The 49,169-nt window shown below is 44.0% G+C and carries 58 protein-coding genes; 30 read left to right on the forward strand and 28 right to left on the reverse strand.

What is annotated here, in order from left to right; all coding sequences use genetic code 11:
• The first annotated feature begins 171 nt into the window (after nt 1-171).
• Together HY035_08725 and HY035_08730 are read left to right on the forward strand one after the other, a co-directional pair.
• On the forward strand, nt 172-411 hold the full coding sequence (locus HY035_08725) for a CopG family transcriptional regulator (protein MBI3378462.1): 240 nt from the start codon (nt 172-174) through the stop codon (nt 409-411).
• 25 nt (nt 412-436) lie between these two features.
• Nucleotides 437-1,489, forward strand: coding sequence for a hypothetical protein (locus HY035_08730; GenBank protein MBI3378463.1), 1,053 nt, complete (start codon nt 437-439; stop codon nt 1,487-1,489).
• On the opposite strand, the gene hisF is transcribed toward HY035_08730, so the two are convergent.
• The 12 genes from hisF to HY035_08790 form a co-directional block, all read right to left on the reverse strand.
• A complete protein-coding gene (gene hisF, locus HY035_08735; GenBank protein ID MBI3378464.1) occupies nt 1,486-2,325 on the reverse strand; it encodes an imidazole glycerol phosphate synthase subunit HisF in 840 nt (279 codons plus the stop codon). The genes HY035_08730 and hisF overlap by 4 nt on opposite strands.
• Nucleotides 2,326-2,470: 145 nt before the next feature.
• On the reverse strand, nt 2,471-2,932 hold the full coding sequence (gene ybeY / locus HY035_08740; protein ID MBI3378465.1) for an rRNA maturation RNase YbeY: 462 nt from the start codon (nt 2,930-2,932) through the stop codon (nt 2,471-2,473).
• Nucleotides 2,883-4,397 carry an HDIG domain-containing protein gene (locus tag HY035_08745; protein ID MBI3378466.1) on the reverse strand — a complete coding sequence of 505 codons (1,515 nt, stop codon included), beginning with the start codon at nt 4,395-4,397 and terminating at the stop codon, nt 2,883-2,885. Before HY035_08745 ends, ybeY begins: the two co-directional genes overlap by 50 nt.
• On the reverse strand, nt 4,363-5,319 hold the full coding sequence (locus tag HY035_08750; protein MBI3378467.1) for a PhoH family protein: 957 nt from the start codon (nt 5,317-5,319) through the stop codon (nt 4,363-4,365). Before HY035_08750 ends, HY035_08745 begins: the two co-directional genes overlap by 35 nt.
• Before the next feature lie 2 nt (nt 5,320-5,321).
• On the reverse strand, nt 5,322-5,996 hold the full coding sequence (locus HY035_08755; GenBank protein MBI3378468.1) for an SPOR domain-containing protein: 675 nt from the start codon (nt 5,994-5,996) through the stop codon (nt 5,322-5,324).
• A gap of 1 nt (nt 5,997) precedes the next feature.
• Complete coding sequence (gene queA / locus HY035_08760) at nt 5,998-7,017, reverse strand: tRNA preQ1(34) S-adenosylmethionine ribosyltransferase-isomerase QueA (GenBank protein ID MBI3378469.1); 1,020 nt, start codon at nt 7,015-7,017, stop codon at nt 5,998-6,000.
• Complete coding sequence (locus tag HY035_08765) at nt 7,004-8,017, reverse strand: SpoIID/LytB domain-containing protein (protein ID MBI3378470.1); 1,014 nt, start codon at nt 8,015-8,017, stop codon at nt 7,004-7,006. Before HY035_08765 ends, queA begins: the two co-directional genes overlap by 14 nt.
• A 29-nt stretch (nt 8,018-8,046) precedes the next feature.
• The gene (locus HY035_08770) at nt 8,047-8,580 is read right to left on the reverse strand and encodes an epoxyqueuosine reductase QueH (GenBank protein ID MBI3378471.1); all 534 of its coding nucleotides are present in this window, start codon (nt 8,578-8,580) and stop codon (nt 8,047-8,049) included.
• A gap of 34 nt (nt 8,581-8,614) precedes the next feature.
• Nucleotides 8,615-8,986: a hypothetical protein gene (locus HY035_08775; protein ID MBI3378472.1), complete on the reverse strand. Its 372-nt coding sequence runs from the start codon at nt 8,984-8,986 to the stop codon at nt 8,615-8,617.
• Entirely contained in the window at nt 8,976-9,272 is a 297-nt protein-coding gene (locus HY035_08780; protein MBI3378473.1) for a hypothetical protein, read from the reverse strand. The genes HY035_08775 and HY035_08780 overlap by 11 nt, the downstream gene beginning before the upstream one ends.
• Nucleotides 9,273-9,431: 159 nt before the next feature.
• The gene (locus HY035_08785; GenBank protein ID MBI3378474.1) at nt 9,432-11,297 is read right to left on the reverse strand and encodes a DUF4445 domain-containing protein; all 1,866 of its coding nucleotides are present in this window, start codon (nt 11,295-11,297) and stop codon (nt 9,432-9,434) included.
• 236 nt (nt 11,298-11,533) lie between these two features.
• The gene (locus HY035_08790) at nt 11,534-12,562 is read right to left on the reverse strand and encodes an aspartate-semialdehyde dehydrogenase (GenBank protein MBI3378475.1); all 1,029 of its coding nucleotides are present in this window, start codon (nt 12,560-12,562) and stop codon (nt 11,534-11,536) included.
• A 134-nt stretch (nt 12,563-12,696) separates the two neighbouring features.
• On the opposite strand from HY035_08790, the gene HY035_08795 reads away from it, so the two are divergent.
• The 12 genes from HY035_08795 (at nt 12,697) to HY035_08850 (ending at nt 23,696) form a co-directional block, all read left to right on the forward strand.
• Nucleotides 12,697-13,122 (forward strand): DUF488 domain-containing protein, encoded by a 426-nt coding sequence (locus HY035_08795; GenBank protein MBI3378476.1) that lies wholly within the window; start codon nt 12,697-12,699, stop codon nt 13,120-13,122.
• 166 nt (nt 13,123-13,288) lie between these two features.
• Nucleotides 13,289-13,783, forward strand: coding sequence for a prepilin-type N-terminal cleavage/methylation domain-containing protein (locus HY035_08800; GenBank protein MBI3378477.1), 495 nt, complete (start codon nt 13,289-13,291; stop codon nt 13,781-13,783).
• A gap of 139 nt (nt 13,784-13,922) precedes the next feature.
• A complete protein-coding gene (locus HY035_08805; protein ID MBI3378478.1) occupies nt 13,923-14,195 on the forward strand; it encodes a hypothetical protein in 273 nt (90 codons plus the stop codon).
• Complete coding sequence (locus tag HY035_08810; protein MBI3378479.1) at nt 14,188-14,577, forward strand: type II toxin-antitoxin system VapC family toxin; 390 nt, start codon at nt 14,188-14,190, stop codon at nt 14,575-14,577. The genes HY035_08805 and HY035_08810 overlap by 8 nt, the downstream gene beginning before the upstream one ends.
• 171 nt (nt 14,578-14,748) lie before the next feature.
• Nucleotides 14,749-15,081, forward strand: a complete 333-nt coding sequence (locus HY035_08815) for a hypothetical protein (protein ID MBI3378480.1) — start codon at nt 14,749-14,751, stop codon at nt 15,079-15,081.
• A complete protein-coding gene (locus HY035_08820; GenBank protein MBI3378481.1) occupies nt 15,078-19,637 on the forward strand; it encodes a hypothetical protein in 4,560 nt (1,519 codons plus the stop codon). The genes HY035_08815 and HY035_08820 overlap by 4 nt, the downstream gene beginning before the upstream one ends.
• A 56-nt stretch (nt 19,638-19,693) precedes the next feature.
• Nucleotides 19,694-20,053, forward strand: coding sequence for a four helix bundle protein (locus HY035_08825; protein MBI3378482.1), 360 nt, complete (start codon nt 19,694-19,696; stop codon nt 20,051-20,053).
• The gene (locus HY035_08830; protein MBI3378483.1) at nt 20,053-20,532 is read left to right on the forward strand and encodes a GspH/FimT family pseudopilin; all 480 of its coding nucleotides are present in this window, start codon (nt 20,053-20,055) and stop codon (nt 20,530-20,532) included. The genes HY035_08825 and HY035_08830 overlap by 1 nt, the downstream gene beginning before the upstream one ends.
• Nucleotides 20,519-20,938 (forward strand): prepilin-type N-terminal cleavage/methylation domain-containing protein, encoded by a 420-nt coding sequence (locus tag HY035_08835; protein ID MBI3378484.1) that lies wholly within the window; start codon nt 20,519-20,521, stop codon nt 20,936-20,938. Before HY035_08830 ends, HY035_08835 begins: the two co-directional genes overlap by 14 nt.
• On the forward strand, nt 20,935-22,113 hold the full coding sequence (locus HY035_08840; GenBank protein ID MBI3378485.1) for a prepilin-type N-terminal cleavage/methylation domain-containing protein: 1,179 nt from the start codon (nt 20,935-20,937) through the stop codon (nt 22,111-22,113). Before HY035_08835 ends, HY035_08840 begins: the two co-directional genes overlap by 4 nt.
• 2 nt (nt 22,114-22,115) lie before the next feature.
• Complete coding sequence (locus HY035_08845) at nt 22,116-22,748, forward strand: hypothetical protein (protein MBI3378486.1); 633 nt, start codon at nt 22,116-22,118, stop codon at nt 22,746-22,748.
• A gap of 9 nt (nt 22,749-22,757) precedes the next feature.
• Nucleotides 22,758-23,696, forward strand: coding sequence for an Ig-like domain-containing protein (locus tag HY035_08850; protein MBI3378487.1), 939 nt, complete (start codon nt 22,758-22,760; stop codon nt 23,694-23,696).
• A 15-nt stretch (nt 23,697-23,711) separates the two neighbouring features.
• Here the strand turns inward: HY035_08850 and HY035_08855 are convergent, their stop codons facing one another.
• From HY035_08855 to HY035_08870, 4 genes are all read right to left on the reverse strand, one after another.
• Entirely contained in the window at nt 23,712-24,272 is a 561-nt protein-coding gene (locus tag HY035_08855) for a hypothetical protein (GenBank protein MBI3378488.1), read from the reverse strand.
• Nucleotides 24,273-24,402: 130 nt separating this feature from the next.
• On the reverse strand, nt 24,403-24,645 hold the full coding sequence (locus tag HY035_08860) for a DUF2283 domain-containing protein (GenBank protein MBI3378489.1): 243 nt from the start codon (nt 24,643-24,645) through the stop codon (nt 24,403-24,405).
• A gap of 8 nt (nt 24,646-24,653) precedes the next feature.
• Nucleotides 24,654-24,875, reverse strand: a complete 222-nt coding sequence (locus tag HY035_08865) for a hypothetical protein (protein MBI3378490.1) — start codon at nt 24,873-24,875, stop codon at nt 24,654-24,656.
• A gap of 24 nt (nt 24,876-24,899) precedes the next feature.
• A complete protein-coding gene (locus tag HY035_08870) occupies nt 24,900-25,724 on the reverse strand; it encodes a DsbC family protein (protein MBI3378491.1) in 825 nt (274 codons plus the stop codon).
• A gap of 194 nt (nt 25,725-25,918) precedes the next feature.
• Between HY035_08870 and murA the strand changes: the two genes are divergently transcribed.
• A complete protein-coding gene (murA, locus tag HY035_08875) occupies nt 25,919-27,175 on the forward strand; it encodes a UDP-N-acetylglucosamine 1-carboxyvinyltransferase (GenBank protein ID MBI3378492.1) in 1,257 nt (418 codons plus the stop codon).
• Between the two features lie 51 nt (nt 27,176-27,226).
• Here the strand turns inward: murA and HY035_08880 are convergent, their stop codons facing one another.
• Nucleotides 27,227-27,427 carry a 30S ribosomal protein S21 gene (locus HY035_08880; GenBank protein MBI3378493.1) on the reverse strand — a complete coding sequence of 67 codons (201 nt, stop codon included), beginning with the start codon at nt 27,425-27,427 and terminating at the stop codon, nt 27,227-27,229.
• A 217-nt stretch (nt 27,428-27,644) separates the two neighbouring features.
• On the opposite strand from HY035_08880, the gene HY035_08885 reads away from it, so the two are divergent.
• From HY035_08885 to HY035_08905, 5 genes are read left to right on the forward strand one after another with little or no spacing between them, the layout of a single operon-like run.
• Nucleotides 27,645-28,589 carry an ROK family protein gene (locus HY035_08885; protein ID MBI3378494.1) on the forward strand — a complete coding sequence of 315 codons (945 nt, stop codon included), beginning with the start codon at nt 27,645-27,647 and terminating at the stop codon, nt 28,587-28,589.
• Nucleotides 28,590-28,625: 36 nt separating this feature from the next.
• Nucleotides 28,626-29,237 carry a signal peptidase I gene (lepB, locus tag HY035_08890; protein ID MBI3378495.1) on the forward strand — a complete coding sequence of 204 codons (612 nt, stop codon included), beginning with the start codon at nt 28,626-28,628 and terminating at the stop codon, nt 29,235-29,237.
• Nucleotides 29,234-29,593: a hypothetical protein gene (locus tag HY035_08895; GenBank protein MBI3378496.1), complete on the forward strand. Its 360-nt coding sequence runs from the start codon at nt 29,234-29,236 to the stop codon at nt 29,591-29,593. Before lepB ends, HY035_08895 begins: the two co-directional genes overlap by 4 nt.
• Before the next feature lies 1 nt (nt 29,594).
• Nucleotides 29,595-30,239 (forward strand): riboflavin synthase, encoded by a 645-nt coding sequence (locus tag HY035_08900; GenBank protein MBI3378497.1) that lies wholly within the window; start codon nt 29,595-29,597, stop codon nt 30,237-30,239.
• A 39-nt stretch (nt 30,240-30,278) separates the two neighbouring features.
• Nucleotides 30,279-31,493, forward strand: coding sequence for a bifunctional 3,4-dihydroxy-2-butanone-4-phosphate synthase/GTP cyclohydrolase II (locus tag HY035_08905; protein MBI3378498.1), 1,215 nt, complete (start codon nt 30,279-30,281; stop codon nt 31,491-31,493).
• A 118-nt stretch (nt 31,494-31,611) separates the two neighbouring features.
• Here the strand turns inward: HY035_08905 and HY035_08910 are convergent, their stop codons facing one another.
• From HY035_08910 to HY035_08945, 8 genes are all read right to left on the reverse strand, one after another.
• The gene (locus HY035_08910; GenBank protein MBI3378499.1) at nt 31,612-32,034 is read right to left on the reverse strand and encodes an archease; all 423 of its coding nucleotides are present in this window, start codon (nt 32,032-32,034) and stop codon (nt 31,612-31,614) included.
• A complete protein-coding gene (rsmA, locus tag HY035_08915) occupies nt 32,031-32,792 on the reverse strand; it encodes a ribosomal RNA small subunit methyltransferase A (protein MBI3378500.1) in 762 nt (253 codons plus the stop codon). The genes HY035_08910 and rsmA overlap by 4 nt, the downstream gene beginning before the upstream one ends.
• Before the next feature lie 31 nt (nt 32,793-32,823).
• Nucleotides 32,824-33,648 carry an energy transducer TonB gene (locus HY035_08920; GenBank protein MBI3378501.1) on the reverse strand — a complete coding sequence of 275 codons (825 nt, stop codon included), beginning with the start codon at nt 33,646-33,648 and terminating at the stop codon, nt 32,824-32,826.
• The gene (locus HY035_08925) at nt 33,645-34,739 is read right to left on the reverse strand and encodes a geranylgeranyl reductase family protein (protein ID MBI3378502.1); all 1,095 of its coding nucleotides are present in this window, start codon (nt 34,737-34,739) and stop codon (nt 33,645-33,647) included. The genes HY035_08920 and HY035_08925 overlap by 4 nt, the downstream gene beginning before the upstream one ends.
• Nucleotides 34,740-34,832: 93 nt before the next feature.
• Complete coding sequence (locus HY035_08930; GenBank protein ID MBI3378503.1) at nt 34,833-35,339, reverse strand: Mov34/MPN/PAD-1 family protein; 507 nt, start codon at nt 35,337-35,339, stop codon at nt 34,833-34,835.
• A complete protein-coding gene (locus HY035_08935) occupies nt 35,336-35,794 on the reverse strand; it encodes a universal stress protein (protein MBI3378504.1) in 459 nt (152 codons plus the stop codon). The genes HY035_08930 and HY035_08935 overlap by 4 nt, the downstream gene beginning before the upstream one ends.
• Nucleotide 35,795: 1 nt before the next feature.
• Nucleotides 35,796-36,806: a galactose-1-phosphate uridylyltransferase gene (locus tag HY035_08940; protein MBI3378505.1), complete on the reverse strand. Its 1,011-nt coding sequence runs from the start codon at nt 36,804-36,806 to the stop codon at nt 35,796-35,798.
• A gap of 112 nt (nt 36,807-36,918) precedes the next feature.
• Nucleotides 36,919-37,683: a type III pantothenate kinase gene (locus tag HY035_08945; protein MBI3378506.1), complete on the reverse strand. Its 765-nt coding sequence runs from the start codon at nt 37,681-37,683 to the stop codon at nt 36,919-36,921.
• Nucleotides 37,684-37,858: 175 nt separating this feature from the next.
• Here HY035_08945 and HY035_08950 point away from each other — a divergent pair, with 175 nt between their 5' ends.
• The 5 genes from HY035_08950 (at nt 37,859) to larC (ending at nt 41,101) form a co-directional block, all read left to right on the forward strand.
• Nucleotides 37,859-38,356, forward strand: coding sequence for a hypothetical protein (locus tag HY035_08950; protein ID MBI3378507.1), 498 nt, complete (start codon nt 37,859-37,861; stop codon nt 38,354-38,356).
• A 73-nt stretch (nt 38,357-38,429) separates the two neighbouring features.
• Nucleotides 38,430-39,236 carry a hypothetical protein gene (locus tag HY035_08955; protein ID MBI3378508.1) on the forward strand — a complete coding sequence of 269 codons (807 nt, stop codon included), beginning with the start codon at nt 38,430-38,432 and terminating at the stop codon, nt 39,234-39,236.
• A gap of 155 nt (nt 39,237-39,391) precedes the next feature.
• Nucleotides 39,392-39,634: a hypothetical protein gene (locus HY035_08960; GenBank protein ID MBI3378509.1), complete on the forward strand. Its 243-nt coding sequence runs from the start codon at nt 39,392-39,394 to the stop codon at nt 39,632-39,634.
• Nucleotides 39,631-39,849 carry a DUF2283 domain-containing protein gene (locus tag HY035_08965; GenBank protein ID MBI3378510.1) on the forward strand — a complete coding sequence of 73 codons (219 nt, stop codon included), beginning with the start codon at nt 39,631-39,633 and terminating at the stop codon, nt 39,847-39,849. Before HY035_08960 ends, HY035_08965 begins: the two co-directional genes overlap by 4 nt.
• A gap of 70 nt (nt 39,850-39,919) precedes the next feature.
• A complete protein-coding gene (gene larC, locus HY035_08970) occupies nt 39,920-41,101 on the forward strand; it encodes a nickel pincer cofactor biosynthesis protein LarC (protein MBI3378511.1) in 1,182 nt (393 codons plus the stop codon).
• Here the strand turns inward: larC and argF are convergent.
• Both argF and HY035_08980 read right to left on the reverse strand, forming a co-directional pair.
• Nucleotides 41,098-42,003, reverse strand: coding sequence for an ornithine carbamoyltransferase (gene argF, locus HY035_08975; GenBank protein ID MBI3378512.1), 906 nt, complete (start codon nt 42,001-42,003; stop codon nt 41,098-41,100). The two genes, larC and argF, sit on opposite strands and share 4 nt — an antisense overlap.
• A 148-nt stretch (nt 42,004-42,151) precedes the next feature.
• Nucleotides 42,152-43,351, reverse strand: a complete 1,200-nt coding sequence (locus HY035_08980; GenBank protein ID MBI3378513.1) for an acetylornithine transaminase — start codon at nt 43,349-43,351, stop codon at nt 42,152-42,154.
• Nucleotides 43,352-43,505: 154 nt separating this feature from the next.
• Between HY035_08980 and HY035_08985 the strand changes: the two genes are divergently transcribed.
• The 3 genes from HY035_08985 (at nt 43,506) to HY035_08995 (ending at nt 46,599) form a co-directional block, all read left to right on the forward strand.
• Nucleotides 43,506-44,909, forward strand: coding sequence for an HD domain-containing protein (locus tag HY035_08985; protein MBI3378514.1), 1,404 nt, complete (start codon nt 43,506-43,508; stop codon nt 44,907-44,909).
• Nucleotides 44,910-45,211: 302 nt separating this feature from the next.
• Nucleotides 45,212-46,003, forward strand: coding sequence for an AAA family ATPase (locus HY035_08990; GenBank protein MBI3378515.1), 792 nt, complete (start codon nt 45,212-45,214; stop codon nt 46,001-46,003).
• Complete coding sequence (locus HY035_08995; GenBank protein MBI3378516.1) at nt 46,000-46,599, forward strand: 5-formyltetrahydrofolate cyclo-ligase; 600 nt, start codon at nt 46,000-46,002, stop codon at nt 46,597-46,599. Before HY035_08990 ends, HY035_08995 begins: the two co-directional genes overlap by 4 nt.
• Before the next feature lie 230 nt (nt 46,600-46,829).
• Here HY035_08995 and lysA read toward each other — a convergent pair whose 3' ends face one another.
• Nucleotides 46,830-48,092, reverse strand: a complete 1,263-nt coding sequence (lysA, locus tag HY035_09000) for a diaminopimelate decarboxylase (protein ID MBI3378517.1) — start codon at nt 48,090-48,092, stop codon at nt 46,830-46,832.
• Nucleotides 48,093-48,246: 154 nt separating this feature from the next.
• Between lysA and HY035_09005 the strand changes: the two genes are divergently transcribed.
• Nucleotides 48,247-48,588, forward strand: coding sequence for a hypothetical protein (locus tag HY035_09005; protein MBI3378518.1), 342 nt, complete (start codon nt 48,247-48,249; stop codon nt 48,586-48,588).
• A 5-nt stretch (nt 48,589-48,593) separates the two neighbouring features.
• Nucleotides 48,594-49,169: hypothetical protein (locus tag HY035_09010; GenBank protein MBI3378519.1), on the forward strand; the 576-nt coding region annotated here is incomplete at its 3' end.

Raw genomic sequence — 49,169 nt, forward strand, 5'->3', positions numbered from 1 at the left:
TACCTATAGGCCGCATGAGGCGCTGGGATATGATATCCCGGCTAATTATTATAAACTTGAAAATCTGGTGGGACTAACTTTAAACTCGAAATAGTTGTTCCGAAAAAGTCGAGCAGGACAATGTTATCCGCATATATGGTGCGGGGTATTGGAGAAAAGGGAGGAAGATATATGAAGAGCAAAATAAAATATACAGATGAACCGATGGGCAAGCTGAGAGTTATTAAAGATTTTCTTCCCCCGCCGGATAAGCTGGTGATGAAGGAAGAAAATATTAAAGTAACTATTTCCTTGAAAAAATCGAGCATTGCTTTTTTTAAGAAAGAAGCGCAAAAACACCATACGTCGTACCAAAGAATGATTCGGCGGCTTATAGACCTCTACACTTCACAACATCAAAAGAGTGCGTGACATTCCGCAATAACGAACAACTAATATGAACAAACCAAAGGCAATCGCTCTTTTTTCAGGCGGGCTTGACAGCACCCTTGCCATCATTACAATGCTCAGGCAGAGGATTGATGTCACTGCCATAACATTCCTCACGCATTTTGGCTGCGACATATCCGATAAATCATCATGCTCAAAGGACCCTTTCTCTGCTGCTGAGAAATTCGGATTTACAGTAAGACTCTGCCATCTTTCAGACAAATTCATTGAGATAGTTAAAAATCCCGCGCATGGCCACGGCAGGAATATGAACCCGTGTATTGACTGCAGAATTCTTATGCTCAAAGAGGCAAAGGAATTAATGGACATGACAGGAGCTGATTTTATAATCACTGGAGAGGTTATCGGGCAAAGGCCCATGAGCCAGATGAGGAATACGCTTGCTATGATTGACAAAAAAGCCGGTGTGTCAGGAATTGTCCTCAGGCCTTTGAGTGCAAAGCTGTTTGAACCCACCATTCCTGAAATAAACGGTATTGTTGACAGAGATAAGCTTCATGATTTTAACGGCCGCTCAAGAAAACAGCAGATGGCGCTGGCAAAGGAGTTCGGGCTTACAGACTACCCCATGCCTGCCGGAGGATGCCTGCTTACAGAGCCGAACTATTCTTTCAGGCTTAGAGAGCTTTTGAATTATAATCCGAATCCCTCTTTGAAAGATTTGCATCTCTTAAGAACAGGAAGGCATTTCAGGATCTCGCCGCCCTGCAAGATAATTGTCGGCAGGGATGAAAAAGACAATGATAAGATAGAATCCCTTGCAGGAGAAGGCGATTACATCTTAAGTGTTGAAAATTTCGGCAGCCCGGTAACACTTCTCACAGGCGGTGGCTCTCAAGATTTCATCAGCCTTGCGGCAGCAATATGCGCAAGATACTCTGACGCAAAACATCTTCCGTCTGTTGCGGTAAGCGTGTATTCATCCGCCTCGGGCGGTGGTGAAAGATTCATTTTAAAAGTAAGTCCTGCAACGGAAGAAGTGATAGAGAGATACAGAGTACAGCTGCCTGAAAAGAAAAAAGCTGTGTTACCGGCTTAGAGCCTTACAACAACTCCCTTTTCTTTCAGATATTCCTTTGCCTCTTTGATTGTGTATTCCCTGTAGTGAAATATGGATGCAGCCAATACAGCATCAGCCTTGCCAAGCACAAGCCCTTCATAGAGATGCTCTAAATTGCCTGCGCCGCCTGAGGCGATAACAGGAATTGATACAGCCTCTGATATCGTTTTTGTAAGTTCAATGTCGTATCCGTCCTTTGTGCCGTCCCTGTTCATGCTCGTAAGAAGAATCTCGCCTGCGCCTAATTCCTCCATCTTCTTAGCCCATTGCACGGCATCAATCCTTTTCATCTTTCTTCCGCCGTGTGTAGATATCGCCCATGTCAATCCTTCATTTAAATCTCCGAGCAAGACTCTTCTCAAGGATTTATCATTAAACCATTTCTCTTCTTCTGTAAATGTCATCTCTTTTGTAACTCGCTTCGCGTCAATTGCAACTACGATGCACTGACTTCCGAATTTCTCTGCTGCGCGGCTTACAAAATCAGGATCTCTTACAGCAGATGTATTCACAGAAACCTTATCGCAGCCTGATTTCAGAAGCTGTCTTATATCATCAAGAGCGCCGATTCCTCCGCCGACTGTAAGCGGCATAAATACATCATTTGCAGTCCTTTCAACAACGTCAAGGATAATATTTCTCTTCTCATGTGATGCTGTTATATCAAGGAATACGAGTTCATCAGCGCCCTGCTCATCATAAAAGATCGCATTATCAACGGGGTCTCCGGCGTCCCTGAGATTGACAAAGCTTACGCCTTTTACAACTCTTCCGTCTTTAACATCAAGGCACGGGATTATGCGTTTTGCAAGCATCAGTTTTTATCCTTTCTCGCATTGTCTGTCACCCTGAACTTGTTTCAGGGTCTTACAACTATCTATTCCTTAGATGCTGAAATAAGCCTGCCCTGAAGATTCTGAACTTGGTTCAGAATCTTCAGGGTTCAGCATGACACAATAGTTACAACTTACTAATGTATTCTAATAATTCTCTCTCCTTCGTCCGCATCTTCCTTTCAGCGTATTTGCTCCTTTCATGGTCATATCCTATAAGGTGAAGAACTCCATGAACAAGAAGCCATCTTAACTCCTCATTGAATGACAGCCCATGCTCAGGCGCCTGTCTTTTGGCCGCCTGAAGGTTTATAACGATATCACCAAGCATAAAGTTGAAAGTTGAAAGTTGAAAGTTGAAAGTTGCTGAACGCTGAACGCTGAACGCTGAACGCTCTTGCTGCGGGAATGAAAGCACATCCGTAGTCCTGTCAATGCCGCGGTATTTATGGTTCAATTCTTTCATCCTGCCGTCATTAACAAAAAGTATGCTGAGTTCTGCATCTTTCAGTCCGAGAAGCCGGAGCAATGCCGCTGAATCACGCTTTATCTTTGTCAGTTTTTGCTGGTTTTTTATTAGAACCTTCATTAATCTGCCTTTGCGCTTCCTGAGATTTTGAAGAGCCGCCGTTGAAATTGAACCCCGGATAATCTATTCTCTTGTGCAGGATTCCCGTGAGTATGTATGAGAAGTGTTTCTTTATCTCTGATATGTCTTTCAATGTGAGTTCGCATTCGTCAAGTTGTCCTTCAAGGAATATATGGTTTATTATCTTGTCAACGAGAGCGGCAACTCTTGCAGGCGTAGGGTCGTTTAAAACCTTTGACGCAGCCTCAACAGCATCTGCCATCATAACGAGCGCAGCTACGCGTGTCTGAGGCTTGTGCCCCGGATATTTATATTCTTCTTCAGAAGGCTCGTTCTCATCTCTCTGGCCTTTTGCCTTCTGGTAAAAAAAAGTCATCAGGCTTGTGCCGTGATGCTGTTCTATTATATCTATAATCGGCTGCGGGAGCTTATGCTGCTTTGCAAGTTCTACGCCTTCTTTTACGTGCGAAGATATTATCATGGCGCTCATGTGGGGAGTGAGATTCTCATGCTTGCTCAGAGAATTGCTCTGATTTTCAACAAAATATTCCGGCATCTTGATCTTGCCTATGTCGTGGTAATATGAGCTTACCCTTGCAAGCAGGGGATTAACGCCTACCGCCTCTGCCGCGGACTCAACGAGATTGCCGACTATAACGCTGTGGTGATACGTCCCGGGAGCAGTTATCATGAGATTTTTCATGAGCGGCTGTTCCATATCAAGGAGTTCAAGCAAACTTATATCGGTTGTGACTTTAAACGTGTATTCAAGAAGGGGCAGCATTACAGAGACAACTGCCGTGACGCTTATCCCTGAGGACAGCGCAAACATTACTGCAGGGAATGCCTTAACAGAAAAGAACTCTCCTGTAAAAAGCAGCAGGATGCTTGCAGTGGCCCCGCTTATCACTCCAACATAAAAACCGCCCATCAAGAGCGCTGACCGCCTTTTACATCTTATAACGCTGAATGCGGCAGTAAGGCTTCCTACAAAGGCATATACCGGAAAAATTGCGCTGTTGAGCCACAGCCCGCTTAAGAGGCTCACGACAAAGGAAAATACTATTGCGGTGTGAAAATCAAATAAAAGAGTGACGAGCATTGCGCCTGCTGCTATGGGGATGCCGAACAATGTGATTTCTATTGGCGCCAGGCCGATTCCTCGTGCAAGGTTTACCAGTATATACTCAAAAAATCTTCCGAGAAGAAGTGTGCTGACAATCATAAAGCCGAGAAGGACGAGCATGTTGTAGTTTTTAAAATAAGCAGGTTTATACCGCGTAATATCCCTGTACAGAATGGCTAAAAGAAGGCAGGCGGTGAGCAGTCCTCCTACAAAACGTTCAGCGCTGGCTCTCTCCTGTATTGCGATGGCAGATAAGAATCCAAATACAATCAGCAGCAAATATTTTTTTACGTCAATCTTTCTGCTAATTTTCTGTGTTCCGTTTTTCATATCTTTCATACGCCTTTACTATTTCCTGAACGAGCTTATGCCTTACGACATCTTTCTCGGAAAAATATATAACTTTTATGCCCTCTATGTCATTCAGTATTTTTTCAGCCTCTATAAGCCCTGAAAGTTTTCCTGACGGCAGGTCAATCTGTGTGATGTCTCCTGTAATTACGGTCTTTGAGTTAAACCCCAGCCTTGTAAGGTACATCTTCATCTGCTCTGATGTTGTATTCTGCGCCTCATCAAGGATTATAAAGGAATCATTCAATGTGCGCCCTCTCATAAAAGCTAACGGCGCAATCTCTATGATACCACGCTCAATAAATTTACTTGCCTTTTCCGCCTCTATCATATCAAAAAGGGCGTCATAAAGGGGCCTCAGATAAGGGTTAACCTTTTCGTACATATCGCCGGGCAGAAAGCCGAGTTTCTCTCCGGCTTCCACGGCAGGCCGCGCAAGAACTATCCTGCTCACCTGTTTTTTCAGAAGGGCGTTTATTGCCATTGCCATTGCAAGGTAGGTCTTGCCTGTGCCTGCAGGCCCTATCCCTATAACAATATCATAATTACGCATCGCCTCAATATACTGTCCCTGAACCTCGGTTTTCGGTATGATAAATCTCTTTTTTGAGGACACAGGTATATTGTTCAGGAATAAATCTTTGAGGGATGTTTTATGTCCGGCTGCCGCTGATCTTATTGCGTAACTGATGTCTTCAGGCTTAAGCAGATAACCATCCGCACTGATGGAGCGCATCTCGTTTATGAGCTTTTCAGCTTTTGCAGCAGGCCCGGGTTCTCCCTGAATAAATATCTTGTTCCCCCTGAAGCTTGCGGTTATATTGAAAGCCTCTTCTATAAGTTTGAGGTTTTTATCAAATCCGCTGTAAAGGAAGGTTAATTCCTTTACGCTGTCAAGTTCTATCTCTATGGTTACCGTATATTCTCCTTTTTGGCGGCGCCGGGCTGGGATGAATTTTTAACCCCGCGAGCCTCTTCGTTTTTCAAAGTTACAAAAGCCTTCAGCCCTTCATTTTTCAGTTTGAGCGCAAGCGCTGCTGCTTCTTCCCTGGCAGCAAATTCTCCTGTCCTTACCTTGTATAGCTTCGGGTTTTTGGATTTAGCATATTTCTTTATGTAGGCCTTGTACCCTTTAGCTTCAAGTTTGTGTTTGAGCGCTTCCGCTTCCTTCAAGTTTTTGAATGCGCCGGCCTGAACAGTGTATTTTATATCATACTGATGAGAGTTATCAGCTTCAACCTTGGGTTCGGCAGGCTCTTTTTGAACAACAGGCTGAACAGGCAGAGGCGATAAGGCTTGTTTCGGAGGCGCCTTTTCCGCTTTGATTTGCGGCTGAGATGCTCCGCCAGATGCAGCTGTAATCTGAGGCGCATTGCCCTGAGCGGGCTGTTCCTGAACCTGAGGGATTGCCTCAAGTTTCGGAGCTGCGATTATCTGATATTCAGGCTGTTTTCCTTTTTCTCCTGCCCCGCCTACAAAATAACCGAGGCTGAAGCTAAGCGCAGAGGTAACTGCAATAATAGCTATGATGAATTTCCTGTCCGGCAAGGCCGTTTTCTGTTTTACTTTAAGGCCGCTGTGTCTCATTTCACAGGATAAGCATAGCATCACCGTAGGAGAAAAATCTATATTTTTGACTCACAGCAATGCTGTATGCGCCGCTCAGTTTTTCAGCGCCGCAGAAAGCAGAGGCCAGCATAAGCGGTGTTGAGCGCGGAAGGTGAAAATTAGTGATAAGCGAATCAACAGCCTTGAATTCAAAGCCTGGATATATAAAGATATTTGTATAACCGCAGATTGGCTGAGCAGGTGAATGAGCGAATGAGTGAATGGGTGAATATTTGCCGCTCAAATATCCCTCAATCGCCCTTGTTGTTGTAGTTCCCACAGAAAAGACTCTTTTGCCTGAGGCTTTTGTTTTTTGTATCTCTTCAATAATCTCTTTTCCTATCTCAAAATATTCTGCATCCATAGAATGTTCGCTTAAATTCTCTGTTTTTATAAGTTTGAAGGTCCCTATCCCTACATGAAGTGTCAGGCGCCTGACCTTCACGCCTTTGTCCTTTATCGTGCCTATCAGTTCTCCTGTAAAGTGCAATCCGGCGGTCGGGGCTGCGATGGAACCCTCTTTTTCCGCATATACTGTCTGATACCATTCTCTGTCAGCGGGCTCCGGCTTGCGCTTTATATACGGCGGCAAAGGCATATCTCCGTATCTCCACAAGTTTTCCATTAAATCTCCCGAATATGAAAAAAGTGCAGTCTGGTTTTCTATGTTTGCTGAGAACCCTTCTGCTATTGATATTCCCCCTCTGTATTTCCCTCTTGATAGTATTTCCCACTTGTCAATGCCGATTTCTTTTACCAGCAGAAATTCAAATCTTCCTCCTGTTGGTTTTATCCCTGCAAGTCTTGCCGGAAAAACTTTGGTGTTATTAAGTAAAAGCAGGTCGCCTTCATTAAGATATGCAGGAAGATTACTGAAAGTTCTGTGCTCTATCTCTCCGTTTTTGTGAAGCACTAAAAGTTTTGAGAGGTCTCTTTTGTCAGAAGGTTTTTTTGCTATCAGTCCTTCCGGCAGGTGAAAATAAAAATCAGCGGCCTTCATATAATTGGATTTCTGTTCCGGGATAAAAGAAAGAAAGGATTTCCTTGTAGTTTTTTCCCTTCTTTGCCATTTCAAGCGCGCTCCACTGGCAGAGGCCTACTCCATGACCGTAGCCTTTCCCCTCAAAGATTATGGAATCGTTTAGTTTTGTCATGGTGAAATTGGTGCTCGGCAGCCTTTGCCATCCGAGTTGTTTTCTTAAGTCGTTGGATTTGATTGTGCGCTCTCCTGATTCGGATGTTACAGTCAGCTCTTTTACTCTTCCGGTTGAGGTATAAGACTTGACAGCCATATCTTTAAAGGCGGAGATATTTAATGATTTTTCTATCTCTGACAATGGAATTTTTCTTTCCCATATCCAGTACGGCGAGGCTTCACAGCTTGATTCCACTGATTTAATATAAGGGTAGCTTTTACCAAACACTTCTTCGGGAAGCTCTGTCTTGCCGCCGCATGTGGAATGGTACAACGCCTCTATCGGTTTTCCGTTGAACGTGAGTATCTCGCCTGATGTTTTTTCTACGGCATGAGCTGCCATGACATCAGAGGCGCTCCCCTTGTACACCTGATGAAGAACAGAGGATGTTAAATGATAACGGAGGTTCCCGTTCATGTTTTTTTGATATACAGCATACGTCCTTGAAATAACTGCCTGCGCCTTGAGCGCTTCCATTTCCCAGTTTGTCCCGGCCTCAGCCGTGACAACGCTTTTGACATATTCCTCAAAGGGGAGTTCATTTACGACATAAAGCCCGTTTTTCCCTTTCCATACCTCAATCTCGCCGGTGTAATGAACTCCGCTCACAAGGAAATCGCCTTTTATTTTTTCACTGATTCTCTCCAGAGGTTCATTCTTTGCAGGGATACGCGGCGAATCTTCATCCACGATAAGCACTCTTATTGTATCGGCAAAGGAGAGCGGAGTGAGAAGTAAGAAGTAAGAAGCAAGAAGTGAGAAGCAAAGAAAAATAAATTTTATTTTATGTTTTTCACTTCTCATTTTAACTTCCAACTCTTAACTTTTAACTTCTAACTTTTTTTAAGGTGTTTCTCCATCTCGGAGTAGATGCAGCCGCAATATTTCTGTCTGTAAAGTCCGAGTTCCTTAGAAAGCTCAACCCCCTGCTTCCAGCCGGGCCTGAAGTCTTCAAAATAAAATTGCACAGAGTGCTTTTTCTCCATTTCCCTGCCGATATCTATTATAGCATCAAATTTCTGGTAGGGGCTTATAAGGAGCGAGGTTGTAAAGCCGTCAGCTCCAATCTCGCGGGCTTTTTGGGCTGTCTTGTCAAGCCTCATCTCATAACACACATTGCAACGATTCTCACCGCCGTTGCCTGTCCTCTGTATGAATTCCTTTATGCCGTAGTAGTCTATATAATCAATGGAAAGTTCCCATGCTTTCTGCAGCCGGGTTACGGCGTTCAGCCGCGTGGAATATTCCGCATAAGGATGAATATTGGGATTAAACCAAAGTCCTGTTACGGAAACGCCCTTTTCAGAGAGTGTTTTGATGGGATATAAACTGCAGTTTGCGCAGCAGATATGCATCAAAAGCTTCATAAAATATTATAAATTAAATTTCTCAAGTTTTTCCCTACACCGCTATCTCCAATGCTATCTTGTCATAATCTATGACTGGTTTTGTCTTATGGTCTGTTGCTTTCTTCTCAACCAACCCAATCTGCTCTAAATATTTCACATCCTCTGCAATATTCTTAATATCCCTCTTGGCCACTCTTGCAAGCTCATTGATAGAGGAGGGTTTTTTTGTCTTGATCATACGCAGGAGTTCAAGCCTCTTGGGCGTCATGGCCTTTCTGAATGCCTCAAAGCTTGTGAAATAGATTTCAGGTTCTTTAACAGGCTTTAACCTGTCTCCACGTTCAAGTTTTTTCATTGTCTCTGCAGTATCCTTTAAAATTCCCCTAACGCTTTTAATCCCTATGTTCACTTTTTTAACTCTCATATTTACCCCCGTTATATCTTTCAATATCTTTATAAAAATCCTCTAATAGCCTTTCTATGCTTTTAAAACTATACGGCTTTTCAGCATCCTTATAATGCCTGTGGTCTCCTTTGCCCTCTGCATTGTCATAGCCTATTACCCTCACATCTTCCGCAATATAAACCAGTGAATATTTATATCGGTGCAGTTTACTTTCTCTTGATTCCGGCAACTGCCATACTTTTATTTCAATGATGTTGTTTAATTCATCTATGGCTTTTACATATTTAATTAATTGTGCTTTCACTATTGGTAGTTTAAGCCAATGGGCAGGGCATGTCAATTATTTTATTGAACTTGTGTGTTGCACATAGGTCATATATGTTGTTGCTGTCATTCTGTTTGCCCAGAATCTTTCTTAACGATTCGGAGGGATTCCGGACAAGCCGGAATGACAAAAAAGAAACTATTTTTTTTGTATTAACTTTTCTACATTAGGGAACAATCCCATATCCGTGTGCGGCAGAAAAAGGGCTGACATGTATTCATCCATAAAATTCCTTGAAACTGAAAGCTCCATGTATGTCATCTTCCGGGCAATTTCCTCTGCTTCTTTCCTGAGTTTTTCTGAGAGTAGGCACAGATACGCCCCGGCGACTGATGTGTTGCCTAAAAATCTGAATTTTTCTTTTGGAATGTCAGGGAGCATCCCGATTATTACAGCCCTGTCAACATTCAGATAATTGCCGAAACCTCCTGCGATATATACGCGCTCTATATTATCCAGCGTGAACCCAATCTCTTTTATAAGCGATGATATCCCGGCATAAATCGCTGCCTTGGCCCTCATGATATTCTCAATGTCAACCTCTGTCAGGATAATGTCTTTTGCTCCTTTATAGAGGACAAATTCCGCGCCTTCGTCTCCCTCTCTTATGCGGCCTGTTTTTATTTCACGCACAAATTTTCCTTTCCGGTCTATGACGCCTGAAAGGAACAGCTCTGACATTGCGTCTATCATTCCTGAGCCGCAGATTCCTATCGGCACAGTATTGCCGATAACAGAGATGGAAGGTTCAAATGTGTCAGGCGCAATCTTTACAGCCTCTATCGCGCCTTCGGTGGCCCTCATTCCGTGCTTTATCCCGCTTCCTTCAAAGCAGGGACCCGCAGAACATGCCGCTGCCATAAGCCATTCATTGTTGCCTATTGCAATCTCTCCGTTTGTGCCGATATCCATGAATAAGGCCATCTCACTATTCCTGTGCATCTTTGACGCAAGCACGCCTGAGACAATATCGCCCCCCACATAACTTGCAACACACGGCAAAGTATAAACAGGCGCCTGTTTATTAATATGAAGCCTTGCCGTTCCTGCCCTCCACAGCGGGAAGGAATTTACAGTAGGTATGTACGGCTCTTCCCTGATATGTCCGGGATCAAGCCCCCAGAAGATATGAGACATGGTTGTATTCCCTGAGATTACAGCGCATTCTATGTGCTCTTTATTTATGCCATGTTTTTCAATAATAGTATCGGTGATGTTGTTTATATCATCCGTGACAGTTCCCCTTAGCTCTTCAAGCCCGCCGCTTTCTGTTGCATGGACTATCCTTGTGATAACATCGTCGCCATATCGTATCTGTGAATTGTATGTTGAGCCCACATCAACGAGTTTTCCGTCAGAAAGGTCTATGAGATATACGACAATCGTGGTTGTGCCGATGTCAACTGCAATGCCGTATCTTGAGGTTTGCTTTTCAGATGTAACAAAGATTGCCTCAGGCCCGTCAACATAAGCAAGATGTATTTCCCAGTTATGCCTTCTGAGGCCATCTGCCATTGATGATATAAATGTCCGGGAGAACCTCATGCCTTTGAAGCCTTGCAGCTCAAGCTCTCTTTTCAGCCTCTCAAGGTCGCTTATGTGATCCTCTATCGTAGGAGGCGGAAGTTTGATATTAAGCCTTTTTACGATGGGTGTTATCTCTTTGTCAAAGGACCTGAGAAGCTCTGAGAGGTCTTTTGATTTTGCAAGCGCAATCCTGTCTCCTACAACAAGCCGCGCCTCTTCAAGTATCTCTGCGGAGACGTCACTTTCAGGAAATGTTCGGCAGGCAAGGACAATGCCTTTCTCTTTGTCAGCCTGAGAAAGTTTGCCTGATGCGGAGGTCCTGTATTTTCCGGAGTGAATTTTTATACGGCATTTTCCGCATGTTCCCTTACCGCCGCATGCTGTAACAAGATATACGCCTTTCTTTTTGAGCGCAGAGAGGATGCTTTCACCTGCTGCTGCGGGTATGCCTTCTCCTGTTGCGAGCGTTATGTTCATAGTAAATTAGTTAAAAGTTTAGAGTTATGAGTTAAGAGTTTTAATAACCCCATTCGTCATTCCCCAGCTTGACTGGGGAATCCAGTCCTTTTTGTCTTTCTGGATTCTCTGGTCAAGCCAGAGAATGACAAGGAATTAATCTGTTGCATTTCTTTAATTATATTTTCCTTCTTTTCAACTTTTTTACGAAAGAACCAAAAAAAATCATACAACTTTTCACTTTTCACTTTAAACTTTTAACTCTTATTCGCCATCTCAATCAGCTTTTCAGCTATCTGAACAGCATTCAGCGCTGCGCCTTTTCTGAGATTATCAGCGACTATCCACATGTTTATTCCATTATCTATGGACTCATCCTCTCGTATCCTGCCGACATAAGTCTCATCCTTCCCTGCAACATCAACAGGCAGAGGATAGATGTTTTTCTCAGGCGCATCAAAGACAACAATGCCCGGAGACTTAGAAAGCACAGCCCTCACCTCATTCGGTGTAATCTTTTTTTCTGTCTCTATGTTCAGGCTTTCAGCGTGGCATCTGAAAACAGGGACGCGCACTGTGGTTGTAGTGAGCCTTATTGAGTCGTCCCCCATTATCTTTATTGTCTCATGCACCATCTTCATCTCTTCTTTCGTATAGCCGTTTTCAAGAAACTTGTCTATGTGAGGCAGCACGTTAAATGCGATCTGGTGAGGATAAACATTGCACTTTACTTCCTTAAAATTCAGTATGTCGGTTGTCTGCTGTAACAGTTCATCCATTGCCTTCTTGCCTGTGCCTGAGACAGACTGGAATGTTGTTACAACAACTCTCTTTATCTTTGCAGCATCATGTATAGGCTTTAAGACCACAACCATCTGAATCGTTGAGCAGTTCGGGTTTGCGATAATCCCCTTATGCCATTTCAGGTCATGGCTGTTAACCTCAGGCACGACAAGCGGCACTTCAGGGTCCATCCTCCACTGGCTTGAATTATCAACTACAACACAGCCTGATTTTGCCGCAACCGGCGCCCATGTCTTGGACCTCTCGGCTCCCGCAGAGAAAAGCGCAATGTCAATTCCCTTAAAGGAAGATTCATTTAAATTCTCAACAGGGATTTCATTCCCCTGAAATTCAAGTGTTTTACCCTCTGAGCGCTCTGAGGCAAAGAGCCTGAGTTTTTCAACAGGGAAGTTCCTTTGCTCAAGGGTTGCAATCATTTCATTTCCGACTGCGCCTGTTGCGCCGACAACAGCAACAATGTATTTCGCCTTCTTCTTAATCATCTATCCAGATCCTTTCATCTGATTATTTTGGATTTACTAATTTATCACAGAGGGACGGAAAATTTCTATCATAATTAAAAACTCTAAGCGGGCATGCTACACTATGAGAGCACCCCCTGAGAACATAAACGAAAATGAAAAAAGCCTACACTCTCGGCACAGGCAGAAGGAGCGAGGAAGATTTTATGGAAATCCTCTTCGCCTATGACATCAAAACCCTTGTTGACGTCAGAATCTTTCCAAAGAGCAAGATGCCGGTATTCACGAGAGAAAATCTTGAAAACCTTCTCAAAAAAGAAGGCATAAACTATGTTTTCCTCGGCAGAGAACTCGGCGGTTTCAGGAAAGGAGGCTATGAGGCATATACGACTACCGAAGAGTTCAGGAAGGGAGTTGATGTGCTTGAAGATATTGCCTCAAAAGGAATAAGCGTAATCATTTGCGCAGAGAGATTTCCGTGGAAGTGCCACAGGAGGTGGATTTCAAGGGAGCTTCACAGGCGCGGCTGGCAGGTGGAGCATATCCTTGACAAAGGAAAGGTCTGGGCTCCTAAAGGTTGAGAGAAGTGTTTCCTCACTATGTAATCAATTACACGCCCCTATAAACTTTTCCAGCCTATTGACATTAAATTAAAAAATATTGTTAACTATGCCCGTAAGAAATTAAGAGCAGTGCGTCTGAATCTCCAGGATTGTATATTAAATTTTTGGAAATCATAATTTACAGATGAAGGACTGCGCAGGCGTTACCTTAATAGAGCTGATAACCGTTATTTCAATAATCGGCGTTCTGGTATTTGCCCTTGGATTTTCATTTCAAGACTGGAATGCCGCCTATAAAATTGAAAGCCAGATAAAAGAAATGCATTCCGATATAATGCACGCAAGGGTAAGGGCCATGTGCAAAAAAAGAGCGCACTTTGTGAAGTTGGAAGCAGCGCAATATACAATATACGAGGACACAAATCCTATGCCTGACGGCAATAACACGTTAGAGACAGAAGCAGACAATCTGGTTGTTCAAAAAGCCAGCGATTATCCCATTGAATTTAATCTCGGTTTCGGTGACACACAATTCAGATTTGATAAGGACGGCTCCTCCTCACGTAATGGCAGAATCAGACTTGTTTCAACCGCGTCGCCCGATTACGACTGCATAAAACTGTTTTCAACGAGGATAAACCTCGGTAAGTGGGACAGCGCAGACTGTAACGCCAAATAAGAATGCCTGTCTCCGAATGCTGCACCCGCACAAAATAGAGCACTATGTAATCCATTACACAATCAGTTCCCCTGTTGACACAAAAATAAAAATATTGTTAACTATTAATGTGAGTTTATAATTAACAAGGAGTTTAACTATGAGTGTTAAAACAAGAGCGCATGTAATTGTTGACGAGAGCATTTTAAGAGAAATAGACCGCCTTGCCGGAAAGAAAAAAAGGAGCAGTTTTATTGCTGATGCGGCGAAAAAAGAACTGCAAAGACTCAATCAGCTATCTCTCCTCAATAAACTCAAGGGAGCATGGAAAGACGAAGACCATCTTGATATGAGGGGCAAAGACGGCACATACAAAGTAGTGCGAAAACTGCGGCAGGAGAATGAAAAAACACTGAGGGAAAAACTTGCCTGATTATCTGCTTGATACTACTGCAATCATTGACTATCTCAGAGACAAAGGCGGAGTTCCTGAACTGCTTGAAAGATTGTGCATGGAGGGCGGACTGTTATGCTGCTGTCCTATAAATATTGTTGAGGTATATGCAGGAATGAAAGACAAGGAAAAGAATGTGACTGATGAATTTTTGAACAGTCTTAAATGTTATGAGACAACAGCAGGGATAGGCATTCTTGCAGGAGAATTAAAGAGAAAATACGCAAAGACAGGCATAACACTGAGCACAGCCGATGTTCTTATTGCTGCAACGGCAATAAAACACCACCTTACTCTTGTAACAAACAATGCAGCACACTTTCCACATGAGAGACTCGCGATGCTTAGCTATGAGAGATAAATATTGCATTAGCCATTACACTATGTAATCTATTACACACTCTGGAAGCCGATTACATAAAATTGTAACGGCTTGACACTTCAACCCCTTGATTGGCAAGGATTTTCTTTGTGGCACGCAAGTTGCAGAACAATAGAAAAGGTTATGGAAAAGGCTGAAAATGGAGGGGTTATGAGAAAAAGAAAAACAATTATATTATTGCTGGCGGCATTTTCGGTATTTATAGTCTCGGCATTTATAGACGGTTTTTATGCACTTGCCGACACTCCAACGGTTAAGGCAACCGGGACATGGACCTCGATAGAAGATGATGGAAGCGTTATTATTGATGGAAAGGGCTATGGGGTTGATCCCTCTGTAATGGTTATAGACCGCAAGGGGAAGAGAGTTCCTCTTCGCAGCCTTTCACTCCCGGCAAAAGTCAGATTTGAATACATACAGGCAAAAACAGGCTTTATAATCGTGCTTATAGAGGAAGTTAAAAATAAAAGGAGTCAGCCATGAAAAGCAATAATAGAAATATGCCCAAGATATTATTCTCCCTGATTTTTTTAATCGTGCTGCTGCCTCTAACATTTGCCGAGGGCGCCCTCAATGACTATTGCGTTACCCCGCCGTTTTTATCCCAAAGCATTCCGCCGAATGTACTTATCGTGCTGGATAACTCAGGCAGTATGTGCGACCAGGCTTATTCAAGCACCTACGACCCCACCCAGTTTGCAAAGATCTGCAGTAACGACTCAACAAAGAGCTGCACCACGAGCGCTGACTGCACCTCACCCGGAGTCTGTGACAGCTATTACTATGGATATTTTGACGGCTCAAAGAATTACAGATATACCACTAACAACAGGTGGGAGGAGACCACAAATGCGATGAGCACCGGCACTGTTGCTAACCCCATTGCCAGCGGAAGTTTTTTAAACTGGGCAACAATGGAAAGGGTTGAGGTAGCCAAAAAACTCTTGATGGGCGGCAAGGCAAATCCGCGTTCCTGGAACGGCTCGGTTACTGTAAAACTCACTGGTGAAACTAACTGTTCTGTAAGTTTTCAGAAAGACTATGATACCAGCGCAGGAAACCTCATATATCCATTTGCAGGGAATTACCGTTTCAGCAGGTCAAATAGTAGTGATGATTTGAACATAAGTCCTATTAGCGGCGGAACTAATACATACTATACATATCCAAACGCTAATGTCAGTGTCCCTTCCGGATGGAGTGTCTATCCAACGTCAACAAGCGCCTATGCGGATGTGGATGAGGCAACCTCAGATGGAGATTCAACCTATATCCAGAATAACAATACCACTAGCCCTGTTATACTGGATTATGACTACACACAGAGCAAACTTGCCGGCACTATTACTGTTACAGTGCAGGTAAGGGCAAAAAAAACAGCCAGCGGGGGCACAAGAAGAATAAAAGGGGTGCTCAGGATAGGCGGGGTTGATTACGAGTCAAGCTATTCTAATCTTGGCACTTCATATTCCCTCTATTCTTTTGCATGGACCACCAATCCTGCAACAGGCGCGGCCTGGGCTTGGAGTGACATTAAATCAGCAGGGGTGGGGAGTATTCAGGGTTTTGGAGTTAAAGCTGATGGCAATTATACATCCATATTTCCCCGTGTAACACAGGCCTATCTTGATGTTTCAGTTACCACTCCATCTGGCGGGCCTTATAATACGATAGTTGACCAGGGGTTGGTAGATGCAACAGGGATTATAGATACTCTGGCCAGTGACGTCAGGTTTGGACTGGCTTATTATAATACCAGTGAAGGTGCGTATGTGAATAACTATGTTGATTTTAGCACGTCCTCGAGCATGATCACCGCTATCAATAATATGAGCCCCTCTACATGGACGCCGCTGGCAGAGACTTTATATGAGATGACAAGGTATTTCAGACAGGATGATCCATATTATTCCTCCGGTGACTATAGCAAGGGCAATACTAACATCGTTCGCGATCCGTATTGGTATAAGTACTCTACTCTTGACCCTAGCCTCACTGACCAGTATGTGCCCTGCGCAAAGTCATTTGTCCTTTTCCTGACAGACGGCGAATCCACACAGGATAAGAACATCCCAGGAACAGGTTCAGGCGCCTGTTCCCTGACGAATATAAAAGGGTGTTCCAGCGGATACAGATTTGCAGGAACTACCGTTGGAACGACATATCCGAACTATGGCACGGATTATTTGATTGATGTTGCCTTCTGGGCCAGGACAAATGATATGCGTTCAGGCTCATGCACTACCACTCCAACCTCATGGCAGCAGTGCATTCCCGGAACTCAGAATATAACCCTTTATTCCGTATTTATGTTTGGCACAGGCTCAACTCTACTTAAGGATGCGGCAATTGACGGAGGGTTTAATGACCTGAACGGGAATAACTTACCTGACTGCACCACTCTCCCTGCTGAATGTTACAGGGATACGGACAACGACGGAGTTATCCGCTCTGACGGCACGGATGACCCTCTCACATATTATGAAGGGGATGACGGCTATGCCCTTAAGACCAGCATCACAAACGCAATATCAGCTATCTTGAAGCGGGCGTCTTCAGGAACAGCGGCCTCTGTGCTTGCCTCAGGCGAGGGTTCAGGCGCAAACATCGTTCAGGCTATCTTTTATCCGAAAAGGACCTTTGATACTACAGAGATTGACTGGACAGCGACCCTGCAGAATCTTTGGTACTATCTGGACCTGAAACGGGGCAGCACAATCAGGGAGGACACTGTCAGCGATAAAGCGCTTAAGCTGGATCAAGATTATATAGTGCATTTCTCTTTTGACCAGACTGCGCAGAAGACACAGGCGAGCCGTTATAACAGTGATGCATACGGTACTGAGGGCGCTATCGTAGATACAGTAGATAGCGAGAACCTTAACTATCTCTGGGAAGCAGGCAGTATCCTGCAGAGCAGAAATATAGGAACTGATCCGAGGACTATATATACAACGATAAATGGAACCTCATTATTAACAGGAAATTTTACGACAGGGAATGCCTCTGCGCTTCAGAGCATTCTTCAGGCGTCTTCTCTGACAGATGCTCAGAATATCATAAACTATGCCCGGGGCGACAGCGATGTGAATACAGGTCTTTACCGTGCCAGGACCGTAACAAATGCCGGAACAACCGCAATATGGAGGCTTGGAGATATTATAAATTCCACCCCTCGCATTGCTTCATGGATACCACTGCATAAATACGATGTAACATATAGCGATACAACCTACAAAAGCTTCATTGATTCATCCACATACACTAACAGGGGAATGGTTTTTGCCGGCGGCAACGATGGGATGCTCCATGCCTTTAAACTCGGGAAGCTGGAACTTCCTAATGACAGTCATGCTGATACATGCACATTTGGGACAAATGATAAGGCCTGCCTGTCAAATCCGACAGGTTATCTCGGCGGTTCCAGCGTTCCTTTGGGCCATGAGATGTGGGCTTTTATTCCCAAGAATACGCTCCCGTATCTTAAATATCTCATGGACAAAAATTACTGCCACCTGTTCTATGTTGACGCAACGCCGTTTGTCTTTGACGCAAGCATTGGCATACCAACTGCATGCTCAGAGACTACAGATTACTGGAAATGCGCAAAGACAGTTGATAGCTGGCGGACGATACTTATCGGCGGGATGAGATTGGGAGGAGCATGCAAGGCGCCTACATATACGGGGAGCCAGGGGGTAAAGATGCCTGCGACAGGCGAGGGGTATTCATCGTACTTTGCCCTTGATATAACAGATCCGTCAAGCCCTACTCTTTTATGGGAATTTAGTCATACTGATCTGGGTTATTCAACCACAGGCCCGACTGTAATGAGGATAAATGCAAGAACTGCGTCTGGCGGAGTCAGCACTGCTGACAAGAACAAGAACGGCAGGTGGTTTGTTGTATTTGCCTCAGGGCCGACAGGCCCCGTAGATACAACAGCGCATCAGTTTAAAGGTTATTCCGATCAGAACCTGAAATTATTCGTTCTCGACCTTAAGACAGGAGTAATTGCGACAACTGTTTCAGGAACTCCAACGCCTATAGATACCGGAATACCATACGCCTTTGGAGGCTCCCTGAACAATGCAGGCATAGACTATGATTCTGACTATCAGGATGACGCGCTTTATATGGGTTATACAAAATCTGAAGATACAACTCCGGGCTCCTCAACAAGATGGACGCAGGGAGGGGTCATAAGGCTTATTACGCGTGAAGACCTTACAGGCGATAACCTTGATGTTACCAGCGGCAATACTGCCCTTAATCCGAACAACTGGCTGTGGAGTTATGTGGCAAAGGATATCGGCGCTGTAACTTCTTCTATTGCGCATCTTGCGCATTATCCGACTAATGATACCACGCCTGACGCCGCATACTTGTACTTCGGCACAGGAAGGTATTTTTACAAGACAACCGAGGTGGATAATGCAAATGTGCAGAGAAGCCTCTTCGGGATAAAGGAGCCGTGTCTTGACACGATGAAGTTAATTTTTAACACAGGGGATGCTGTTTGTGACGGCACAAATACTGTTTGCGACCTGATGACGGCAGGACACTTAGTTGACAGCGGCAGTCATGCCTGCATTTACAATGCAACGGCGGACACTGCCACTACAACCGACCCGGACGGCTGGTACATAAATCTGGATGCATCGGCAGGCACTTCTTTTGCCGAAAGGACTATAACAGACCCATTGGCAACAACTATCGGCGCGGTATTCTTTACAACATACGCCCCAAATTCGGACATCTGCACCCAGGGCGGTTCGACGTATCTCTGGGGCCTGAAGTATGATACAGGCGGGTCAATAAATGGAATGCTGCAGGGAACGGCTCTCATTCAGGTTTCAACCGGAGCAATAGAAGAGGTTAATTTGGGGACGGCATTTGTGGATAAAACGGCAGGAGGCAGGGCAGACGAAGGAAGAAGGACAGGCGCTATTACGGGCGCGCCTCCTACAGGACAGGGACTCTCTATAGTCGTGCCGCCTGCGCCTTTAAAGAAGATGCTGCATATAAGGAAGGAATAGCTGATAGCAATCAGCTATCAGCTTTCAGCAGAAAATAGCTGAGAGCAGAAAGAGATATGAAGGATTTCAAGGAATTGAAAGTTTGGCAAAGAAGCCATGAATTAGCCCTAAAAGTTTACAGGGCTACAACATTATTCCCAAGGGAAGAGATTTATGGACTGACAAGCCAAATTAGGCGCTCCTGTGTTTCTATATGCGCTAATATTGCAGAAGGCTGCGGGAGAAATGGAGACGCCGAGCTTGCTCGTTTCTTTCAGATAGGAATGGGTTCGGCAAGTGAATTAGAATGTCATTTATTGCTTGCTCGTGATCTGGACTTATTGAACACACCGGAATACGAGCAGCTTACAGGTGAGTTGATCGAAGTGAAACGCATGCTGACATCATTTATTCAGAAGCTGAGGGCTGATAGCTGATGGCTAATACAAGAGGCGTAACGCTGACAGAATTAATAATTGTTATTGCCATAGTCGGCATTCTTGTCGTTGCCCTTGGTTTTTCGTTTCAAGACTGGATAGGAAAGTATAAGGTTGAAGCGCAAACGAAACAGATATACTCTGACCTGATGAACGCAAGGGCCAGGGCAATGCAGTTTAACCGCATATATTATGTGCAGAGTGTAGGAGCTCGTTCTTATAGTCTAATTGAGGATGCAAATGACAACAGCGTTAATGATGACGCAGCCATTGCGGGGTTCCCAAAGCCAAATTTTGAATATGATATAACATGGGGCGTAGTAGCAATGCCCATTACCTTTGACAAGAGAGGCAACATAACAAATACTGGAACTATAAGCATAGCGAGCACTTTCAGCCCGGATTATGACTGCATTTTCATTGAACAAACACGAATAAATATGGGACAGTTGAGCGGAGGAAACTGTGTTGCAAAATAAAGGCGTAACTCTTGTTGAGGTGATGATTGCGCTTGTTGTGCTCCTTATCGTTTTTATGGGGCTTATACAGGCGTCATTGGTGAGCATTGACCAGAACGTGCGGAACGAGGTGAGGGATGAGGCTGTCAGGATAGCGGCAGAGTATATGACAAGGACGAAGGCTACTGCCTTCAGCGCTGTTACAGCAACGGGTATTAACTGTGCTGCAGGTCCAGCGACCTGGACTGCATTTCCGGGAACCCCTACAGTTGCAAGAGACTTCAGGAATATGCCGATAACATACAATATAGGCAGATGTGTCGATGATCTGGATACTGAAAACAAGAGAGTTGGTGTTGTGGTTACATGGCCTTATAAGGGCGAAAATTTTACGCATACGATTTTATCTACTCTGAGGTCTAAATGATAAAGAAACAGGATGGATTTACCTTAGTGGAGCTTATGATAACAATGGTAATCTTTGTGCTTGCCATTGCAGCAGCCTCCAACATATTCACAGCGATATTAACCCAGTTTAAACAGCAGAGCAAGATAGCAGAGACAAATATAGAGGGAGTCGTCGGTTTTGAAACTCTGAGATATGATGTTGAACAGGCAGGATACGGCCTGCCGTGGGATATGAATGGAGCCACATATGCAGCAGAGGCTGTAAATGATGGGATGACTGTTCAGAACGAGACCTTATATAATGACGCCCCCAATGGGATACCGAGGGCTGTTGTAAGTGGGGACAATGTTGGGATGAACGGTTCGGATGTGCTTGTTATTAAGGCGACAAATGCCTCTACTGCTGCTGCTGCGCGGAGATGGACGTATGTTTCAAATTCAGGAGCGGCGAACACATTCAGAACATGGGCTGGAGTCATAGACGAAACTTGGCAAGGCACAGACAGCATAATAGTTATTAAGCCGGTGTTAGGTGACAGGCAAAGAGTTCTGATTAATAATGCAGGCTTTTCTATATTACTTAATGCGCTGCCATCTTTTGGTGCTGGGGGGGCTGCCACTGCCTTTGAACCCTTAGCCGGCACTGATGATACATATATTGTCTATGGTATTGGTGACGCTGTTGCAAGAATGCCGTTTAACAGAACGGACTATTATGTCAGAAGACCTGCAGGGAATGCGATGCCTTCACAATGCGCTCAAAATACTGGGGTTCTCTACAAGGCTACTGTTAACCATGGTGATGGAAATTTAACTGAATTTCCTTTAGTTGACTGTGTGGCTGATTTTCAGGTGGTTTTTCGACTGGATATGGATGAGGATGGTACGATCGGGACATCTGCAAATGCTGACGGAAGTACTGTAAGCAGTTCTGAAGGCGCTAATGTTGCTACTGTTCAGGCTACACTTGCCGATGCAGCATTACTCAGACAACGATTAAAGGAGATAAGAATTTATATTATCGCGCATGAGGGGCAATTGGATGCTACATATACCTCTGCTTCAACGATAACAATGGACGATATAGGAGGCATCGGGGCGTTCAAGGTTTTTGATTTCGCGGCCCTGGGTATAAGCCGGAATTACAGATGGAAGTTATATACACTTGTGGTAACACCGACTAATTTGAGGTAGATATGGAAATTCAAAATTCAAAATTCAAAATTCAAAATTTAAATGAAAAAGGCATTGCCCTTGTGATGGTCTTGGTTCTCTCCGCTATTGCGCTTGCGATGGTATCTGCCTTGCTTTTTATGGTCATTCACGGCACAAGGCTCTCAGGCTATCACAGGTTTTTCAGAACAGCGGAAGAAGCAGGACTTGGCGGCGCTGAAATAGCGGCAGCATTTATTGAAAGTAGAGGGGTGCCGACCGCCAATCTGACGGCTATGGTGTCGACTCAAGGTAGTGCTTGTTTAGCGCAAAAAATGTCCACTACAAGAGGCGGAGTTTGGCCGGCATCCGCAGGCTGGACAAGCTGTGTTGCTGCTAATGACGTCTCAATGGATCCCACGACAAATCCCGATCTTCAATTTGATTTGAGCAACTTCAGGGTTTATACAAAAATCGTTGATACTGTTGAAGGCAATACTGCTTCAGGCGGACTTGTTACAGGGGGCGGCTCATTAGGCGGCTCAGGAGTTGTTTCTGCCTCTTCAGGAATTACCAGTCCTCCCCGTATACCCTATTTATACAGGGTAGAAATTCAGGCGGAGGCTACTGCTAATCCAAGAGAACGTTCAAGGTATTCGGGCTTATATGCCTATTGAGAAAAAAACATGCCGCTAAGAAAATTTTTCTGTTGTGCGGGTTTATTGATATTGCTGTCATGCTCGCCTGAAAAACCGGCTGAATTAAAAACACAAAAGCCTCAAGAGGCAGCGGCAAAAGGCGTTTCAGGCGAAGCCGAAACTCACGCCATAGTCAGCGATTCCAGTTACTCATTGAGTATAACCCCTGCGCAGGCTTATCGCGGTTCAACTTTAAGCCTTATCCCGATTGGCTTTAACCTCTCTGACGCAAAAATAGAATGGCTGGTGAATGGAAACCCTGTTATTAGCGAGTTCCCCTCTCAATTTAAAGCGGCAGAGACAAAAAAAGGGGATACGGTTCAGGCAAAGGCAATGCTTAAGGACAGAGAGATTTTATCCGGCATTGTAAAAGTGAAAAATACTCTCCCTGTGATTAGCAAGGTAAAAATTATGCCGGAAACCTTTAAAGCAGGAGATACACTGTATGTTGATGTTACTGGAAGCGATATAGACGGCGATGAGGTGGCTATTCTTTATGAATGGACTAAGAATGGAGAACCGGCAGGCAAAGAGAAGCAGATAGGCGTTCCTATTAAAAGGGGTGATAAAATCTCAGTTAAGATAACTCCGTTTGACGGAGAAGGTTATGGGAAGCCTTTTATCTTGAACAGTGAGATACGTAATCTACCGCCTGTGATTATAGAAGATAAAAACTCATTAAAGCCCCATTTTGACGGAAATAATTTTTCTTATCAGGTTAAGGCGATAGATCCTGACAATGACACTCTTACTTATTCTCTTAAGACTGCACCTTCAGGCATGACTATTGAGAAAACAACAGGCTTGATTCAGTGGACTGTCCCGCAGGATTTCAAAGGGAAGGTATCTGTTACGTTTATCGTAAATGACGGCCACGGCGGAGAGGCGCTTCAGAGTTTTGCTTTTGAGCTGACTACAACAAGATAAAAGAGACTGATAGCTTTAACGTCCTCCGGCTTCTTTTAACAGCATTTCCTGCTCCTGATCAAGACTGCTCATTTCATCATTGAACTTTTTAATCTTAGTTTCAAGTTCCGAGAGCTGTTTCTCAAGCTCCCTTTTTTCACGGATTGCTAACACCCGCCCTTTTTTCTTAATATCTTCATCAAGCTTCTTTCTTTCTTCAGAAAGCTTTTCTCCTTCGGCTTTCATCTCTTCCTTCTTTTTCGCTATTTCTTTTAGCCTATTCACAGTCTCCTGCCCCTGCGGCTGTGAGCTTTTTTCCACTGCCGGTTTTTCAGGAGTATCTTTAGTTGTCTCAGGAGCGGAGCTTTCCTCCGCCGGTCTTGGCGCTTTAGTTTCTTTGATGTCTTTTATGATGTCCTTGTCAAGCTCTATCTCTCCGCCTTCCCTATAGAACTTTATCTTGCTGCCCATGTCCTTATAGTCATCTACAACAAACTCCCTGCCGTTTTTGAGGATGATTTTATAATCAGCAAAAGAGGGGGTGTAAATAAGCATGAATAAAGAAAACAGGACAATAAAGTATATAGCCTTTTTCATGTGAAAATACCCCAAATCCGTCACTCCCGCTTGTCGGGAGTCCTTCCGAAAGAAAGATTCCGGACAAGCCGGAATGACAAGATTACAGACGACATGGGACATTAGATTTGCAGTTCTCAATAACACCAGCTTATGCCGGTTCTTTTTTGAGTTCAAAGGTTTCAACATCTTTTTCTGTATATTCCTTGACCGTTGGCTTCAGTATCTTTTCTATTGGATAATCTCCGGGGTTGAGGATTTCAATGCCTATCAGATTGCCTTTCTCATCCAGATCAATGTTCAGGTTCTCATTAATTTCAAGAGTTCTTTCCCGCTCTTTTTCCTGAACCCTGATATAAAGAGCCTTCGCATAATGGTCATATTCTATTTTCATGCCACCTCCTACTGGTTGCGGTCAATAATAGTTATAATCTCGTAACCTGCCAACCCGCGTCTAAAAACTATTTTTAATAGTTTATTCCCCGATGCCTTTATTGCAATCTCTTTCCCGTCAGCCTGAATATAATAACTGTCAGGATTTTCAATGCACTCTATAATTTCAAAAACGGTTGCCTGTATCTTTCTATTGCGATTTTTAGCATGTCTTGTGAACTTTAACCCCATTTGCTATATCTTAACAGAAAGTTTTTACTTTTGCGTAGCTGGTTTTCCACTTATGCTTTTCTTTTTTGCCGAGTCTATAAGCTCTATAAGTTTATCAGCCTGTAAAGAACCTGTGAGTACAGAGCCGTCAGGCAGGATTGACGTCGGCGTGCCTGAGATGCCGAGGCGTGCCGCAAGTTTGATATTTTTGTCAATCACATCTGTTTCACAGGCAGTTTTCGGTATGGATTTTTTCTCAAAATTATCCTCAAGAAGTTTCAGTGATTTTTCGCATGTTATGCTTTTTGATTTCCAGTAGGCATCAGGATGGAGTTTTGTCAGAGGGAACAGTTTGATGTAAAAGGCGATGTCTTTTCTTTTTTCAACAACTTTTTTGATTTCTTCGTGAAGCTTGCCGCAGAACGGGCAGTCAGGGTCTGTAAAGACAATCACCTTGTTTGCCGCTTTTTTATCGCCTAAAATTAAAGCGTCTTTAAGCGGGATGAGCGAGCGGTTAATCCGCCTTTCTTTGTTAAGAGCATCGAGCCGTTCTTTCGTCTTGTCAATTGCCGCATTTACTTCGATGATGCTGCCGTTTATCAAATACTTCTTTGAAAAGTCCACATAAAACAGCCCGCGCTGGCCCTTATTGTCTATGGAAACTTCCCACAGCCCTCTCGCAGGGCTCATCTGCACCTTTAATATCTTTGCGTCGGGCGCATTGATCTTTGCGAGGATATTGCGGACTTCATCCGTGCTGATGGTGTGGCATTTCGTACAGTCTGTATCGCACGAGCCTGAGGCGTGAACAGGGCTGAAAGCTGATAGATGAAAACTGACAGCTAAAATGAGCAATAATAAAATACGCATAGATAATTATAATACATTTAACATGAAAAATGCATTTAATCAGGGAGGCTGCGTCTGTCTTGAGGCAAGATTCACGGGCCTGTTTTAGAGCAGCAGAGCAGCAGCCCAGCAGAGCAGCAGTTTTCAAAACCTACTGCTCTATTGCGCTACTGAGCTACTGAGCTATTGCTCTAATTATGATATGATAAATCTCCATGGATAAATTAATCATAAAAGGCGGGAAGACCCTTAAAGGCGAGGTTGAGATAAGCGGCGCAAAGAATGCGGCATTGCCTGTTATCGCAGCCACCCTCCTTGCGCCAGGAGAGCACACAATAAGCCGGGTCCCTGACCTCAGGGATATAAAGACAATGGGCAGGCTGCTTGAGAACATGGGCGCGGAGTTTCATTACGAGCCGCATAAAGCAGTCATTGCCGCTGACAAGATAAAGAATCTTGAAGCGCCATACGAGCTTGTTAAGGAAATGAGAGCATCCGTGCTTGTGCTGGGGCCCATGCTGGCAAGGTTTGGCCGCGCAAAGGTCTCTCTGCCCGGAGGCTGTGCGATAGGCGCAAGGCCGATAAACCTTCATCTTATGGGACTTGAAAAGATGGGGGCAAAAATAGAACTTGAATCAGGTTATGTTATGGCATCGGCAAAAAGGCTGAAGGGCGCTGTAATATATTTTGACATATCAACTGTAACAGGGACTGAAAACCTTATGATGGCTGCGTCTCTTGCGAAAGGCGTGACAGTTCTTGAAAATGCAGCAAGAGAGCCTGAAGTTGTAGACCTTGCAAATGCGCTGACAGCAATGGGCGCAAAGATTAACGGCGCAGGAGAGAGCATTATAGAGATAGAAGGCGTAGATGAACTCAGGCCTCTTACCCATAAAGTAATCCCTGACAGGATTGAGACCGGGACATTTATGGCCATAGCAGGGATAACAGGCGGGGATATCACGATACGGGGATGCATGCCGGAACACGTACATGCTTTTTTGATAAAGCTTAAGGCAGCAGGGCTGAAGGTCGAAGAAACAGCGGATGGAGTGCGGGCAGTTGGCACTGCAAGGTCGAAGGCAGTTGATATAGAGACAGCGCCTTATCCCGGATTCCCAACAGATATGCAGGCGCAGTTTATGGCATTAATGAGCACAGCGCAGGGCACAAGCATAATCACAGAGACAATCTTTGAAAACAGGTTCATGCATGTTGCCGAACTCAGGAGAATGGGAGCCGACATAAGTTTTAAAGGAAGCATGGCAACTGTGAGGGGAGTAAGGAAATTAAAAGGAGCGAATGTGATGGCTACAGACCTCAGGGCCAGCGCCTCGCTTGTTGTTGCCGCGCTCGGAGCAGAAGGAGAAACCACTATCCACCGTGTCTACCACCTGGACAGGGGATATGAAAAGATAGAAGAAAAACTTACCATTCTTGGTGTGGATGTCAGAAGGGTCTATGACTCGTAGAGGAAAGTCTATGACTCGTTGAGTCATAGACTTATTGAGAGACAAGCCTTCTTACCTCTCTCCCGTAAGCCTGATCCTTTTAAGGGCTTTTTTACGCGCAGCAATAGCCTTCTTTTTCTTTTTTACGCTTGGCTTTTCGTAATGCTCTCTCTTCTTTATTTCCGAGAGAATTCCTTCACGCTCACACTGCTTTTTAAACTTCCTGAGAGCATTCTCAAAAGAATCACTCTCACGCACCTTCACAGAGGGCATTTATAATCCCCCCCTTCTCATAAATTTTATACTTTAACTAATCCTATATAAAGCAGGATACTTTACCAATTAAATCGTAGTCATGTCAAGGAATCGGAAATGCGCCTTTACCCCATTAAAAAGCAGGGGAAACCCTATCCTTTCCTTTCTAATGGGTTTACACTGCAAATATTTTTGTGGTAAACTTCAAAATCTTCATTTTAAAACCTCAAATCGTATGCCAGAAAAATATGTCATAGGGATAGATATCGGCGGGACAAATCTAAGGGCTGCTTTAATATCCGGCAGAGGAGAAGTAATCAGGAAGATAAAAGAGCCCTCAAGAGTTAATGTGGCGGAGTCTCTTCAAAAGGCTGTTGAAAGCCTGTTTTCAGATGACGTCAGGGGAATAGGCATTGGAGTGGCAGGGCTTGTGGACAGAAAGGAAGGGGTTGTCCTGTGCTCACCCAATCTTCATGGCATTGAAGGGGTTAAGTTTAAAGAGTCTCTGGGTAAACAATTCCCGGTTCCGGTGCTGGTTGAAAATGACGCCAATGCCGCGGCATTCGGAGAAAAATGGATAGGAGCAGGCAAAGAGTTTAATTCTTTTGTTCTTCTTACGCTCGGCACAGGCATTGGAAGCGGTATAATTTACAAAGGGATGCTCGCTGACTGCGCCGCTGAGATAGGGCATATGAGCATTAATGCGGATGGGGAGAAATGCCCTTGCGGTAATTACGGCTGCCTTGAATTGTATGCGGCGGCAAACGCAATACATGCAAAAGTGGTTTCTGCCCTCGAAAAGGGCAGTGAAAGCCTATTGAGAGAATGCGGCAACGGCAATATTTATAAGATTACGGCAGAGGATATTTACAAACATGCGATTGAAGGAGACAATCTTGCGAGAGAAGCGCTCAAGGAGGCAGGAAGGTATCTTGGAATCGGGTTTGCGAATATAATAAACATAATAAGCCCTGAGGCTATAATCCTCACGGGAGGACTTATCGGAGCATGGAACATCTATGTGCAGGAGGCTGTTAAGGAAGCGTCAAGAAGGGCCTTTAAGGCTCTTCTTGATAAAGTCAAAATCATCCCCTCTTTATTGGGAGATGATGCAGGGATGATAGGCGCGGCAGGGCTTGTATTTTCTGCGCAGTCAGGCATAGAGAAGAAAATAAGGTAATATAATAGTTACACAGTGAATGAGGAGAAACGCTGAATGACAAACAAAAAGCAGATAATATGGGAGTATGCAAAGGCGATAATCACCGCGCTTATACTGGCTATGCTGATAAGGACCTTCATTATACAGGCATTCAAGATTCCGTCAGGCTCGATGATTCCCACACTGCTTGTAGGCGACCATATTCTTGTGAACAAATTTCTTTACGGCACAAAAATTCCCTTCTCGGACAAGAGGGTTCTTATGTTCAAGAAACCCGAGAGAGGGGATATAATAGTTTTTAAATACCCGGAGAATCCCTCTAAGGATTTCATAAAAAGAGTGGTGGCGGCAGAAGGCGATGTAATAGAATCAAAAAACAAAATGATACATGTTAACGGGAACAAGGTAAATGAGCCGTATGCACAGCATACAGACAGTTCTATGCGGCCGATGGGGATTGAGCCGAGGGATAATTTCGGGCCCGTTATAGTTCCCAAGAATAAGTATTTTGTAATGGGAGACAACCGTGACCAGAGCTATGACAGCCGCTACTGGGGATATGTGGATATAAAGGACGTAAAAGGAAAGGCGCTTATTCTTTACTGGTCCTGGGACTCTGAAAAAAGCTGGGCGAGATTCGGAAGGATTGGGAGTCTGATACATTGAAAAAGGCACAAATGCTGAACAACGAGAAAGGATTTTTCAAGTTTGTTTTTGTCATTGGACTTATCGCGTTTCTCATGTACGCAGGTTTTCAGCTTGGAATGCCTTTTTACAGGTATACATCGTTCAAAACAGATGCAGCGGAGATTGCAAGGGTTAGTGTCAGCGGAGATATTGAAAGGACAAGGGCGCAGGTTTTTGAGCGGGCACAGGAATTAAATATCCCAATCAAAGAGAAGGATATAGAAGTTATGAAGACAACCCTGGGCATGAGGGTGAAAACAGCGTGGTCAGAGGAAGTGGATATATTAGGAATATATCAGAAAACCTTTGACTTTAAAATTGACGTAGAGGAGTGATTTGTTTACAGGCCTTATAATTGAAATGGGGGAGATAACATCCGTTAAGATGCGCAGCGGAGGCGCAGTCCTTTCACTCAAGGCCCGGGAGGCGGCATCTTCCGCAAAACTTGGAGACAGCATTTCCGTGAACGGTGTGTGCCTTACTGTCATAGAGAAAAACTCCGGCCTGCTTTCTTTTGACCTCTCTGACGAAACTCTTAGCAGCACAAATCTGGGCAGACTTAAAAGAGGAGACAGGGTTAACCTTGAGGCGTCATTGAGCCCTGATTCAAAGATCGGAGGCCATTTTGTGACAGGACATGTTGATGCAGCCGGGACTATGCGTTCAAAGGTAACCATTGGCGATATGCTTAAAGTTGAAATCGGAGCTCCGGCAAAGGTAATGAATTTTATTGTAGAGAAAGGCTCGGTTGCTGTTGACGGGATAAGCCTTACAATTGTTGATGTGTTAAATGACGGTTTTACAGTTGTTATCATCCCGCATACGGCAAAGCTCACTACAATCGGATTCAAGAGTACAGGCGATACCGTAAACATCGAGGCGGATATTTTAGGGAAATATGTAGCGAAGTTTTTGAATAAAGCTGGGGGAAAGGATTCAGGGCTTATGAATACATTGATGAGTGAGGGATATATAAAATAAAGTTAGAAGTTAAGAATTAAAAGTTAAAATTGAGGGAAAATGGAAAAATATAAATTCAACACCATAGACGAGGCAATTGACGACATTGCAAAAGGCAGGATGGTTATCCTTGTAGATGATGAAGACCGTGAAAATGAAGGCGACCTCTGCATGGCAGCAGAGAAGGTGACTTCTGATGCAATTAATTTCATGGCGAAACACGGCAGGGGACTTATATGTCTTTCACTTACGCCTGAGCGCGTGGGAGAACTGAAACTACAGATGATGACAGATGACAACACCTCTCCCTTCGGCACTGCATTCACAGTTTCAATAGAGGCTAAAAGAGGGGTTACAACAGGCATCTCTGCTTCTGACAGGGCAACTACAATACTCACAGCAATAAATCCAAATACGAAGCCTGAAGATATTTCAAAGCCGGGACATGTATTCCCTTTGCGGGCAAAGCGTGGCGGAGTTCTCCAGAGAGCCGGCCAGACAGAGGGTTCTGTGGACCTTGTAAGGCTTGCAGGGCTTTACCCTGCAGGCGTTATCTGCGAGATTATGAATGATGACGGCACAATGGCAAGGGTGCCCCAGCTTGCGGAATTCGCAAAGAAACACAGCATGAAAATAGTTACAGTAAAAGACCTCATCAAATACAGGATGAGGGCTGAGCTTTTCGTAAGGCGTATAGCAGTGACAAAGCTGCCGACTGAATTCGGCGGAGATTTTACGGCTGTTGCCTACGCCAATGATATGGACAGCAATGTTCATATTGCTCTTGTCAAAGGCGAGATAAAGCACGAAGACGAGGTGCTTGTGAGGGTGCATTCTGAATGTCTTACAGGCGATGTGTTTGGTTCAAAGAGGTGCGACTGCGGAGAGCAGCTCCACAAAGCTATGGAACTCATAAAAAAAGAAGGGAAAGGCGTTGTCTTATATATGAGGCAGGAAGGAAGGGGTATCGGGCTCGTTAATAAATTAAAATCATATGAGCTTCAGGATAAGGGACTGGATACAGTTGAGGCGAATATAAAACTTGGATTTAAACCCGACCTCAGGGACTACGGCATAGGCGCTCAGATACTTGTTGACCTTGGGGTAAGAAAGATGAGGCTGATGACAAACAACCCGAAGAAGATTATCGGACTTGAAGGATACGGGCTAAAGGTAGTGGAGAGAGTTCCTGTAGAGACCAAGCCGCACGATAAAAATATCATTTATCTAAAGACAAAGAAAAAGAAATTAGGGCACATGCTTGACAGCGTGTAAGAGATAGCAACGAGTCTGTAGAAAAAGTCCAAAATCAAACATCTGTTCTATTGCCTCAACGGTTGAAATCAGCGGCGCAGGGAAACGGAGCCAGCAAGAGTGATTTGTTATGCCATCATCAGATATCAAAAATAATATCCGCCTCCCAGACATCTCCTGTCTTCTCTACCTTCAGTCTATGATATGTCGCTGCCTTTATCAATAACTTTCTCTCATGCCTTTCAGTATCAAATTCCTCTCCTCTTATCTCTGCCTTTAAAGCTGAAGGCTGACTGCTGAGTGCTTTTATGCTTATATCCTTCCCGATAAAATTATATGCGTCAAAATGAAATATGAGTTCATTCAGCCATGAAACAAGAAGCCCTTCAAGGGAATTGCTCTCTACAGAAATGCTTATTGTTTTTTCTTCCTTAACACCCTCAAGGTTAGTTATCAAACTGTACATGCCGAGAGCGGAGTTCTTAAAAACCTCTTCAATGCTTTTGCCAAAAGCCCTTATCCCGACATCGCCTGATATGTCTATTATCTCAAATTGCTTCACAGCACATCCGCCAGTTTTGCAAATTCCTCAATGCTCAAAGTGCCGGGCCTTCTCTGCGGATCTATCCCTGCATGGACAATCTTATCCTTTATATCCGCTGACAACGATTTGAGCGAATTTGCAAGCGTCTTTCTCCTTTGTGTAAAAGCGGTCTTGACCACTCTGAAGAAAAACTTTTCATCCTTAACGCTAACGAGAGGCGATTTTCTGATTTCCAGATGAACGACGGCAGAATCAACCTTTGGCACAGGCCTGAACGCACCTTTAGGAATCATAAACTTTAATTCAGGAATAGCATAATACTGAAGCATGATAGAAAGAACGCCGTAGTCTTTAATGCCGGGTTGGGCCGCGATTCTCTTTGCAACCTCTTTCTGAACAGTGAGCGTCATGGATATTAGATTCCCCCGGCTCTCAATAAGCCTGAATATTATCGGAGTAGTGATGTAATAAGGGATATTTGCAACTACCTTGAATTCAGGAAGGCCTTCATAGGGATATCTGAGCGCATTCCCGCAGTCAAGCTCAACATTCCCGTACTCGTTAAATTCGGTCTTGAGTTTCTCGCAGAGTTCCCTGTCAAGTTCTATCGCTATAACTTTTTTTGCCTTCTCTGCAAGCAGCGCTGTAAGACTGCCGTGGCCGGCCCCTATCTCAACAACTGTATCTCCGGAAGATATTTCTGCCGCCTCTACAATCTTCCTGAGTATGGATGGATCATAAAGAAAATTCTGGCCGAGATGTTTTTTAGGTTTCATAATTTAATTATACCAGAAGAATTTTGGGGGCTTACCTCACATAAACCCCGTAAATACTGTAGATGAAATGTCCTTTGACGGTGAGTTCTTCCTCTTTCCAGTCCTCAGGCAACGGCCAGTAAGGCGCGGCATCTTTAAGCGCCTTCATCGCTGCTTCATCAAGGTTTCTGTGTCCTGAGGTCCTGACGAGTTCCACCTTGCTTAGGCTCCCGTTCTTTTTAATCGTAAAGCTGAGATAGAGGTCTCCGTAAATCCCCCTCATTGCCGCAGCAGAGGGATACTGCCATATGCCTTCAATCTTATCTTTAAGCCTCATCATGTAGGCGTCATATTTAAATCCCTTAACATCAAATGAGATACTGCTTTTCTCTTTCTTATCCTCTGTCTTCTTTGCGATCTTCTGTCCTGCCTCCTTTGCGCTCTGTCCTACCGAGAAACCCTTGCCCTTATTCGTCTCTATATCTTCTCTTTTGCCGGGGAATTGCAAGCCTGAGCCCGAAGGCATTCCTGATTGCGAACTTTTCAAATCCTCTGACCCATTGCTCATTGAGCCTGACGGCGCTGTCGTATGTGCAGGGGATTCCTGACTCTTAGCGCTCTGCGGACTCTTTGAAGCGCTGGATTTAGCAGAAGGAACAGAAGGCTTCTTCGAGGAGCGCGGCAAGGATGCGGACTTCCGCGAAGGGACAGGTAGCGGCGCTGCTTTTTCCCCGCCTCCCGGTATATCCTCTGCGGTAACAAGCCTCGCAAAGAATGGCTTGCCCTTTTGTTCTTTAGCAACTGGCGCAATAAAAAGAAGAGACATTGCAAGCAGGTGAATTATCAGAGAGTACGATATGAATCTTTTCTGTATCAATTTAAAACTTTTCTGAAAAAGTTTGCAAAAGAGATTAGCTTCCTTCCATCAGAAGACTTTTCAAGCCAGAGCCTCATCGTAGCTGCCTGAATCTCCTGTCTTCTGTAGAGGGAAACAAGTTTCTCGGCAGAATTGTCATCTCTCAGAAAATAATTGCAGAGCTTTCTCATGATCATAAACCTGCTGTTAAACCTCTTGCGCCACAGTTTCTTATAATCAGAGGGTTTTCCCGCTATTATTGCCATCGCTGCAAACTCACCAGCCTTCATCGCATAGTATATACCCTCATAGGTCAGCGGCATTACCTGCCCTGCCGCATCTCCAATGAAGAGTATATTATCTTTATTATATAACTCTCCGCTCCATAATGGCACCTTGTACATCCTTGTTGCAGTATAATCAGCGCCCATACCCCTTCTTCCAAAGAATGCCCTGAGCATGCCTTTCAACTCTCCGGGGTCAGAACTGCCGGTGCCTGCTGATATGCCTTCAGCCTCAGGAAAGATCCATGAATATGACTTGCGGGCATGTGATGCGCCAAACCAGAACTCACACATATCGGCATTGTCCTTTTTTATCTTCGTGGTGAGCGTATAGACAGCAGCAGGCAGCTTCAACCCGAGCACAAGCCTTACCCTTGAATTCACGCCGTCAGCGGCTATAAGGTAGTCAGTTCTTATTTGCTCTTCCTTGCCGTTAATATTTACCCTCGCAGTTATCTGCGTACCCGTCTCCTCAAAATGACTGAACCCGGCTTCGATTAACTGTGCCCCTTTAACTTTTGCATCCTCCCTCAATAGAGAATCAAATTCGCCCCTTTTGACTATGGCAATAAAACCGCCCTCAAGCCTGATATCAACAGCGTTATTCAGAGGAGACACCAACTTTATATTTTTGACGTCTTTTTTGATAATATTTCTGGGTATGCCTAATTCATCAAAGGCAGTATCAGGAATTCCGCCGCCGCAGGGTTTGACGAAAGAAAAATTCCTTTCAAGCAGGATTGTGTCTATTCCTTCTTTTGCAAGGAAACGGGCTGCTGTTGAACCCGCAGGCCCACCGCCTATTACAAGAACCTTAGTCCTGAACATAATTTATTATACAGCGGAATTAGGGTTTGGGGGGTTAGGAATTAGTAAAAGAGGACTTAACCAACCCCTAATCCCAAATCCCCGACAACCCTTTCAGAATCCGGGCGGAAATGGGCAGTGAATCCTCGCCCTTTTTATCCCTGAAGAGCCGCTAAGGAAATATGCGGCTATCTTAAAAAAGAATTCTCCGACAGAGCCCGATATTGTGCAGTCCCTGTTTTCACCCCAGTTAAGGGTTTTTTCATTGTTGTTTATAGCAACTATCAGATATACCTGCCCATCTTTCATCTCTTTGATGTCTTCGTCGCTTGGTATAGGCAGCCCCTTTGTCACACCGAACTGAGTATGAGAATGGAAGTCGCCTATGATCTGAAGCCTGTCAAATTTCTCTAATATAGGTTCTATCTTCTTATGATTCTTGTGCTGGAAGGTAACCCCCTTATGCTTCCTTCTTGCAGTCTGAAAACTGAATGCATGTTCAATTATAAATCTGCCTTCAGGTTTATAACCCAGAAGAAAGCCCAGGCTCTCGCGCTTATATACCTCTGCAGAGCTTAATAAAAGGTCTATAAACGCAGTCTCGGATAAATAGACCCTCACTTCCTGACCTCATGATCAGGCAATCTTACGCTGAGCACAGGACACGGCGCGTCTCTTACCACCTTTTCCGCGGTGCTTCCGAAGATAACCCTGTCAAGCCCTTTCCTGCCATGCGTGCCTATAATTATAAGGTCCGCCTTATTCTCTCCGGCAAATTTTAAAATCTCAGCGTATGGCCTCCCCTTTACAACAATACGTTCAAGGTCCTTTATCCCTCTGAGTTCTTCAACGCCATACCTGTCCATCTCTTTTGCCGCATTTTTCTCAATATCCCTGTACAGTTCGTCCAGCGATATATGGGGAACATACCACCCCGTTGCATCGGCCAGGTCCTGTATCACATGAAGCAGATAAAGTTTTGCGCCATAATGCTTTGCCATATCAGCCGCATAAGGCAGGGCATTATCCGAGCCCTCTGAAAAGTCCGTAGGAAAAAGAATCTTCTTAACGTTCATATCACGCCTCCCTTAAATATTTAGCTGCATCCTCAGGGGATGTTGTTATCACATAGAAACCCGAACCCCACTCAAAACCGCTTACTCTCGTAAGTCTCGGCATTACCTCTATATGCCAGTGAAAATCTTCTCCGAGCGTATGCCAGTGATTACGCCTCGGGATCATGTTCGGCGCTGTGTGCATAACATAATTATACGGTGGATTTTTGAGTATGGTACCGAGTTTTTTCATCATAGCTGACAGCATCAAACCAAGGTCTTCCATCTCCTCTGAGTTTATCTCCTGAAACGCACAGGAATGCCTCTTCGGCATTATGCAGAATTCAAATGAAAACCTCTGGGCGTAAGGGCAAAAGGCAATAAATTTTTTTGTCTCGAAGATTACCCTCTGGCCATACCGCAGTTCTTCCCTTATTATATCGCAGAATATACACCGGTCCTTGTAAGAATAATACTGCTTTGCGCCGTCAAGTTCTTCCTTTATGCGCCTCGGGATAATCGGCATTGCGATAATCTGAGAATGGGGATGAGAATAAACAGCGCCTGCCTCCCTGCCGGAATTTTTATATATCAATACATATCTCAGCCTTAAATCTTTCTCAAGGTCGGCAATCCTCTCTTTATAAAGTGAAACTACCCTTATCATCTGTTCAAAGCCAATATCACCGTCTGCTTTATTATGCTCAGGCGTCTCTATGATAATTTCATTTGCGCCTATGCTGTTCATCCTGTCGTACATGCCGACACCGCGCCTGCCGAGGTCGCCTTCCACATGGAGTATTGGTTTAAAACTTGGGATTACCCTTGCCAGCCAGCCGGGCTCATTGGGAAGCGAACCATTTCCCCTGATTGCAGTTATTTCAGGAGTGGTTTCTTTTTCTCTGCCTGAACACAGAATGCATTCGGATTCTTTTGCCTTCTCTTCCTGCAGATTATATTCCCCGGGCGCCATCGAATCTGACATAACAGCAACCCATCTGTTCATCAAGGGGTCTTTTCTCAGTTCATGCATTATGCACTCCTCTTCATTGTAACCACTTCACCATAAAAGTGTCATTCTGAACTTGATTCAGAATCTCGCCAGGCATTGATTTCAGATGCTGAAACGAGTTCAGCATGACATATCATTGCTGATTTCTCTCGTAAATGGATCTCAGCCCTTTTAAGACAAGCGCCTGTTCAATATAGTCAACCTTCCTGAGAAACGGCACAATAAGGTCAGCATTGCCTCCTGTTACAACTATTTTAAAGCTTTCCGCTTCCAGCTTTTCTGTCTCTGATATAATCCTTTCCACTGCCCCTGCTGTTCCGTATACTATACCCGAACGGATGCATTCCACAGTATCCTTTCCAAGAGGAGACATAGGCTTAGAAACTGTAACATCCGGCAATTGTGCCGTATCGCTGAAAAGTAATTTCCTCATAAGTTCCAGTCCAGGCATAATTGCACCGCCCTTATATTTATTTCCACTCCCTATAAAATTAAGCGTAGTCGCTGTGCCAAAATCAATTACTGCAACAGGAGCGCCAAACAGGTCACATGCGCCTGCGGCAGCAGCAATCCTGTCTGTACCTAACTTTTCAGGCTCTTCTATCTGGAAATCAATACCTGTCTTCATCTTATGAGTTAATACCACAGGCTCTTTTTTGCTCAGAGCGCTGCATGCCTTTTTAACGGCATCTGTATGCCCCGGCACCACAGAAGATATTATAATGCCGTCAGGCATTTTGTCTATATTTTTTTCTCTTATAAACTCTGCAAAGAGCACAGAGTATTCCGAAGACGGCAACAGCGGTTTTGTATCAATTTTTTGAACAAAAAGCTCCTCCTCAATAAAAAAACCTATATCTATTGAAGAGTTACCAATATCTATGGCAATCAGGTTCATTTCGGCTGCACCTCAAAAGAGTTATATTATACCCTGAATTAACCAGAAAAATGCAGTTACCGCTTCCCCTGGGTTTTTCCCTTGAAGAAATCCTCAATGGTGCTGTAAACTTTGTTTGATGGTAAAAATACCAGATTGGCATAATCACTGTTGGAAGGTAACAGAAGGGGATTCAATGAAGAACGGTATCAAGTTCATTTTTTTGCTGGCGACGGTGTTCCTCTCAGGGTGCGTTACGATTCCGGTCGTCTCACTCAGGCCAGGCGCAGAAGCAGTTAAGGTAGGAAAGGCGGACCCACTCGATAATTACCAAGAAGTAGGGCCAGTAAGCGGGTATGACGGGAAAGGGTGCGGTGGTTTCGGCTACTACGGAACTTACGAACGCGCTGTGACTGACATAAAAAATCGCGCTTACGAAAAAGGGGCGGATTACATCCAGATATTCACGATTACAGAACCGCATCTTCGGGGCGACTGCTTTGATAACCTATATAAGCTAAGCGGCACCGCGTACAAGAAAGTCCGTGATATGCCCTCGCCGACACCAATTGTTAACAAGCCCACAGGAAATGATGCGCTTGTCGAGAAGATGAGGTTCTTAAAGCAACTACGCGATGAAGGCCTAATCACGGAAAAGCAATTCGAAGAGAAACGGCAGCAATTATTGAAATAGCCAAGCATCCTAACACGCGCTTGGAGGTGGACACGGGGAGACTGCGCCGCTGATTTAGCTCGTTAACCATTTTATGATAATCAACAATCTTAAGAATTTGACGGAAGCTGATCTCGATTTCACAATATGGAGATACTTAACATTCTCAAAGTTTATATCATTACTAACTTATCAAGCCATTTGGTTTTCTAAATTACAGATTCTTCAGGACCAATATGAAGGAACTTTGCCAGCGCCCGCCAAACTTAACATGCATGAAGAGTTGCAAAAATGGAAAACCTTATTTACTAATCCCGATCATCATCGACAGATCGACGAAATGCCTGACAGAAATGTCGAAGATGGAAGAGAATTGACGGTTGTCAATTGTTGGTTTCTTGGTGATCAAGAATCACAAAGAATGTGGAATGAATATGTCGGTCACTCAGAAGGTGTAGCAATCAAATCAACTATCAGAAAATTATGTAGCTATATTTTCGTCTATCCAGAAGTTAGTCATATTGGTAAAGTAAAATACGTTGAACTTAATAAACATAACATGAATTTATATGAAGCAAATCAAGCCCATGAACGCACATTTCTAAAAGATAAAAATCGATATTCACACGAACAAGAGATACGACTTGTTACCATGAGCTTGAAAACGCCCATGTGTGTCAACATGAACGGAAAACCTCTGACAGAGCAAGAATACACAGGGAAGAACATGAACAATTTTGATAATCCGGGGCTTTATATCAAGGCTGACCTAAGCAATCTTATAAATTCAATCGTATTGGCGCCACGTACTACAAAGTGGTTCGAAATGCTGATAAGGCGAATATCTGAATTGGCAAAGTTAAATGCTTTAGTAGAAAGATCTCAAATTGAAAATGTCTAACCACAACCTCAACCTGACGCAGGATAAACGTAGTTTGATTTTGGCTCACGGTGGTCACCCTATCGAGTTATTTCTGTCGTTATGCTGATAGTAAAATGAACGACATAATTATTGTTGAAAATTGCGTAAAATGATATTCTATCTATAAGCACAAAATGGATGAGTACAAGTTCACAGAATATTTTGAAAAAGAAGTTTTAAGGAAACGGCAATATCTCAAAAAAGAATGGTGCATTCAAATAATTAAGAACCCGCTCAAGGTTGAGCCGCAGGAACATAACCGTTTCAGGTTTTGGGGCATAGTTGAGGAACTCGATGGCCGTGTGCTGCGAGTAGTTACATTGGAGGATAAAAGAACAATTCACAATGCATTTCCTGATAGGGGGTATAAGCCATGAAACTTAATTATTATCCTGAGACCGACTCTCTTTATATCGACCTCTCCGAGAAAACAAGCGTCGAGAGCAAAGAGATTTCTGCAGGTATTGTCCTTGATTATGACGCCGAAGGCAATTTAGTGGGCATTGACATAGACAACGCCAGCGGAAAAGTCCAACTCAAAGAATTGATTCTTAACAGGCTCCCATCCGATATTCATACAGTTGCGGCATAACGAATCGTTCCATTGGATATGGTAAACTACACAGCAACTCTTAACTTTTCATTTTACACAGGGGGGCGTCTTGAAAATAGCATATTTTGACTGTTCTTCCGGAATAAGCGGGGATATGTGCCTCGGCGCGCTTGTTGACGCAGGTATTCCTGCAGCAAAACTGGAGAAAGAGCTCAGGAAAATTCGTATTAAGGGCTATAAGCTCATATCCAAAAAAGTTAAGCGTGCAGGATTTAGGGCGACAAAAATAAACGTCCAGCAGTCAGCTGTCAGTAGTCAGCTGTCAGCTAAGAAATGGAAGGATGTTGAGCGGATAATCAGAACCTCTTCACTGTCTGAAGAAATAAAACAAAAAGGGCTGAGCATATTTAAAAGACTCTTTACAGCAGAGGCAAAAGTCCACGGCGAAACATTTAATACAGCGCACCTGCACGAACTTGGCGCTGTTGACTGCATAGTAGATATTTTCGGCACAATTATCGGTCTTAAACTTTTAGGGATAGAGAAAGTTTATTCATCCGTCGTTAACACCGGCGGCGGCTCTGTCAGGACAAAACACGGGATACTGCCTGTGCCTGCGCCTGCCACAACAGAGTTGTTAAAAGATATTCCTGTTTATTCTGATGGTATTAACTATGAACTAACAACTCCGACAGGCGCGGTCATATTAAGGGAAATCTCATCTTCCTTCGGAAGCATTCCTGATATGGTTATTGAAAAAATAGGGATTGGCGCCGGCAATAAGGATTTCAAAGATAAACCGAATGTACTGAGAATTCTTATCGGCCAGAGTAAAGATCAAAGCGCAGAAAACAGAGAACAAAAGGTTGTGGTAATTGAAACCACTATAGATGACATGAATCCGCAGATATACGAATACGTGATGGAAAGGCTGTTTAAGGCAGGCGCGCTTGATGTCTATCTGACACAGTTGATAATGAAAAAAGGAAGGCCCGGAATAAAGCTGACCGTGTTATGCAACAGCAAAGAAAAAGAAAAGATGATGAAGATGCTATTTGAAGAGACAACAACAATAGGCCTCAGGTTTTATGAAGCAGGGAGGCAGACGCTGGGAAGAGAGATAAAGGAAATCAATACCGCATTAGGCAAAGTGAGAGTCAAAATCTCAAAACTCGGCAACGATATTATTAAAACAACACCTGAATACGAAGACTGTAAAAAACTCGCAAAAAAACTAAAGATGCCTCTGATAGAAGTGATGGAAAGAGTAAAAAGTCAGCGAAAGTCCTAACTCAATAACATTTCCAGCAGAGCCTTTTGAACGTGCAGCCTGTTCTCTGCCTGATCAAATACAGCGCTGTGCAGGCCGTCCATAATCTCATCCGTTATCTCTTCGCCTCTGTGCGCGGGCAGGCAGTGAAGCACAATGACATCCTTCTTTGCGCAGGAAAGAAGCTTGCTGTTTATCTGATAATCTTTCAGCCTCTTTCTTTTTTCCTCAGCTTCTTCTTCTTGACCCATGCTGACCCAGACATCCGTATAAATCACATCAGCCCGTCCCGCAGCCTCTTTCGGATTCCTGAGAATAATTATCTCGCTCTTTGCAGAAGCCTTTGCTTTTTCAAATACTTCGGAATCCGGCTCATAACCTTCAGGACACGCAACAGTAAGGTTCATTTCCACCCTTGATGCAGCCTCAATCAGCGAGTTTGCAACATTATTGCCGTCGCCGATGTATGCAACCTTGATATCTTTTAGGCGTCCTTTTTTCTCAAGTATGGTTATTAAATCAGCCAGCGCCTGACATGGATGATGTAAATCGCTGAGCCCGTTGATAACAGGCATGGAAGAATGCGATGCAAACTCTTCAAGCAAATCGTGCCCGAAGGTCCTTACAACAACTGCGTCCAGGTATCTGGAAAGCGTCCTTGCCGTATCCGCTGTTGTCTCGCCTCTGCCAAGCTGTATCTCATTAGGGGTTAAATAGACTGAATGCGCGCCTAACTGATAAATCCCAACCTCAAACGAAACCCTTGTCCTCGTAGATGCCTTCCCAAAAAGAAGCCCGATGCTTTTCCCAATCAGCGGGCATTTGTTAGCATCAACGCCTGATTTCATATCAATTGCCCGCTTCAGGAGTTTATCTATCTCTTCTGAAGATAAATCCCATAATGTCAGAAAGTCTCTTTTCATTTTAAATACTCCTGCCTGCCATTCTGCTCCCTCGTTTGTCATTGCGAGCGAAGCGAAGCAATCTCGTCTTTAAGATTGCGAAGCCTGTTTCTAACCTGTCTTTTGAGATTGCTTCGCTTCGCTCGCAATGACACGCTTTCAATTTGTTTCATGTCACATTGCTCAACACTTCATCCAGTATATCAATCATGTTGTCTATGTCTTTCCCATGCACAATCAGAGGAGGAGTAAAACGAAGCACATTCCCTGCTGTACAGCTAAGGAGAAGCCCCTTTTCCATACATGCCTTAACAATGGATGAACAATCCCTTGTAAGCTCCATTCCTACAAGAAGTCCCATTCCTCTTATATCAGCTATCACAGCCGGAAATTCATTCTGGAGGCTTTTCAATTCCTTCCTGAGATATTCTCCCATCCGCTCGCACTGGTCAAACATAAAGCCGTCTTCAAGAATTGTCTCCATTGTCGCTATCGCTGCCGCACATACAAGCGGATTGCCGCCGAATGTAGATGCATGAGAACCCGGCACAAAGGCAGACGCCGCCTTGTCTGTGGCAAGCATTGCGCCTATCGGCACGCCGCTGCCAAGCCCTTTTGCCAGGGTCACTATATCAGGGACGGCATTAAAATGTTCGTAAGCAAAGAGTTTCCCTGTGCGTCCTATTCCTGTCTGAACCTCATCAAGAATAAGAAGCAGATTATGCTTGTTGCACAGCTCACGCACTTTTTTAAAGTAATCATTGTCAGGGATCTTTACTCCTCCCTCACCCTGTATCGGCTCAAGCATAACAGCGCAGGTATTCTGTGTTATTGCAGATTCGAGCGCGCTGATATCATTAAAGGCTGCATGTTTGAAACCCGGAACCAATGGCTCAAAACCTTTCTGGAATTTCTCCTGGCCTGTCGCAGTAACAGTTGCAAGAGTCCTTCCATGAAATGAATTAACAGCGGTTATTATCTCAAATTTATCCTTGCCGAAATGCTCTTTAGCATATTTTCTGGCAAGTTTTATGGCTGCCTCGTTTGCCTCTGCTCCTGAATTACAGAAAAAAACCTTATCTGCAAAAGAGTGCTCCACAAGCAGTTTTGCAAGTTTTATCTGCGGCTCTATATGATAGAGATTTGAGACATGAATCAGCCGCTGCGCCTGCTTCTGAATGGCGACAACGACCTTCGGATGGCAGTGTCCGAGCACATTCACCGCTATCCCCCCGACAAAATCAAGGTATTCTTTTCCGTCCGCCCCCCACACCTTCATGCCGCGGCCTTTTCTGAGGACAATCGGAAACCTGTTATACGTATTCATCAGATAATGCCCGGAATCTTCGAGAAGTTTCTTGATTTCCATAAGTGATAATAACGAAAAATTCAATAAAAATCAAACGTAATAATAAATTGACATATTAGAAAACTTATGATAATTTTGCAGCAGAACCGCTATTAATACGGAGGCGGCAAAACCTTGCAGATAATTTGGATGTATGCAATTATAAGAATATAACATGGACAGCCAAGAAAAAGATTTTGTAAACGCCAAGGATATAATAAACCAGTTCACGGTTATTATAAGGACTGCTTATATCCACGACCCCGGCAATATTGCCGTCACAACAGCAATGGACAGGTTTATTGCGCTTATGAGCCCTTTTATTGAGGCTGAGGGAGAACTGATGTTGGATCTTAGGGGAGAATTCTTCTATATCAATGATAAAAGAGTAAGATACCCTCTTGAGTTCCTGCCAAACTTTGATTTCCTGTCCAGGGAATTCAGGAAAAGAGGGCTTGGCAGTATTGCTTTTAAAGATACCTTGCAGCATGAAGACATCAGGGCCTTTTTGAAGGCATTTATAACATCTATGTTTTCAGAAACAACATTCGAGACTCTTGAAGAAAGCATGTCCGGCATTGACAGCATTAAGGTTGGGAAACTGAAGAAGATAAGAACTGCCGGCGAAGGAAAACCTGACGTTCGCAGGGCTGTAAAAAAGACATATTTCAACGCTGTTTCGCATACAAGGGCTGTCATGAGCAAATTAAAAGCAGGGGAAGAAGTGAGTATGAGGAAGACCAAAAGAGTGGTAGAGTCAATGGTGGACCTGATTCTGGAGGAAGAACAGCTCCTTATTGGCATGACATCCATTAAAGACTATGACGAATACACCTATAATCATTCGGTTAATGTGAGCATACTGTCAGTTGCGCTCGGGCAGAGGATCGGACTGAACAGAAAGGCGCTGACAGAACTCGGAATCGTGGCGCTGTTCCATGACTTAGGAAAGATAGAAGTGCCAAAGGAAATATTGAACAAGTCTACCAGCTTTACCGAGCAGGAATGGGACCTAGTAAAAAAACATCCCTTCTGGGGCGTAAGGGCGCTGTTGAGGATGAAAAAAATTGACTACACCTCGATAAGATCTGCCATTACTTCATTTGAGCATCACATGTACTGCGACCTTTCCGGGTATCCGAAAATAAAAGAATCAATAGAACTGGACTTTTATTCAAAAATCGTCACGCTTGCCGACAACTATGACGGAATGACATCATCAAGGGTGTATGCAAGGATACCCATACCGCCTGACAAGGCCCTAAGCCTTATGATGGAAAAGGCAGGGACGCAGCTTGACCCTACCCTTTTTAAATTTTTCACAAATATGATGGGTATTTTCCCTATAGGCACATTTGTTATGCTTGACACAAAAGAACTCGGGCTTGTCTATCAAAGCGGCGCTATGTTTTTAAACAGGCCTCAGATTCTTGTCATTATTAACAGCAAAGAAGAAAAAGTTGACGGCTATGTTGTGGACCTTGCAGAAAAAGACTCTGACGACAAATTCGTAAGGACGATTGTTAAAACCTTGGACCCCAATAAGTATAAGATTAATCTCTCAGATTATCTGCTTTAAAACAGCACGCTATTTAGGAGGCTGCGACTGTCTTTCGGCAATATTAAACTACCGCTGTAAAAGTACAGGTGTTATTGAGAACTGCATAATAAATGTTTTCTGTTTCGTCATTCCCCGATTTAATCGGGGAATCCAGACGCTGTTCCGAAAGCCCTTATTTAATACTGGATTCCGCATCAAGTGCGGAATGACAAAAAGGAACCCCAGCATCAAGACTACAGAGAATATCAAATTTTTGAGGTGAGATACAAAAATTTGAATTAATCAAAAACCGCTGTGGAATTATGAGTTATAATACTTCCATGAAGATAGCGATAACAGGAAAAGGCGGAGTCGGTAAAACAACCTTATCCGCTGTATTGAGCCATATCTTTGCATCTGAGGGGAAAAAGGTGATTGCAGTGGATGCAGACCCTGATGCAAACCTTGCCGCTGCCTTTGGCATAAGCCGCGCCGAGACTGCAAAGATTAAACCGATAGCAGAAATGACATGGCTGGTTGAAGAACGGACAGGAGCAAAGCCCGGCAGTTCAGGAGGCATCTTCAAACTCAATCCGAGAGTGGACGACATCCCTGCCGAATACGGCTACAGGTTTGACAACATAACTCTGCTGATAACAGGAAGATCAAAAGAAGCGGCGTCGGGCTGTTACTGTCCTGAAAATGTATTTTTAAAAAGGCTTCTCAAACATCTCATCGCTGAAAGGGATGAGGTTGTGATAGTGGATATGGAGGCAGGTATCGAACACCTTACAAGGGGAACCACCGAGCATGTGGATGCTTTTATAGTCGTTGTCGAGCCTGGACAGAGGAGCATTCAGACAGCACACACCGTCAAGGAGATGGCAGAAGGGCTTGGAGTAAAAAATGTTATGGCAGTCGCCAACAAGGTAAGAACAGCAGAAGACCTTGATTTCATAAAAACCAGTATGGCTGGCATGAAACTGATAGGTGTTATAAGCTTCAGCAATTCAATAATGGAAGCTGACATAAAAGGCGTCTCTCCATATAAAAACTCGCCAGAAACAACAAAGGAAATAAAAAAAATCAAAGACACTCTTGAAGGCATCCTCTCTACGAGCCATCGGCAATGAGAAAAAACAGCAATAAAAAAACAATAAGACAGGAAATCCTTCTGAAAAGAGACGCCATTTCAGAAAATATCAAAAGAGAAAAAGATGCCGCGATAAGACAGCGCATAATCCGGCTCCCTGAATTCACAGATGCAAAAAAAATACTTTTCTATGCCTCTTTCAGAAACGAGGTTGATACGATGGAGATGATTAAAATTTCACTCAGTCAGGGTAAAAGAGTCATACTGCCGAAAGTTGATAAAGAAAATAAGATGTTAAAACTCTACGAAATAAAAGCTATGAGCGAACTCATGCAGGGCTACATGGGAATCTTAGAACCGTTTGTATCAGAGGAAAGATTAACAGGGCTTGACGATATGGACCTCGTCATCATTCCGGGCGCAGCCTTTGATATTTCAGGAAACAGGCTCGGCTACGGCGCAGGATTTTATGACAGGCTCCTTGCAGGAATAAAAAATAAAATCCCGGTAATTGCTTCTGCTTATGAGGAACAGATTGTTGATAATATACCTTCAGAGCCCCATGATGTAAAAGTCAGCAAGATTGTTACAGACATGAGAGTTATTGAGTGCGGAGATAAAAACAGCACAGTCTAACCAGAAGAATATAGTTGGCTCTTCTCTGGCATGCAGACATCATGAGGCTGCGGCTGGATTGAGGCAAGATTCACGGGTCTATCAGAATAGGGGCTGAAGTCGCAACGAAGTGGAGCGGATAGCCCCGCCTGAGAAATTGTAATGTCATAATATATTGAACTAACACTTACAGTATTACAACGGTAGTTTAATATTGCCGAAAGACAGTCGCAGCCTCATGGAACATCAAATCACACGCTTTTTAAAAACTTAGGAATCCGCACATTTCTCAATATATCTTTGTACGTTTCCCTTTCCCTTATTAAAAAATGCTCTCTTCCCTTTACCATTACTTCTGCAGGCCTGGGGCGGCTGTTATAATTTGAACTCATTGAAAAACCGTATGCTCCGGCTCCCATCACAGCCAGATATTCTCCCTGCTTTACCGCAGGCATCTCCCTTTCTTTCGCAATAAAGTCTCCTGACTCGCAGATAGGCCCCACAACATCGGCAAATATGCCGCTTCTCCTTGTTTTCCTCAGAGGCAGAATGCGGTGATAGGCGCCGTAAAGCGAAGGCCTGAGCAGGTCATTCATCCCCGCATCCACTATCACAAACTCCTTTTCGCATCCCTCTTTAAGGTAAAGGGTCTTTGTAACGAGTATTCCCGCATTGCCGGCTATAGACCTGCCCGGCTCCATTATCAAGGTCATCTTTCTTCCCTTAAGCAGCGGCAGAAGATTTCTTGCAAGGTCTGAAGGCACAGGCGGCTCTTCATCCTTATACGAGATGCCAAGCCCGCCGCCTATGTCAAGGCATTTGATATTTACTCCCTGAGCGCTGAGTTCATCAACAAGGACCAGAATCCTTCTGAGCGCATCAACAAACGGAGACACTTTTGTAATTTGAGAACCTATGTGCTTGTGTATGCCGATAACAGAAATATTTTTAAGCCTGCTTGCAGTTCTGTAATGTTCAACCGCATCGTCAATCGGTATGCCGAATTTATGCTGTCTGAGCCCTGTGGAAATATAAGGATGCGTTTCAGGGTCAATATCGGGATTAATCCTCAATCCGACAGGAGCCTTTGTCTTCATCTCTCCGGCAATCCTGTTTATCGCTCTGAGTTCATCTTCAGACTCTACATTGAACATGAGTATTTTTGATTTCAGCGCAAACCTTATCTCTTCATCGGTTTTCCCGACGCCTGCATATACAATCTTTTTCGGAGATATGCCTGCATTTAAAGCCGCGTATAACTCTCCGCCTGAAACAATATCAGCGCCTCCGCCGTTTTTTGCAAAAAGCCTCAAAATAGACGGATTTGAATTTGACTTAAGCGCAAAGCAGATTATATGCGGATAACCGTTAAATGCGTTTTCATACGCCTTGAAATGCCTGAGAAGCGTTTTATAGCTGTATATGTAAAGAGGTGTTCCGTATTTCTCCGCAAGCCTCTTTACAGGCACATCCTCTGCAAACAGTTCATTCCTCTTATATCTGAAAAAATGCATGATTTCACTCTGATTTTCTTTTATATTTTTTAACACAGTCTGTCTTATAAAGTCAAAAACAGACAATCCAAGAATATATCAGGAACGGAAACATACGAGGAATTAAACAAGGACAACATTTGACAGCCATTTTTAAAGGACTTATAATTACACGATGATTCCTATAACCATATTTCTTCTATCCATAGTCCTGCAGCTTGCCACTGCCATTTTTGCCATTTTATTGATACGCATTACAGGACGAAAACTTGCGTGGATACTAATCGCTCTCGCAATGGCGCTGATGGCGTCGCGCCGTATCGTTACCTTTGCAATGTTACTCTCGTCAGGTAAGGAAATGCCCCTTGATATCGCGGAAATAATTCCCTTTATCGTCTCCTGCCTGATGCTGCCAGGAGTCCTGCGTATAAAACATTATTTCCTTTCCATTCGGTTAGCAGAGGATAGTCTGAGGGCATCCGAAAAAAATCCCGTGAATTACTTGAAACCGCATTAAAAGAGATGGAGGCGCGTAAAAAACTCGAAGAACAACTCCGCCAATCCCAGAAGATGGAAGCCGTAGGAACCCTGACAGGAGGCATAGCCCATGACTTCAATAACATTTTGACGGCAATAATAGGCTACGGCAATATCCTCAAGATGAAACTGGAAAAAGAAAGCCCATTGCTGCCCTACACAGACCAGATACTTGCCTCGGCAGAGCGCGCAGCCAATCTCACACAAAGCCTGCTTGCCTTCAGCAGGAAACAAGTAATCAATCCCAAACCCGTAAACCTAAACGAGATAACGGCAAGCGTAGAGAAAATACTTCTTAGGATAATAGGCGAAGACATAGAACTGAGGGTAATAACGCCCCCGCCTTCGGCACCCCCTCTTAATTTAAGAGGGGGTTGGGGGGAGTTAATTGTCATGGCAGACGCAGGACAGCTTGAGCAGGTCTTAATGAACCTTGCAGCCAATGCAAGAGACGCAATGCCCGAAGGAGGCACACTGACAATAGAGACAGGGCTTGAAGAGCTTGACATGGACTTTCTTAAGATACATGAGTATGGAAAGCCCGGGACGTATGCAGTGATA

This window comes from Nitrospirota bacterium, from assembly GCA_016195565.1.
In the GTDB taxonomy this organism is placed as follows: domain Bacteria; phylum Nitrospirota; class Thermodesulfovibrionia; order Thermodesulfovibrionales; family UBA1546; genus UBA1546.

Excerpts from the sequence above, each read along its gene's own strand:
- HY035_08745 (MBI3378466.1), bottom strand. The coding sequence starts at position 4,397 with ATGAAAGATATGAAAAACGGAACACAGAAAATTAGCAGAAAGATTGAC.
- HY035_08985 (MBI3378514.1), top strand. The coding sequence starts at position 43,506 with ATGGACAGCCAAGAAAAAGATTTTGTAAACGCCAAGGATATAATAAAC.
- lysA (MBI3378517.1), bottom strand. The coding sequence starts at position 48,092 with ATGCATTTTTTCAGATATAAGAGGAATGAACTGTTTGCAGAGGATGTG.
- HY035_08980 (MBI3378513.1), bottom strand. The coding sequence starts at position 43,351 with ATGGAAATCAAGAAACTTCTCGAAGATTCCGGGCATTATCTGATGAAT.
- HY035_08925 (MBI3378502.1), bottom strand. The coding sequence starts at position 34,739 with ATGTTCAGGACTAAGGTTCTTGTAATAGGCGGTGGGCCTGCGGGTTCA.
- HY035_08730 (MBI3378463.1), top strand. The coding sequence starts at position 437 with ATGAACAAACCAAAGGCAATCGCTCTTTTTTCAGGCGGGCTTGACAGC.
- HY035_08880 (MBI3378493.1), bottom strand. The coding sequence starts at position 27,427 with ATGCCCTCTGTGAAGGTGCGTGAGAGTGATTCTTTTGAGAATGCTCTC.
- hisF (MBI3378464.1), bottom strand. The coding sequence starts at position 2,325 with ATGCTTGCAAAACGCATAATCCCGTGCCTTGATGTTAAAGACGGAAGA.
- HY035_08870 (MBI3378491.1), bottom strand. The coding sequence starts at position 25,724 with ATGCGTATTTTATTATTGCTCATTTTAGCTGTCAGTTTTCATCTATCA.
- HY035_08825 (MBI3378482.1), top strand. The coding sequence starts at position 19,694 with ATGAAGGATTTCAAGGAATTGAAAGTTTGGCAAAGAAGCCATGAATTA.
- HY035_08945 (MBI3378506.1), bottom strand. The coding sequence starts at position 37,683 with ATGAACCTGATTGCCATAGATATTGGTAACTCTTCAATAGATATAGGT.
- HY035_08725 (MBI3378462.1), top strand. The coding sequence starts at position 172 with ATGAAGAGCAAAATAAAATATACAGATGAACCGATGGGCAAGCTGAGA.
- HY035_08855 (MBI3378488.1), bottom strand. The coding sequence starts at position 24,272 with ATGAAAAAGGCTATATACTTTATTGTCCTGTTTTCTTTATTCATGCTT.
- HY035_09005 (MBI3378518.1), top strand. The coding sequence starts at position 48,247 with ATGATTCCTATAACCATATTTCTTCTATCCATAGTCCTGCAGCTTGCC.
- HY035_08800 (MBI3378477.1), top strand. The coding sequence starts at position 13,289 with ATGAAGGACTGCGCAGGCGTTACCTTAATAGAGCTGATAACCGTTATT.
- HY035_08940 (MBI3378505.1), bottom strand. The coding sequence starts at position 36,806 with ATGCATGAACTGAGAAAAGACCCCTTGATGAACAGATGGGTTGCTGTT.
- HY035_08865 (MBI3378490.1), bottom strand. The coding sequence starts at position 24,875 with ATGGGGTTAAAGTTCACAAGACATGCTAAAAATCGCAATAGAAAGATA.
- HY035_08815 (MBI3378480.1), top strand. The coding sequence starts at position 14,749 with ATGAGAAAAAGAAAAACAATTATATTATTGCTGGCGGCATTTTCGGTA.
- HY035_08935 (MBI3378504.1), bottom strand. The coding sequence starts at position 35,794 with ATGAACGTTAAGAAGATTCTTTTTCCTACGGACTTTTCAGAGGGCTCG.
- HY035_08955 (MBI3378508.1), top strand. The coding sequence starts at position 38,430 with ATGATAATCAACAATCTTAAGAATTTGACGGAAGCTGATCTCGATTTC.
- HY035_08845 (MBI3378486.1), top strand. The coding sequence starts at position 22,116 with ATGGAAATTCAAAATTCAAAATTCAAAATTCAAAATTTAAATGAAAAA.
- HY035_08770 (MBI3378471.1), bottom strand. The coding sequence starts at position 8,580 with ATGAAGCTTTTGATGCATATCTGCTGCGCAAACTGCAGTTTATATCCC.
- HY035_08755 (MBI3378468.1), bottom strand. The coding sequence starts at position 5,996 with ATGAGACACAGCGGCCTTAAAGTAAAACAGAAAACGGCCTTGCCGGAC.
- HY035_08990 (MBI3378515.1), top strand. The coding sequence starts at position 45,212 with ATGAAGATAGCGATAACAGGAAAAGGCGGAGTCGGTAAAACAACCTTA.
- murA (MBI3378492.1), top strand. The coding sequence starts at position 25,919 with ATGGATAAATTAATCATAAAAGGCGGGAAGACCCTTAAAGGCGAGGTT.
- ybeY (MBI3378465.1), bottom strand. The coding sequence starts at position 2,932 with ATGAAGGTTCTAATAAAAAACCAGCAAAAACTGACAAAGATAAAGCGT.
- HY035_08965 (MBI3378510.1), top strand. The coding sequence starts at position 39,631 with ATGAAACTTAATTATTATCCTGAGACCGACTCTCTTTATATCGACCTC.
- lepB (MBI3378495.1), top strand. The coding sequence starts at position 28,626 with ATGACAAACAAAAAGCAGATAATATGGGAGTATGCAAAGGCGATAATC.
- HY035_08960 (MBI3378509.1), top strand. The coding sequence starts at position 39,392 with ATGGATGAGTACAAGTTCACAGAATATTTTGAAAAAGAAGTTTTAAGG.
- HY035_08775 (MBI3378472.1), bottom strand. The coding sequence starts at position 8,986 with ATGAGAGTTAAAAAAGTGAACATAGGGATTAAAAGCGTTAGGGGAATT.
- HY035_08785 (MBI3378474.1), bottom strand. The coding sequence starts at position 11,297 with ATGAACATAACGCTCGCAACAGGAGAAGGCATACCCGCAGCAGCAGGT.
- HY035_08790 (MBI3378475.1), bottom strand. The coding sequence starts at position 12,562 with ATGATTAAGAAGAAGGCGAAATACATTGTTGCTGTTGTCGGCGCAACA.
- HY035_08950 (MBI3378507.1), top strand. The coding sequence starts at position 37,859 with ATGAAGAACGGTATCAAGTTCATTTTTTTGCTGGCGACGGTGTTCCTC.
- HY035_08860 (MBI3378489.1), bottom strand. The coding sequence starts at position 24,645 with ATGAAAATAGAATATGACCATTATGCGAAGGCTCTTTATATCAGGGTT.
- HY035_08885 (MBI3378494.1), top strand. The coding sequence starts at position 27,645 with ATGCCAGAAAAATATGTCATAGGGATAGATATCGGCGGGACAAATCTA.
- queA (MBI3378469.1), bottom strand. The coding sequence starts at position 7,017 with ATGAAGGCCGCTGATTTTTATTTTCACCTGCCGGAAGGACTGATAGCA.
- HY035_08840 (MBI3378485.1), top strand. The coding sequence starts at position 20,935 with ATGATAAAGAAACAGGATGGATTTACCTTAGTGGAGCTTATGATAACA.
- argF (MBI3378512.1), bottom strand. The coding sequence starts at position 42,003 with ATGAAAAGAGACTTTCTGACATTATGGGATTTATCTTCAGAAGAGATA.
- HY035_08995 (MBI3378516.1), top strand. The coding sequence starts at position 46,000 with ATGAGAAAAAACAGCAATAAAAAAACAATAAGACAGGAAATCCTTCTG.
- HY035_08850 (MBI3378487.1), top strand. The coding sequence starts at position 22,758 with ATGCCGCTAAGAAAATTTTTCTGTTGTGCGGGTTTATTGATATTGCTG.
- HY035_08830 (MBI3378483.1), top strand. The coding sequence starts at position 20,053 with ATGGCTAATACAAGAGGCGTAACGCTGACAGAATTAATAATTGTTATT.
- HY035_08795 (MBI3378476.1), top strand. The coding sequence starts at position 12,697 with ATGAAAAAAGCCTACACTCTCGGCACAGGCAGAAGGAGCGAGGAAGAT.
- HY035_08805 (MBI3378478.1), top strand. The coding sequence starts at position 13,923 with ATGAGTGTTAAAACAAGAGCGCATGTAATTGTTGACGAGAGCATTTTA.
- HY035_08820 (MBI3378481.1), top strand. The coding sequence starts at position 15,078 with ATGAAAAGCAATAATAGAAATATGCCCAAGATATTATTCTCCCTGATT.
- rsmA (MBI3378500.1), bottom strand. The coding sequence starts at position 32,792 with ATGAAACCTAAAAAACATCTCGGCCAGAATTTTCTTTATGATCCATCC.
- HY035_08905 (MBI3378498.1), top strand. The coding sequence starts at position 30,279 with ATGGAAAAATATAAATTCAACACCATAGACGAGGCAATTGACGACATT.
- HY035_08765 (MBI3378470.1), bottom strand. The coding sequence starts at position 8,017 with ATGAGAAGTGAAAAACATAAAATAAAATTTATTTTTCTTTGCTTCTCA.